45 protein-coding genes and 1 pseudogene (2 of these 46 cut by a window edge) are annotated in these 57,671 nt (G+C 63.8%); 25 read left to right on the plus strand and 21 right to left on the minus strand.

What is annotated here, in order from left to right; translation table 11 throughout:
* On the minus strand, positions 1–1,039 hold the 5' portion of the coding sequence (gene speA, locus R2APBS1_RS18760; RefSeq protein ID WP_015449141.1) for an arginine decarboxylase. It extends 851 nt beyond the left edge of the window; the window shows 1,039 of its 1,890 coding nt (coding positions 1–1,039); its start codon is at positions 1,037–1,039; its stop codon lies off the left edge, out of view.
* A 286-nt stretch (positions 1,040–1,325) separates the two neighbouring features.
* Between speA and speE the strand changes: the two genes are divergently transcribed.
* The gene (gene speE, locus R2APBS1_RS18765) at positions 1,326–2,195 is read left to right on the plus strand and encodes a polyamine aminopropyltransferase (protein WP_007514412.1); all 870 of its coding nucleotides are present in this window, start codon (positions 1,326–1,328) and stop codon (positions 2,193–2,195) included.
* A gap of 83 nt (positions 2,196–2,278) precedes the next feature.
* Here the strand turns inward: speE and R2APBS1_RS18770 are convergent, their stop codons facing one another.
* Positions 2,279–2,473: a hypothetical protein gene (locus R2APBS1_RS18770; protein ID WP_007514414.1), complete on the minus strand. Its 195-nt coding sequence runs from the start codon at positions 2,471–2,473 to the stop codon at positions 2,279–2,281.
* Positions 2,474–2,633: 160 nt separating this feature from the next.
* On the opposite strand from R2APBS1_RS18770, the gene R2APBS1_RS18775 reads away from it, so the two are divergent.
* The 4 genes from R2APBS1_RS18775 (at position 2,634) to R2APBS1_RS18790 (ending at position 6,927) form a co-directional block, all read left to right on the plus strand.
* Complete coding sequence (locus tag R2APBS1_RS18775; RefSeq protein ID WP_015449142.1) at positions 2,634–3,671, plus strand: hypothetical protein; 1,038 nt, start codon at positions 2,634–2,636, stop codon at positions 3,669–3,671.
* Between the two features lie 127 nt (positions 3,672–3,798).
* Positions 3,799–4,431, plus strand: a complete 633-nt coding sequence (locus R2APBS1_RS18780) for a ParA family protein (RefSeq protein WP_015449143.1) — start codon at positions 3,799–3,801, stop codon at positions 4,429–4,431.
* A gap of 57 nt (positions 4,432–4,488) precedes the next feature.
* A complete protein-coding gene (locus tag R2APBS1_RS18785; protein ID WP_007514420.1) occupies positions 4,489–4,962 on the plus strand; it encodes a SixA phosphatase family protein in 474 nt (157 codons plus the stop codon).
* Between the two features lie 87 nt (positions 4,963–5,049).
* A complete protein-coding gene (locus R2APBS1_RS18790) occupies positions 5,050–6,927 on the plus strand; it encodes a phospholipase D-like domain-containing protein (RefSeq protein WP_015449144.1) in 1,878 nt (625 codons plus the stop codon).
* Positions 6,928–7,137: 210 nt separating this feature from the next.
* Here R2APBS1_RS18790 and R2APBS1_RS18795 read toward each other — a convergent pair whose 3' ends face one another.
* Together R2APBS1_RS18795 and R2APBS1_RS18800 are read right to left on the minus strand one after the other, a co-directional pair.
* On the minus strand, positions 7,138–7,689 hold the full coding sequence (locus tag R2APBS1_RS18795) for an energy transducer TonB family protein (RefSeq protein WP_015449145.1): 552 nt from the start codon (positions 7,687–7,689) through the stop codon (positions 7,138–7,140).
* Positions 7,690–7,741: 52 nt separating this feature from the next.
* Complete coding sequence (locus R2APBS1_RS18800; protein ID WP_015449146.1) at positions 7,742–9,025, minus strand: acetyl-CoA C-acetyltransferase; 1,284 nt, start codon at positions 9,023–9,025, stop codon at positions 7,742–7,744.
* A gap of 116 nt (positions 9,026–9,141) precedes the next feature.
* Here R2APBS1_RS18800 and R2APBS1_RS18805 point away from each other — a divergent pair, with 116 nt between their 5' ends.
* Both R2APBS1_RS18805 and R2APBS1_RS18810 read left to right on the plus strand, forming a co-directional pair.
* Positions 9,142–10,284: a hypothetical protein gene (locus tag R2APBS1_RS18805; RefSeq protein WP_015449147.1), complete on the plus strand. Its 1,143-nt coding sequence runs from the start codon at positions 9,142–9,144 to the stop codon at positions 10,282–10,284.
* A gap of 98 nt (positions 10,285–10,382) precedes the next feature.
* Positions 10,383–12,857 (plus strand): sensor domain-containing protein, encoded by a 2,475-nt coding sequence (locus tag R2APBS1_RS18810; protein WP_015449148.1) that lies wholly within the window; start codon positions 10,383–10,385, stop codon positions 12,855–12,857.
* Here the strand turns inward: R2APBS1_RS18810 and R2APBS1_RS18815 are convergent.
* Positions 12,850–13,332, minus strand: a complete 483-nt coding sequence (locus R2APBS1_RS18815) for a GNAT family N-acetyltransferase (protein ID WP_037115351.1) — start codon at positions 13,330–13,332, stop codon at positions 12,850–12,852. The genes R2APBS1_RS18810 and R2APBS1_RS18815 overlap by 8 nt on opposite strands.
* Before the next feature lie 168 nt (positions 13,333–13,500).
* On the opposite strand from R2APBS1_RS18815, the gene R2APBS1_RS18820 reads away from it, so the two are divergent.
* Positions 13,501–22,143 (plus strand): glycoside hydrolase family 94 protein, encoded by an 8,643-nt coding sequence (locus tag R2APBS1_RS18820; RefSeq protein WP_041676827.1) that lies wholly within the window; start codon positions 13,501–13,503, stop codon positions 22,141–22,143.
* 173 nt (positions 22,144–22,316) lie between these two features.
* Here R2APBS1_RS18820 and R2APBS1_RS19920 read toward each other — a convergent pair.
* The 4 genes and pseudogenes from R2APBS1_RS19920 to R2APBS1_RS18830 all read right to left on the minus strand — a co-directional run.
* A pseudogene (locus R2APBS1_RS19920) lies at positions 22,317–22,424 on the minus strand (integron integrase); the annotation flags it as partial.
* Between the two features lie 337 nt (positions 22,425–22,761).
* Positions 22,762–23,496, minus strand: a complete 735-nt coding sequence (locus R2APBS1_RS18825) for an SseB family protein (protein WP_015449151.1) — start codon at positions 23,494–23,496, stop codon at positions 22,762–22,764.
* On the minus strand, positions 23,477–23,758 hold the full coding sequence (locus R2APBS1_RS20670) for a BPSL0761 family protein (RefSeq protein ID WP_015449152.1): 282 nt from the start codon (positions 23,756–23,758) through the stop codon (positions 23,477–23,479). The genes R2APBS1_RS18825 and R2APBS1_RS20670 overlap by 20 nt, the downstream gene beginning before the upstream one ends.
* Positions 23,755–24,111, minus strand: a complete 357-nt coding sequence (locus R2APBS1_RS18830; protein WP_007514440.1) for a hypothetical protein — start codon at positions 24,109–24,111, stop codon at positions 23,755–23,757. Before R2APBS1_RS18830 ends, R2APBS1_RS20670 begins: the two co-directional genes overlap by 4 nt.
* 82 nt (positions 24,112–24,193) lie before the next feature.
* Here R2APBS1_RS18830 and R2APBS1_RS18835 point away from each other — a divergent pair, with 82 nt between their 5' ends.
* The 5 genes from R2APBS1_RS18835 (at position 24,194) to R2APBS1_RS18855 (ending at position 30,406) form a co-directional block, all read left to right on the plus strand.
* Positions 24,194–24,418: a helix-turn-helix domain-containing protein gene (locus R2APBS1_RS18835; RefSeq protein WP_007514442.1), complete on the plus strand. Its 225-nt coding sequence runs from the start codon at positions 24,194–24,196 to the stop codon at positions 24,416–24,418.
* Positions 24,419–24,468: 50 nt separating this feature from the next.
* Positions 24,469–26,079 carry a class I SAM-dependent DNA methyltransferase gene (locus R2APBS1_RS18840; RefSeq protein ID WP_007514444.1) on the plus strand — a complete coding sequence of 537 codons (1,611 nt, stop codon included), beginning with the start codon at positions 24,469–24,471 and terminating at the stop codon, positions 26,077–26,079.
* Positions 26,069–27,367 (plus strand): restriction endonuclease subunit S, encoded by a 1,299-nt coding sequence (locus R2APBS1_RS18845; protein ID WP_015449153.1) that lies wholly within the window; start codon positions 26,069–26,071, stop codon positions 27,365–27,367. The genes R2APBS1_RS18840 and R2APBS1_RS18845 overlap by 11 nt, the downstream gene beginning before the upstream one ends.
* 116 nt (positions 27,368–27,483) lie before the next feature.
* Positions 27,484–28,857, plus strand: a complete 1,374-nt coding sequence (locus tag R2APBS1_RS18850; protein ID WP_157769773.1) for a toll/interleukin-1 receptor domain-containing protein — start codon at positions 27,484–27,486, stop codon at positions 28,855–28,857.
* Positions 28,790–30,406 (plus strand): argonaute/piwi family protein, encoded by a 1,617-nt coding sequence (locus tag R2APBS1_RS18855; RefSeq protein ID WP_196806984.1) that lies wholly within the window; start codon positions 28,790–28,792, stop codon positions 30,404–30,406. Before R2APBS1_RS18850 ends, R2APBS1_RS18855 begins: the two co-directional genes overlap by 68 nt.
* A 129-nt stretch (positions 30,407–30,535) precedes the next feature.
* Here R2APBS1_RS18855 and nucC read toward each other — a convergent pair whose 3' ends face one another.
* The 6 genes from nucC to R2APBS1_RS18885 all read right to left on the minus strand — a co-directional run bounded on the left by nucC (position 30,536) and on the right by R2APBS1_RS18885 (position 35,760).
* Positions 30,536–31,261 (minus strand): CBASS effector endonuclease NucC, encoded by a 726-nt coding sequence (gene nucC, locus R2APBS1_RS18860; protein ID WP_007514452.1) that lies wholly within the window; start codon positions 31,259–31,261, stop codon positions 30,536–30,538.
* A gap of 132 nt (positions 31,262–31,393) precedes the next feature.
* A complete protein-coding gene (locus tag R2APBS1_RS18865) occupies positions 31,394–32,329 on the minus strand; it encodes an AAA family ATPase (RefSeq protein WP_007514454.1) in 936 nt (311 codons plus the stop codon).
* Positions 32,329–32,844 (minus strand): HORMA-1 domain-containing protein, encoded by a 516-nt coding sequence (locus tag R2APBS1_RS18870; protein ID WP_007514456.1) that lies wholly within the window; start codon positions 32,842–32,844, stop codon positions 32,329–32,331. Before R2APBS1_RS18870 ends, R2APBS1_RS18865 begins: the two co-directional genes overlap by 1 nt.
* A gap of 7 nt (positions 32,845–32,851) precedes the next feature.
* Positions 32,852–33,817, minus strand: a complete 966-nt coding sequence (locus R2APBS1_RS18875) for a CBASS oligonucleotide cyclase (RefSeq protein WP_007514458.1) — start codon at positions 33,815–33,817, stop codon at positions 32,852–32,854.
* Between the two features lie 309 nt (positions 33,818–34,126).
* Positions 34,127–34,630, minus strand: coding sequence for a hypothetical protein (locus R2APBS1_RS18880; RefSeq protein ID WP_007514460.1), 504 nt, complete (start codon positions 34,628–34,630; stop codon positions 34,127–34,129).
* A gap of 14 nt (positions 34,631–34,644) precedes the next feature.
* Positions 34,645–35,760 carry a helix-turn-helix domain-containing protein gene (locus R2APBS1_RS18885; RefSeq protein ID WP_007514461.1) on the minus strand — a complete coding sequence of 372 codons (1,116 nt, stop codon included), beginning with the start codon at positions 35,758–35,760 and terminating at the stop codon, positions 34,645–34,647.
* A 221-nt stretch (positions 35,761–35,981) separates the two neighbouring features.
* On the opposite strand from R2APBS1_RS18885, the gene R2APBS1_RS18890 reads away from it, so the two are divergent.
* On the plus strand, positions 35,982–39,197 hold the full coding sequence (locus R2APBS1_RS18890) for a type I restriction endonuclease subunit R (protein ID WP_007514462.1): 3,216 nt from the start codon (positions 35,982–35,984) through the stop codon (positions 39,195–39,197).
* 163 nt (positions 39,198–39,360) lie between these two features.
* On the opposite strand, the gene R2APBS1_RS18895 is transcribed toward R2APBS1_RS18890, so the two are convergent.
* The 4 genes from R2APBS1_RS18895 to R2APBS1_RS18915 all read right to left on the minus strand — a co-directional run bounded on the left by R2APBS1_RS18895 (position 39,361) and on the right by R2APBS1_RS18915 (position 46,422).
* Positions 39,361–39,858: a hypothetical protein gene (locus R2APBS1_RS18895; protein WP_027485368.1), complete on the minus strand. Its 498-nt coding sequence runs from the start codon at positions 39,856–39,858 to the stop codon at positions 39,361–39,363.
* Positions 39,855–41,933, minus strand: coding sequence for a site-specific integrase (locus R2APBS1_RS20340; protein WP_155950956.1), 2,079 nt, complete (start codon positions 41,931–41,933; stop codon positions 39,855–39,857). The genes R2APBS1_RS18895 and R2APBS1_RS20340 overlap by 4 nt, the downstream gene beginning before the upstream one ends.
* Positions 41,934–41,942: 9 nt before the next feature.
* On the minus strand, positions 41,943–44,039 hold the full coding sequence (locus R2APBS1_RS20345; protein ID WP_155950957.1) for a hypothetical protein: 2,097 nt from the start codon (positions 44,037–44,039) through the stop codon (positions 41,943–41,945).
* A gap of 1,366 nt (positions 44,040–45,405) precedes the next feature.
* Positions 45,406–46,422: an integron integrase gene (locus tag R2APBS1_RS18915; protein WP_015449160.1), complete on the minus strand. Its 1,017-nt coding sequence runs from the start codon at positions 46,420–46,422 to the stop codon at positions 45,406–45,408.
* 225 nt (positions 46,423–46,647) lie between these two features.
* Here R2APBS1_RS18915 and R2APBS1_RS20350 point away from each other — a divergent pair, with 225 nt between their 5' ends.
* The 6 genes from R2APBS1_RS20350 to R2APBS1_RS18930 all read left to right on the plus strand — a co-directional run bounded on the left by R2APBS1_RS20350 (position 46,648) and on the right by R2APBS1_RS18930 (position 50,112).
* Complete coding sequence (locus R2APBS1_RS20350) at positions 46,648–46,845, plus strand: hypothetical protein (protein WP_157769774.1); 198 nt, start codon at positions 46,648–46,650, stop codon at positions 46,843–46,845.
* Positions 46,846–46,851: 6 nt separating this feature from the next.
* Positions 46,852–47,679, plus strand: coding sequence for a DUF4386 domain-containing protein (locus R2APBS1_RS19860; RefSeq protein WP_015449161.1), 828 nt, complete (start codon positions 46,852–46,854; stop codon positions 47,677–47,679).
* A gap of 516 nt (positions 47,680–48,195) precedes the next feature.
* Entirely contained in the window at positions 48,196–48,723 is a 528-nt protein-coding gene (locus R2APBS1_RS19865) for a 2'-5' RNA ligase family protein (protein ID WP_015449162.1), read from the plus strand.
* A gap of 149 nt (positions 48,724–48,872) precedes the next feature.
* On the plus strand, positions 48,873–49,232 hold the full coding sequence (locus R2APBS1_RS18920) for a hypothetical protein (RefSeq protein ID WP_157769775.1): 360 nt from the start codon (positions 48,873–48,875) through the stop codon (positions 49,230–49,232).
* Positions 49,233–49,251: 19 nt separating this feature from the next.
* Complete coding sequence (locus tag R2APBS1_RS18925) at positions 49,252–49,632, plus strand: hypothetical protein (RefSeq protein WP_015449164.1); 381 nt, start codon at positions 49,252–49,254, stop codon at positions 49,630–49,632.
* A 54-nt stretch (positions 49,633–49,686) separates the two neighbouring features.
* Entirely contained in the window at positions 49,687–50,112 is a 426-nt protein-coding gene (locus R2APBS1_RS18930) for a T6SS immunity protein Tdi1 domain-containing protein (protein ID WP_015449165.1), read from the plus strand.
* Between the two features lie 912 nt (positions 50,113–51,024).
* Here the strand turns inward: R2APBS1_RS18930 and R2APBS1_RS18935 are convergent.
* Positions 51,025–52,539 carry an IS1182 family transposase gene (locus R2APBS1_RS18935; protein WP_015449167.1) on the minus strand — a complete coding sequence of 505 codons (1,515 nt, stop codon included), beginning with the start codon at positions 52,537–52,539 and terminating at the stop codon, positions 51,025–51,027.
* Between the two features lie 186 nt (positions 52,540–52,725).
* Here R2APBS1_RS18935 and R2APBS1_RS20355 point away from each other — a divergent pair, with 186 nt between their 5' ends.
* On the plus strand, positions 52,726–53,007 hold the full coding sequence (locus tag R2APBS1_RS20355; protein WP_157769776.1) for a hypothetical protein: 282 nt from the start codon (positions 52,726–52,728) through the stop codon (positions 53,005–53,007).
* 234 nt (positions 53,008–53,241) lie between these two features.
* Positions 53,242–53,685, plus strand: a complete 444-nt coding sequence (locus R2APBS1_RS20360; protein WP_157769777.1) for a hypothetical protein — start codon at positions 53,242–53,244, stop codon at positions 53,683–53,685.
* Positions 53,686–54,182: 497 nt separating this feature from the next.
* Here R2APBS1_RS20360 and R2APBS1_RS18940 read toward each other — a convergent pair whose 3' ends face one another.
* Positions 54,183–55,586 carry an IS701 family transposase gene (locus R2APBS1_RS18940; protein ID WP_015449170.1) on the minus strand — a complete coding sequence of 468 codons (1,404 nt, stop codon included), beginning with the start codon at positions 55,584–55,586 and terminating at the stop codon, positions 54,183–54,185.
* Between the two features lie 614 nt (positions 55,587–56,200).
* Here R2APBS1_RS18940 and R2APBS1_RS18945 point away from each other — a divergent pair.
* The 3 genes from R2APBS1_RS18945 to zwf all read left to right on the plus strand — a co-directional run.
* On the plus strand, positions 56,201–56,587 hold the full coding sequence (locus R2APBS1_RS18945) for a cupin domain-containing protein (protein WP_015449171.1): 387 nt from the start codon (positions 56,201–56,203) through the stop codon (positions 56,585–56,587).
* A 41-nt stretch (positions 56,588–56,628) separates the two neighbouring features.
* Complete coding sequence (locus tag R2APBS1_RS18950) at positions 56,629–57,177, plus strand: GNAT family N-acetyltransferase (protein ID WP_041676831.1); 549 nt, start codon at positions 56,629–56,631, stop codon at positions 57,175–57,177.
* 191 nt (positions 57,178–57,368) lie between these two features.
* Positions 57,369–57,671: the 5' portion of a glucose-6-phosphate dehydrogenase gene (gene zwf, locus R2APBS1_RS18955; protein ID WP_015449173.1), read on the plus strand. Its footprint extends 1,104 nt past the window's final position; only the first 303 of its 1,407 coding nucleotides appear in the window; its start codon is at positions 57,369–57,371; the stop codon falls past the right edge of the window.

A 57,671-nucleotide genomic window follows, 5' to 3' on the forward strand; every position in this document is an offset into this window, starting at 1 on the left:
CCATCACCGCGTGGTGCGCGGTCATCGCGCGGCCGGCCTCGGTGAGGATGTGCGGCGCGGCCAGGCCCTCGGCCTCGACCGCCTCGGCCAGCGACTGCACGATGGTGGCGGCGTACTGTTCGATCGAGTAGTTGATCGAGTTGTGGCTGCGCGAGCGCGAGCCCTCGTAGTCCACGCCGAGGCCGCCGCCGACGTCGACGATCTCCAGCGGCACGCCCATCCGGGAGAGCTCGACGAAGTAGCGGGTGGCCTCGCGCATGCCGTTGGCGATGTCGCGCACGTTGGAGATCTGCGAGCCCATGTGGAAGTGCTGCAGCTTCAGCGTGTGCTTGAGGCCGGCCGCATCGAGCCGTTCGATCAGCGTGAGCACCTGTTGCGGCGACAGCCCGAACTTGCCCTTGTCGCCGCCGGTGTTCTGCCACTTGCCGGCGCCGATCGAGGCCAGCCGCACGCGCACGCCGAGCAGCGGCTCCACGCCCAGCGCCTTCGCCTCGGCGAACACGTGGTCCAGCTCGGACAGCTTCTCGATCACGATGTGCACGCGCAGGCCGAGTTTCCTGCCGATCAGCGCCAGGCGGACGTATTCGCGGTCCTTGTAGCCGTTGCAGATCACGATGGAACCGGGCCGCGCCATCGCCAGCACCGCCATCAGCTCGGGCTTGGAGCCCGCTTCCAGGCCGAAGCCGTGGCTGCCGGCGGCGACCAGCTCGCCGGCCACGCCGCGCTGCTGGTTGACCTTGATCGGGTAGATCGCGGTGTAGCCGCCGGCGTAGTGCCATTCGTCGATCGCCTTGGCGAACGCGCCCTGCAGCCGCGCCAGGCGGTCGGCCAGGATGTCGGGGAAACGCACCAGCAGCGGCAGCCGCAGGCCGTCGGCACGGGCACGTTCGACGATCGCCGGCAGCGACAGGCTGGGGCCGCGGGCGCCGCGCGGGCGCATCACGATGTCGCCGGCGTCGTCCACGTCGACGTAGCCGTCGCTCCAGTGGGGTACGGCGTAGGTGTGACGGGCAGCGTCGGTGTTCCAAGGGTTCGCCATGCAGAGATCTCCTCGATGGAAAAGGATGATGTCGTCGCAGCGGCGAGCCTTGACGTCTTGCCCGATGACAGCAGCACGAGCCCGAACGACCGGAAGCCTCGCACGCCGCGGGGCCGATCGGGCTGGTCGGCCGCCGGCGAAGGGTCCCGGCAGGCCAACCGTCATTGTAATGGGCCGCTGTGACGATATGCGCAAGACGTGGCCGGTCCCGCCGGGACGTTCACGGCGGTTGTCGCTACAATGGACAGTCTTGCTTTTCCCCTCCGGCACGTCAGGAACGTCCACCATGTCGCAGCAACCCACCTCGAATGAAACCAGCTGGTTCACCGAAGCCCACCAGGCCTCCGGTTCCTCCATCGGTTTCCGCACCGAGCAACTGCTGCATGCGGAGAAGACCCCGTTCCAGACCATCGAGATCCACCAGACCACCGACTGGGGCAAGCTGATGGTGATCGACGGCTGCGTGATGCTGACCAGCCGCGACAACTTCCTCTACCACGAGATGATGACCCACCCGGCGCTGTTCACCCATGCGCGCGCCAAGCGCGTGGTGATCATCGGCGGCGGCGACTGCGGCACGCTGCGCGAGGTGCTCAAGCACGAGGAAGTCGAACACGCGGTGCAGGTGGAGATCGACGAGCGCGTCACCCGCCTGGCCGAGCAGTACTTCCCGGAGCTGTGCGAGGCGAACGGCGACCCGCGCGCCGAACTGCTGTTCATCGACGGCATCAAGTACATGGCCGAGGCCGAGCCCGACTCGCTGGACCTGATCATCGTCGACTCGACCGACCCGGTCGGCCCGGCCGAGGGCCTGTTCAACGCCGCGTTCTATGCCAGCTGCTACAAGGCGCTGCGCCACGGCGGCCTGCTGGTGCAGCAGAGCGAATCGCCGCTGGCCCACCTGGAACTGATCAAGTCGATGCGCTCGGCGATGCGCACCTCGGGCTTCAGCGCGGTGAAGACGCTGCCGTTCCCGCAGCCGTGCTACCCGACCGGCTGGTGGAGCTGCACCATGGCGCGCAAGGGCGGCGACCTGAGCGGCTTCCGCGAGCGCGGCGCCAGCGCCAAGAACTTCCCGACCCGCTACTACAACGCCGAGATCCACAAGGCCGCGCTGGCGCAGCCGGAGTTCATGCGCGAGGCGCTGGGGGACTGAGGCGGGAACGGCCGACGGGATTCGGCAAAGCCAGCGGCTGCGACACCGCCGCTCTTTCGAACCCGAATCCCCCATCCCGTCGCTCAAAACATCTTCGAGCGCACCTTCGGCAGCAGCACCAGCAGCAGCGTGGCAAGCGGGCCGGCCAGCAGCGACAGCAGGAACCACAGCAGGCCGCTGCGGTTCTTGCCTTGCGCCAGCGCGGCATTGATCAGGGCCAGCGTGCCCCAGCCGACAAACCAGGGTGCGCCGCCGGCGAACGTCGACAGATGATCCACTACGCGTCTCCCGAACGATGATCGTGGGGGCGCGGCCCTGCGCCGGGGACACCCATCCTAGCAAGCCACGCCGTGACGGCACCGCTTCGCCGCCTTCCCGATCAGCCGCGCTTAATCCGCAAACGGTATGCTGCGCGCTTTGGATTGCGGAGCCCGGCCCATGATGCGTGGATGGCATTGCCTCGCCCTGGCCTGCGCGTTGTCGCTGGCGGTCGCGCCGGCGGTCGCTGGCAAGTCCCCCGCGAGCAACAGCCGCAGCACGCCGGGTCGGGCCGCGCAAGCCCGCGACAAGGCCCAGCTCGCGTTCCAGCGTGACCTGGTCAGCGTGCTGGCCCCCGGTGGTGACCCGCTGCGACTGCTCGGCGCGGCCCTGCTGGCGCGACCGCTGTTCAACCAGCCGCCGGAGAACAGCTTCCACCGCCTGATCGAGCGGGCCGCGCAGGTCGACGGTGCCGGCGCAGCGGTCGACTGGATGCGCCTGGCCGATTGCGATGCCGCCGCCGGCACCTGCCCGAACGGCGAGGCGCTGCAGCGCCTGCTGGTGCGGGCACCGGACAACGCCGCGGTGTGGCTGCTCAAGCTCGGCGCCGACGCGCGCGGCATGAAACAGGACGCCGCCCGCGACGACCTGGGCCAGGCCGCCGCGGCAAAGCGCTACGACGATTACGCCGGCGCCAGCCTGCAGGCCCTGGCCAACGCGGCCGGCGCGCTGCCGCCGCCGCCGGACACGCTGGACCCGGCCCACGCCGGCGGTGCCGTCGGCATGCAGACCGTGCTGGTGTTCGGCCTGGCCGGCACCCAGCCGCAGCCGAGCCTGCAACTGGTCGCCAAGCTGTGCGAGAACGCCGGCGAGGACGCCTCGATCAAGACCGACTGCCTGGCCCTGGGCAAGACCCTGGAATGGGGCTCCAGCCCGCTGGCCCGCTCGCTCGGCCTGCACCTGCGCGAAGTGTTGGCCGACGATCCGGCGCAGCGGCAGGAAGCGAAGGACGCCCGTCGCAACCTGGTCTGGCAGGTGCAGAGCTTCGCCCGCCTGCTGGCCCGGGCACAGGACGACGCAGCGCTGGCCCAGCGCCTGCTCACGCTGGCGCGCCACGGCGGCACCGAGATGAGCCTGCAGCTGGCCGCCCTGCGCGACAACGGCCTCCCGGTCGAGGCACCCGCCGACTGGCAGCCGGGAACAGCGAATCGGGAATAGGAAATCGCAAGAGCGGGCCCTGCCGCTCGATCCGGCGCATCCCGTTGGCCATTCCCGATTCCCGGCTATTCCCCATTGGCGCCCCGCCCGCTAGGCTTGGGCCACCTTCCGTGGCAGGGGTGATCCGATGCTTACGACGCTGGTGGCGAGCAGCAAGGGTGGTTGCGGCAAGAGCACGCTGGTGACGCAACTGGCATCGCACTGGGCCCAGGCCGGGCAGCACACCGCGATCATCGACGCCGACCGGCAGCACTCCAGCTTCCACTGGGCCGAGCTCAGACCCGACAACGTCCCCGGCGTGCTCGCCTTCGACAGCGGCCGGCGCAACCTGCAACGCGTGCCGGCGGACACCCAGCAGTTGCTGATCGACACCCCCGCCGGCTCCGGCGAGCGCGAGCTGGAACCCTACCTCGAGCTGGCCGACGTGCTGCTGGTACCGGTGCTGCCGTCCTCGTTCGACCTCGACGCCACGCTGCGCTTCCTCGGCGAGTTGCAGGCGATCCGACGCATCCGCAGCGGCAAGCTGCCGGTGGCGCTGGTGGCCAACCGGCTCAAGCCGTGGACCCACGCCAGCCAGGATGCGATCACCCAACTGGCCGGGCAATCGCCGTTCCCGATCGCCGCACAACTGCGCGACAGCCAGGCCTACGTGCTGCTCGCCGGCCTCGGCAAGGGCATCTTCGACTACCAGTCCGAACAGGTCCGCAGCCACCAGCAGGACTGGAAGGCCCTGCTGCGCTGGATCAAGCGCCAGCACTGAAGCGCGCCCTTCCCGATGTTCACCGCGCGCCTTGCGCCACCACCCCCGGAGTCTTCCATGCACGAACTGATCCTGTTGCGACACGCCGAAGCGGTGCCGATGGAAACCACCGGCGACGACCCGCAGCGTCCGCTCAGCGTGCGCGGCGAACGGGAAGCGCAGGCCGCCGGGCTGTGGCTGGCCGCGCACGGCCTGCGCCCCGACCGGGTGCTGTGCTCGCCGAGCCGACGCACCGACGAGACCACCCGCCTGGCGCTGGCCGCGATCGACAACGCGCCGGTGCCGCAGCAGGCCGACGAGATCTACGACGCCTCGCCCGGCGAACTGCTGGCCCTGCTCGACCAGCACGCCGATGCCGGCACCGTGCTGCTGGTCGGCCACAACCCCGGCATGGAGCGGCTGGTGGCGCTGCTGGTCGAGGGCCGCTCCGACGAATTCCGCGGCATGCCGCCCGGTGCGCTGGCGGTGCTGCACCTGGACGGCGCGCTGGAACCGGGCAACGCCCGGCTGGACGCGTTCTGGTCGCCCTGACCCGCGCGGCGACCGTGCGTTGCCGCGGCCCGGCGGCGGCCGCCGCTTCCTCACGACCACGGCACGCGCCAACCGTATGATTTGCCCATGTCCGTCTTGCGCCGATTCGCCCTACCGCTGCTGCTTGCGCTGCTGTCGCTGCAGGGCTGCACCGTATCGCGCGCGCAGATCCGCCGTGCCGACGCCATCGTCGCCGCCAGCGCCGACCGCAGCAGCAGCTGTGCGCAGGCCGACCATTGCGCGCTGCCGTCGCCGCTGCTGGCCGCCGCCACCGAGGCGCTCGCCGCCTCCACCCCGGAGCGGCCGGTGCACGTGGTCACCCTGCTCGACGACTCCGTGCCGGCGATGGCCGCGCGGATCAACCTGGTGCGCGCGGCGCGGCACTCGATCGACGTGCAGACCTACATCTGGGACCAGGACGATGCCGGCCAGCTGATGCTGGACGAGCTGGTGCAGGCGGCGCGGCGCGGCGTGCGCGTGCGCATCCTGGCCGACCAGCTGTTCTCCTTCGGCGACCTCGACCTGCTCGACCGGCTGACGCGGGTCAGCCCGAACCTCGAGGTGCGGCTGTACAACCCGACCTTCCACAAGGCACGCACGCAGCCGCTGGAATTCGCCGCCGGCGTGCTGTGCTGCTTCATGCAGTTCAACCAGCGCATGCACAACAAGCTGCTGCTGGTGGACGACCGCATCGGCATCACCGGCGGGCGCAACTACCAGAACCGCTACTTCAATTGGGACGACAGCTTCAACTACGTCGACCGCGACGCGATGGTCGGCGGCCCCGCCGCGCTGCAGATGGCGGCCAGCTTCGAGCGGTTCTGGAACCACCCGCGCGCGCTGCCGCTGACCCATCTGCGCGACGTCAACCGGCGCATCCTGTCCGACCACACGCCGCCAACCTGGCCGGCCCCGCACTACCGCCGTCCGGCGCGCGTGGCGCGCGTGCAGCAGGCCGCCGAGGACCCGGCCTGGCTGCAGACCTGGCTGGTCGACGCCTCGCGGCGGGTGGGTCGGGTGGAATACTTCAGCGACCTGCCGGCGAAGACCGACAAGCCGGACAAGCGCCGCGCGCTCGATTTCACCCACCACATCATGCGCATGATCGGCGAGGCGAAACGCGAGGTACTGCTGCAGACGCCGTACCTGGTGATGAGCAAGCGCGCGCAGCACATCTTCCGCACGCTGCACCGGCGCGCCGACCCGCCGCTAGTGATCGTCTCCACCAATTCGCTGGCCTCGACCGACGCGTTCGCGGTGTACGCGATGTCGTACAAACATCGCAAGCGCTACCTGAAGAAGTTCGGCTTCGAGATCCACGAGCTGAAGCCGCACGCGCCCAGCGCCGCGGTGGACAACGAACTGGCCAACCTCGACCTGGACACGACCGCGCTGCCGCCGCCGGAAGCCGCCGGCCCGGCCCGCGTTCCCGCGGCGCGCTTCCGCCTGCTCGGCAGCCGCGGCAGCAGCAACCGCCCGGCACCGCTGCACAGCACCGGCCTGCGCTTCGGCCTGCATGCGAAGTCGATCGTGGTCGACGACGTCTTCGCGATGGTCGGCTCGCACAATTTCGATCCGCGCTCGGACCACTACAACACCGAGTCGGGTGTGATCGTCTACGACCACGACTTCGCCGACCAGCTGCGCCACAGCATCCTGCGCAGCACGCAGCCGGAAAACGCGTGGGTGATCGCGCCGCGGCGGTCGAAGGTACCGGTGCTGACCGATATCAACCGGGCGATCGGCACGGTCTCCGAGCAGTTGCCGCTGTTCGACCTGTGGCCGTTCCGCTATGCCACCAGCTTCGACCTCAAGCCCGGCTGCCAGCCGCTGCGCGCCACCGACCCGAACTTCTACGCCTGCTACGAACCGGTCGGCGACTTCCCCGACGTGGCGCTCTCGCCGAAGCTGATCATCACGCGGATGGTTACCGCGTTCGGGGTGGGCGCCAAGGGCATCCTGTGAGCACCATTCACCACCGTGATCGCTGCTCCACGAGAACCACTTTCGCCACCTGTTGCCTCGTGTGAAGCTCTTGCTTCTGATGTTCTTCGCCCTGAATGCAGCAAGCACGACAGCATCGCGCTCAAAGTGAGCCCCTGCAGGTTGCAGAAAGCGCACGCCTTTTGCGCAGGCTTGATAAAACGCGAAGCACCAACGCGCCTGGACAAAACCCTACGGCAACTGCGCGACGCGATCGCCCCGCGAGGTGAAGCGCATCGGCAGCTCGCCGCTGAGCCCGTCGGGGTGGTCCGGCGGTACCGCGAAGCGCCAGCCGCGCACGCTGCGCAGGGCGTGCTGGTCGAGCACCGGGTCGCCGCTGGATTCGCTCAGGCTGGCGGTGGTGACCCGGCCGTTGCCATCGATGTCGACGTGCAGCAGCACGCGGCCGTCGAGATGGCCGCGCAACTCGTCCCACGATTGCGAGGTGTCGGCGGGGGTGGCCAGCGGCACCAGCTCCGGCGCGGGTGCGGCAATGGCGGCCTGTGCTTCGTCAGCGACCACCGCCGGCGGCAGCATGCGCCTTGCCGGCGCGACGCGCGGCGAGCGGCGCGGGCGGTGCGGCGACGGGCGGGCGCGCAGCGCGGTCGGCGTGTCGACCTGCGCGGTGTAGCGCGTCGGTGGGCCGGACCAGACGCTGGTCTGCGCGCTGAGCCAGCCGGTGCCGGCGACGCCGACGGCCAGTGCGAGCAGGCTGAGGGAGGCGGTGGTGCGCAGGCGGAACATGGCGGCCTTTATGCACCCGCCCGGACGAATCGAGGCTGAAGCGGTCGCCCGGTCACCGCTCGAGGATCGCGGTGACGCCCATGCCGCCGGCGGTGCAGATCGAGATCAGCCCGCGGCCGGTGCCCTTCTGTTCCAGCAGCTTCGCCAGCGTGGCGATGATGCGCGCGCCGGTGGCGGCGAACGGGTGGCCGACGGCAAGGCTGGAGCCGTGCACGTTGAGCTTCGCCGGATCGATCGCGCCGAGCGGCGCGTCGAGGCCGAGCCGGTTCCTGCAGTAGTCGGCCGACTCCCACGCGCGCAGCGTGCACAGCACCTGTGCCGCGAACGCCTCGTGGATCTCGTAGTAGTCGAAGTCCTGCAGGCGCAGGCCGTGGCGCGCCAGCATGCGCGGCACCGCGATGGTCGGCGCCATCAGCAGGCCTTCGCCGTGCACGAAATCCACCGCGGCGACTTCGGCATCGCGCAGCCAGGCCTGGATTTTCAGCCCGCGCTGCGCGGCCCACGCCTCGCTGCCCAGCAGCACCGCGGCGGCGCCGTCGGACAGGCCGGTGGAATTGCCGGCGGTGAGCGTGCCGTGGCCGGAGCTCTTGTCGAACGCCGGCTTCAGCGAAGCCAGCTTGTCCATGGTCGAGTCCGGGCGCAGGAAACCGTCGCGCTTCAGGCCGCGGAACGGCACCAGCAGGCCCTCGAAGAAACCGGCGTCGTAGGCGGCGGCCAGCTTGCGGTGGCTGTCCAGCGCCAGCTGGTCCTGCGCCTCGCGGCTGACCTGCCACTCCTTCGCCATCTGCTCGCAGTGGTCGCCCATCGACTTGCCGGTGCGCGGCTCGGCCACGCCGGGGAACGAGGGCTTCAGCTCGCCGAGCGAGAAGCCGCGCAGCGCCGTCTTCAGCTTGTCCAGCGGCGTCTTCGCGCGGTTCATCGCCAGCAGGCGCTTGCGCAGGCGGGTGCCGTAGACGATCGGCACGTCGGACGTGGTGTCCGAACCGCCGGCGATGCCGGCCTCGATCTGCCCGGCGGCGATCTTGTTGGCGATGATGATGGCGTTGTCCAGCGAGGTGCCGCAGGCGCGCGCGGTGGTGATGCCCGGCGTGGTCGGCGCCAGCCCGGAACTGAGCAGCGCCTCGCGCGCCAGGTTCCAGTCGGACGCGTGCTTGATCACCGCGCCCATCGCCACGTCGCCCAGTTCCACCCCGTGCAGGCCGAAGCGCTCGACCAGCGCGCCAAGCACCTTCACCGACATGCCGAAGTTGCCGACGTCGGCGTAGGCCGTGTTGTTGCGGCAGAACGGGATGCGCACACCGCCGATCACCCCGACGCGCTTCTGCGTGTTTTCCATGCTCGGAACAGTCCACCACTCAAGTCGGTCAAGGCTAACCCGCCATGCCGCGCGGCGAAAGCCCAAAACGCTGAATGGTAGAATCCCGTCTCCTCCCGTCTTCCGGACCCTCGCTCGTGGAAACGCAAACGCTGTTCGCCCTGCCGGTGGTGCTGGCCCTGGAACCGGTCGCGGGCGAGCCGCCGGCGCGGCTCACGTTCACCCGCGACGAGGCTGCCGCGCTGGCGGCGCTGATCGCCGCCGACCTGCACGCGCTGGTGCCGCAGGTCGACGCCGCGCGGCTGGCGCTGGCCGGCGCGCTGTTCGACCAGGTCGAGTTGCTGCGACCGGGCTTCCCGGTCTGGGCCGCGCTGGACGAGCTGGCGCGACGCGTGCCGCGCAGCCAGCTGGAGAACGTGGTGGCCTTCGGCAGCCATCAAGGGCAGATGCCGGCGCAACCGCTGGAACCCTCACCGACCTATGCTGAAGGCCCGATGCGGCTGCTGCCGATGAGTCTGCTGGCGCCGGCGGGGCAGGCCGAGGAGCTGTCCGAGCAGCTGGAGATCCAGCTGGTCGGGCGCGGCGAGGCCGGCGCGCTGACCGCCGACTGGCTGATGCGCACGCTCGGCATCCGGCTGGAGCACGTGCGCTACCTCAGCCGCAACGACCTGCTGGCGCTGACTTGCGTGCAGTACGAGCACGTCAACCTGGCGCCGCTGTGGGCGCTGCTGGAGACGGCGCTGCTGACCCCGTACCGCGAGGAGGCGACGATGAGCGCGCGCGGGCTGGCCGTGCGCTACGCCGACGGCAAGGTGCTGGCGCAGTCGCCGTCGCAGTGGCTGGCCGCGCAGACCGGGGATGCCGGGCAGCGCGCGCACGATTTTGCCGGCATCGTGTTCGAGCTGCGCCAGTACGCCGCACTGCTCGACGCGCACCAGCTGCCGCTGCAACTGCAGCCCGACGCGGCACAGCCGGCTGCGGCCGCCGACGGCTACCTGCTGGAAACCCTGTCCACGGTCGAACCCGGCTACGATCCGCCGACGCTGTTCGCGCACGAGGCCCCCGGCCTCGGCGTGGTGGCGATCACCGTGGCCCAGCGCGGCGACGGCGGCCATGCGCGCGCGCTGGCGCACGGCTACCCGCTGCAGCCGCAGGCGCTGGGCTTGCTGCTGGCGCGACTGACCGACCAGTACGGCATCGTCGCCGAACTGCACGCATCGGGCCGGATCGTGCTGGACGCCGCCGGCCGGCTCGGCGCCCCGGCCGCCGCCCTGCATTGATCGTCGCCGGGTGGTTCGCCCGGCCCGCTGGGCAGCGACGAAAACTCGGCGCATGATGAAGCGGCGCCGACAGGGGGCGCCATGCTGACGGAATGACCATGCGGCCGCACAAGCCTGCCGAGGTATCGCCTTCGCTTCCGGATGCATCCGACTGGCCGGCACGGGTGGCGCACGGCACGCCCGCGCTGCTCGCCTACCTCGACCTCGAGCAGCGCTTCCGCTTCGTCAACGACACCCATCGCCGCTGGCTCGGCCTCGACCCGCAGCAGCTGCTCGGCCAGCGCCTGGTCGACGTGGTCGGCCGGCGCAACCACGCGCTGGCCGAGGCGGCGCTGGCGCGCGCCTACGCCGGGCAGATGGCCAGCTACGAGGGCGAGCTGCACGACGGCCACCGGCCGCGCTACGCGCACGGCAACTTCCAGCCCGACTTCGACGCCGACGGCCGCGTCCGCGGCATCTTCACCGCGCTGGTCGACATCACCGAACGGCGCACGCTGGAGCTCAAGCTGCACGAGAGCGAGCAGCGCTTCTTCGCCGCGTTCCAGCACGCCGCGATCGGCATGGCGCTGACCCGCCCGGACGGCCGGTTCGTGCGCGTCAATGCGGCGGTCTGCCAGATGCTCGGCTACCGCGAGGAGGAGCTGCTGCAGCTGGACATCGCCGCGGTCACCCATCCGGACGACCTGGCGGCCGACGCGGAACTGATGGCGCAGCTGCTGGCCGGCCAGCGCGAGTCCTATCAGCTGGAGAAGCGCAACTTCCACAAGGACGGTCGCGTGGTGCACATCCAGCTCAGCGTGTCGCTGGTGCGCGACGAGCAGGGCGCGCCGCTGTACTTCGTCTCGCAGGTGCAGAACATCAGCCAGCGCAAGGCGTTCGAGGATGCGCTGCACCGCGAGCGCGAGCTGGCCGAGGTGACCCTGCGCTCGATCGGCGACGCGGTGATCACCACCGACCCGCAGCTGCGCATCACCTCGCTCAACCCGATTGCCGAGGCGATGACCGGCTGGACCGGCATCGAGGCGGCGGGCCGGCCGATCGAGGAGATCTTCCAGCTGTTCGACGCACGCAGCGGCGACGCCGTGGCCAACCCGCTGCGCGCGGCGATCGGCCACAACAGCATCGTCGACCTGGCCGGCCGCACCCTGCTGCGCCACCGCCACGGCTTCGACACGCCGGTGGAGGATTCCTCCGCGCCGATCCACGACCACGCCGGCAACGTGATCGGCGGCGTGCTGGTGTTCCACGACGTCAGCGAGACCCGCGCGCTGGCGCTGAAGATGATCCACCTGACCCAGCACGACACGCTGACCGGCCTACCCAACCGCAGCCAGCTGCACGAGCACATCGGCCAGGCGATCGCCACCGCGAACCGGCGCCAGCAGCGCGCCGCGCTGCTCTACGTCGACATCGACAACTTCAAGCAGGTCAACCAACTGCACGGCCACGCCGCCGGCGACCGGGTGCTGCGCGCGTTCGCCGCCCAGCTGCAGCACTGCCTGTCCGGCGACGACCTGCTGAGCCGCTACGGCGGCGACGAGTTCGTGGCGGTGCTGCCGCACCTGGAAAGCGCGGGCGAGGCGGCCAGCCTGTGCCAGCGGCTGATCAACCACGGCGAGCAGACCCGCGTCGACGGCCTGCCCGAACTCGGCCTGCGGCTCAGCATCGGCATCAGCGTGTACCCGGACGATGCGGTCGAGCCGGACGGCCTGCTGCAGCACGCGGAGACCGCGCTGGTCGCGGTGAAGGCGCAGGGCCTGCACGGCTACCGCTTCTTCACCGCGTCGATGAACGAACGCGCGCAGGCGCGGCGGCGGATCGAGGCCGCGCTGCGCCAGGCGCAGCCGCGGCACGAACTGGAGCTGCACTACCAGCCCAAGGTGGACGCACACAGCGGCCGCATCGTCGGCGCCGAGGCGTTGCTGCGCTGGCAGGCGGACGGGCACGAGGCGTACGCGCCGGACCAGTTCATCCCGGTCGCCGAGGACACCGGGCTGATCCTGCCGATCGGCGCCTGGGCGCTGCGCCGCGCCTGCCGGCAGGCGCGGCGGTGGCAGGACCTCGGCCACGCCATTCCGGTCTCGGTGAACGTGTCGCCGCTGCAGTTCCAGCATGCCGAGTTCTACAACTGGCTGGACGAGGTGCTGGAGGAGAGCGGCCTCGCGACCGGCCTGCTCGAACTGGAACTGACCGAGCGCATGGTGATGTCCGGCGGCGACGCCACCACCGGGCTGCTGCAGCGGATCAAGCGACGCGGCGTGCGGCTGTCGCTGGACGACTTCGGCACCGGCTACTGCAGCCTGTCCTACCTGAAGCATTTCCCGATCGACGCACTGAAGATCGACCGCGTGTTCGTACGCGACATCACCAGCGACCGCGACACCGCCACCATCACCAGCGCGATCATCGCGATGGCGCGCAGCCTCAACAAGGACGTAATCGCCGAAGGCGTGGAAACGTACGAGCAGGGCGCCTTCCTGCGCCACGCCGGCTGCTCGCAGCTGCAGGGTTTCCTGTACGGCGCCGCGATGCCGGCGGCGGCATTCGAGCAGCGGCTGGCCGAACCTACCTGAGCGTCCGCTCCTGCGCGGCCGGCGCCGCCGGCAGCGCCTCGTACATGAAGTAGTGGCAACGCTGCATGCCAAGCCCTTCGTAGGTCGCCTGCGCGCGCCGGTTTTCGGTTTCCACGTACAGGCGCAGGCCGACCGCGCCGGCCGCCGCGGCGCGTTGCGCCACATCGGCGTACAACGCGCGGAACGCACCGGCGCGGCGCGCGGCGGGCACCACATAGACGCTCTGGATCCACCAGAAATCGCCGCCGCGCCAGTCGCTCCATTCGTAGGTGACCAGCAGGCAGCCGACCGCCGCGCCGTCATGCTCGGCCACCAGGTAGAAGCCGCGCCGCGGCTGCTCGAACACGCCGCGCACGCCGCGCTCCAGCGTCGCCGGATCGAGCCGCTTGTGCTCGGTTTCCCAAGCCATCGCCGCATTCCAGGCGGCCAGGTCGGAAACGTCGGCGAGAGTGGCGGCGCGGATCTGCAATGGCACGGCGTGGCTCCGGTAGCGGCGGGCGCCCATCGTAGCGCGCGCCATCTTCACATGCCGCCGCGTAAGGTCGGGCCGAGCCGGCGGTCGCAGCCCTCGCACGGGTTCCCGTCGGCGCTCCGCCCGCATGGACGCCTCGTGGCCGATCCCGCGAGGCCCAAGGAAATCGTCTTGAACATTGGCAACCTGCTCGACCTGCTCAAGCTGCGCCGCCTGCAAGCGTTCCGCCGGCGGCGCGCAGCGGCGCGCACCCGGCCGGAGCAGGAGCCGGCGCTGCGCGCGGAACTGTTCAGCGCCGAACAGATGGAACGCCACGGCCGCGCACTGGCCGGGCTGCATCGGCTCAGCGCCCGCACCAGCATGGATTCGCTGCTGGCGCGGCTGGACGACAACGAGGCGGTGCTGACCCACACCTGCGAACGGCTGACCGACGCCACCCGCAAGCGGCGGCGGATCACCCCGGCCGCCGAGTGGCTGCTGGACAACTTCTACCTGGTCGAGGAGCAGGTGCGGATCGCCCGCCGGCACCTGCCGAAGGGCTACAGCCGCGAATTGCCGCGGCTGGCCAGCGGGCCGTCGGCCGGGCTGCCGCGGGTGTACGACATCGCGCTGGAGATCATCTCGCACGGCGACGGGCGGGTCGACACGCACATCCTGCAGCACTTCGTCGACGCCTACCAGGAAGTGAGCCCGCTGAAGCTGGGCGAACTGTGGGCGATCCCGATCATGCTGCGACTGGCGCTGATCGAGAACCTGCGCCGGGTCGCCGCGCGGGTGATGGCCGACTGGCGCGACCGCGGCAAGGCCGCGCGCTGGGCCGACGCGATGACCGCCATCGCCGGGCGCGAGCCGAACTCGGTGGTGCTGGTGGTGGCCGACATGGCGCGCTCGGACCCGCCGATGAACGGCCCGTTCGTGGCCGAGATGGCGCGCCGGCTGCAGGGCCAGAGCCCGGCGCTGGCGCTGCCGCTGAGCTGGATCGAACAGCGCCTGGCCGCGTCGGGGCAGAGCATCGAGCGCCTGGTGCAGCTCGAGGCGCAGCAGCAGGCCGCCAACCAGGTCTCGATCAGCAACAGCATCGGCAGCCTGCGCACGCTGTCGGCGATCGACTGGCGCGACTTCGTCGAGCGCTGCAGCCTGGTCGAGCAATGCCTGCGCGAGGACCCGGCCGGCGTCTACGCGGCGATGGATTTCGCCACCCGCGACCGCTACCGCCACGTGGTCGAGGCGATGGCGCGGCGGCACCGGCTGACCGAGCTGCAGGTGGCCGAGGCGGCGATCGCGCTGAGCCAGGCCGCGGCCCCCACCGACAGCAGCGTGCCGCTGCCGCAGCACGTCGGCTACTACCTGATCGACCGCGGTCGGCTGCAGCTGGAACGGCAACTGGGCATCCGCCCGCCGCTGCGCGAAACGCTGCGCCGCGGCTTCGACCGCGCGCCGCTGCCGATCTACCTGGGCCTGCTGGCGCTAGTCACGTTCGCCTTCGCGCAGCCGCTGGTCACCGCCGCCGCGCACGATCGCTGGCCGAGCTGGGCGCTGGTTGCGCTGGCGGTTCCCGCCGCGATCTTGGCCAGCCAGCTGGGACTGAGCCTGCTCAACTGGATCGCCACGCTGTCGATCGCGCCGCGGCAGCTGCCGCGCATGGATTACTCGCACGGCATTCCGGCCGCCGCGCGCACGCTGGTGGCGATCCCCAGCCTGATCGCCAGCGCGCAGGACGTCGACGAACTGGCCGAAGCGCTGGAGGTGCGCTTCCTCGGCAACCGCGACGAGCACCTGCATTTCGCCCTGCTTACCGACTTCACCGACGCGGACCACGAGAGCCTGCCCGGCGACGAGGCGCTGTTGCGGCGGGCACAGCGGCGCATCGAGGCGCTCAACGACCGCTACGCCAGCGCCAAGGCCGACCGCTTCTTCCTGTTCCATCGACCGCGCCGCTGGAATCCGGGCGAGCAGTGCTGGATGGGCCACGAGCGCAAGCGCGGCAAGCTGGCCGACCTCAACGCGCTGCTGCGCGGCAACGCGCACGATCGCTTCATGCGGGTGGTGGGCGATGTCGCCGCGCTCGGACCGGTGCAGTACGTGATCACCCTGGACACCGACACCGAGCTGCCGCGCGACGCGGCGCAGGCCTTCGTCGGCACCATCGACCACCCGCTCAACCGCGCCGTGTACGACCCCGAACGGCGGCGCGTGGTCAGCGGCTACGCGATCCTGCAGCCGCGCGTGGGGATCAGCCTGCCGAGCACCGCGCGCTCGCACTACGCCCAGCTGTACGGCAGCGACGCCGGCATCGACCCGTACACGCGGATGGTCTCGGACGTCTACCAGGACGTGTTCGGCGAAGGCTCGTTCGTCGGCAAGGGCATCTACGCGATCGACCCGTTCGAGCGCACGCTGGACGGGCGCTTCCCGGACAACCGCATCCTCAGCCACGACCTGGTCGAAGGCTGCCACGCGCGCTCGGGCCTGCTCAGCGACGTGCAGCTGTTCGAGACCTACCCGGCCCGCTACGGCGCCGACGTGAAGCGCCGCCACCGCTGGATCCGCGGCGACTGGCAGCTGCTGCCGTGGCTGCTGCCGTGGGCGCCGACCGCGCACGCCGGTTGGCGCCGCAACGCGCTGACCGCGCTGTCGCGCTGGAAGATCCTCGACAACCTGCGCCGCAGCCTGGTGCCGCCGGCGCTGCTGGCGCTGCTGGTGAGCGGCTGGCTGCTGATGTCGCCGGTGCTCTCGTGGACCGTGGCGGTGCTGTCGATGGTGCTGCTGCCGCCGCTGCTGGCGGCGCTGTTGGAACTGGTGCAGAAGCCGCGCGAGGTACAGCTCGACCAGCACCTGCGCGCCGCCTTCCGCGCCAGCCTGCAGCACTTCGCGCGGATGGCGCTGGGGCTGGCATGGCTGCCGCACGAGGCGCTGTACCACCTCGACGCGATCGTGTGCACGCTGTGGCGGGTGACCGTCAGCCAGCGCCACCTGCTGCAGTGGCAGCCCTCCGGCGAGGTCGAACGGCACGGCGGCCATGCGCCGGCCGTGCTGTGGCGGCTGATGTGGATCGGCCCGGTGCTGGCGCTGGCGCTGGGCGTGGCGCTGGCGCTCGAACGCCCGCTGGCGCTGTGGCTGGCGACGCCGCTGCTGCTGCTGTGGCTGGGCTCGCCTGCCCTCGCGTGGTGGATCAGCCAGCCGCGCACGCCGGTCGCGTTCGCGCCGAACGCGGCGCAGCAGCGCTTCCTGCGCACGCTGGCGCGGCAGACCTGGGCGTTCTTCGACGTCCACGTCGGCGCCACCGGGCACTGGCTGCCGCCGGACAACCTGCAGGAGCGGCCCGACCCGACAGTCGCCCACCGCACCTCGCCGACCAACATCGGCCTGGCGCTGCTGGCGAACCTGGCCGCGCACGACTTCGGCTTCCTCGGCACCGGCCGCCTGCTCGAACGCACCCGGCTGACCCTGGCCACCATGCAGGGGCTGCCGCGCCACCGCGGCCACTTCTACAACTGGTACGACACGCAGAGCCTGCAGCCGCTGGCGCCGCTGTACGTCTCGGCGGTGGACAGCGGCAACCTTGCCGGCCACCTGCTGACCCTGCGCCCCGGGCTGGAGGAACTGGCCGACCAGCCGGTGTTCCGCCCCGACCTGCTGCACGGCCTTCACGACACGCTGGCGCTGCTGCGCGACACCCTGGATCCCGACCTCGCGCACACGCTGGACCCGCTCGACCGGCATCTGCAGGAGGGCGCGGCCGCGCCGCCGGCAAGCACCGGCGCGGCCAGCGCGCTGCTGCGCCAGCTGCGCGGCCACGCGCAGGCGCTGCTGCCGCGACTGGACACCGAACCCGGCAGCGAGGCGCAGTTCTGGCTCGACGCGCTGCTCGCGCAGTGCGACGAGCTGTGCGACGAGGCCGCCGCGTTCGGCCTCGACCCGCCGGCGGACGACGAGACCAGCTTCGAGGGCATCCCCACGCTGCGCCAGCTGGCGCGGATCGAACCGCTGGCCTGGCCCGCCGCGGCCGACGCCGAAGGCGTGCGCGAACGCGCGCGCGCGCGCCTCGCCGCGATCGAGCAGCTGGCGCAGCAGGCCGGCGAGCTGGCGCTGGTGGACTACCGCTTCCTGTACGACGGCGCGCGCGACCTGCTGGCGATCGGCTACAACGTCGACCAGCGCCGGCTCGACGCCGGCTACTACGACCTGCTGGCGTCGGAGGCGCGGCTGGCCAGCTTCGTCGGCATCGCGCAGGGCCAGCTGCCGCAGGACAACTGGTTCGCACTGGGCCGCCTGCTCACCACCGTCGGCGGCGAGCCGGTACTGCTGTCGTGGACTGGCTCGATGTTCGAGTACCTGATGCCGATGCTGGTGATGCCGAGTTACGAAGGCACCTTGCTCGACCAGACCTGCCGCGCCGCGGTGGCGCGGCAGGTCGAATACGGCAACCAGCTCGGCGTGCCATGGGGCGTGTCCGAATCTGGCTACAACATGCTGGACGCGCACTTCACCTACCAGTACCGCGCATTCGGCGTGCCCGGGCTGGGCCTGAAGCGCGGGCTGGGCGACGACGTGGTGGTGGCGCCGTATGCCAGCGCACTGGCGCTGATGGTGGTGCCGGCCGCGGCCACCAAGAACCTGCAGCGGCTGGCCGAGGCCGGCGCACGCGGCCGCTACGGCCTGTACGAGGCGATCGACTACACCCCGGCGCGGCTGCCGCTGGGCCAGGACTCGGCGCTGGTGCGGCAGTTCATGGCGCACCACCAGGGCATGAGCCTGCTGGCGCTGGGCCACGCGCTGCTGGGCCGGCCGATGCAGCGGCGCTTCGAATCCGACCCGCAATTCCAGGCCACCAGCCTGCTGCTGCAGGAACGCGTGCCGAAGACCGCGGCGGAATACCTGCACGCCTCCGGCTTCCCCGAATCGGACGGCGCATCGCGACCGGCCGAGGCGCGGCTGCGCGTGTTCGCCGACCCCGACCGCCCGCGCCCGGCCGTGCAGTTGCTCTCCAACGGCCATTACCACGTGATGCTGAGCAGCGCCGGCGGCGGCTACAGCCGGCGTGGCGAACTGGCGCTGACGCGCTGGCACGAGGACATCACCTGCGACGCCTGGGGCATGTTCTGCTACCTGCGCGACGTGGCCAGCGGCGAGTACTGGTCCACCGCCTACCAGCCCACGCGGAGGAAGACCGAACAGTTCGAGGCGATCTTCTCCGACGCACGTGCCGAGTTCCGCGTGCGCGAACGCGAGTTCGACGCGCACACCGAGATCGTGGTGTCGCCGGAAGACGACATCGAGCTGCGCCGCACGCGCATCACCAACCGCAGCCGCACGCGGCGCACGATCGAGCTGACCAGCTACGCCGAGGTGGTGCTGGCGCCGCCGGCCGCCGACGCGGCGCACCCGGCCTTCAGCAAGCTGTTCGTGCAGACCGAGCTGGTGCCCTCGCTGCAGGCGATCGTGTGCACGCGGCGGCCGCGCTCGGCCGGCGAGCAGGTGCCGTGGCTGTTCCACCTGCTGGCGGTACACGACGCCGACATCGACGCGATCTCCTACGAGACCGACCGCGCCCGCTTCATCGGCCGCGGCCGCAGCACGGCCGAGCCGCAGGCGCTCGACCGCGAGCAGGCGAGGCTGTCCGACAGCGCCGGCCCGGTGCTCGACCCGATCGTGGCGATCCGCTGCCGCCTCACGCTGGAGCCGGAGCAATCGGCCACCATCGACTTCGTCACCGGCTACGCCGCGCAACGCGACGGCTGCCTGCAGCTGATCGGCAAGTACCGCGACCGCCACCTCGCCGACCGCGTGTTCGACCTGGCCTGGACGCACAGCCAGGTGCTGCTGCGCCAGCTCAACGCCAGCCTCGCCGACGCGCAGCTGTACGAACACATGGCCACCGGCATCCTGTACCCGAACGCCGGCCTGCGCGCCGAGCCGGCGGTGCTGCGCGGCAACCGGCGCGGGCAGAGCGGGCTGTGGGGGCAGTCGGTGTCCGGCGACCTGCCGATCGTGCTGCTGCAGATCGCCAGCCCGGCACGGATCGAGCTGGTGCGGCAGCTGGTGCAGGCGCACGCGTACTGGCGGCAGAAGGGACTGGCGGTGGACCTGGTGATCTGGAACGAGGACCGCATCGGCTACCGGCAGGAGCTGCACGACCTGATCATGGGCCTGATCGCCTCCGGCAGCGGGGCCAGCCTGCTCGACCGCCCCGGCGGCATCTTCGTGCGCTCCGGGCAGCAGCTGTCCGGCGAGGACCGGCTGGTGATGCTGGCCAGCGCGCGGATCATCCTGGGCGACGGCCGCGGCAGCCTGGCCGAACAGATCGGCCGGCGCCAGGTGGAGACCCACGCGCCGCGCTTCGAGCCGAGCCGGCCCCGGCGCATCGCCAGCGCCACGCTCGCCGGCGGCGCCGGCGCGGCGCCGGCGCTGCAGCTGGCCAACCCGCACGGCGGCTTCAGCCACGACGGCCGCGAGTACGTGATCACCCTGGCCGCCGGCGACAGCACGCCGGCGCCGTGGGCGAACGTGCTGGCCAACCCGCGCTTCGGCACGGTGATCTCCGAGAGCGGCAGCGCCTACAGCTGGGGCGAGAACGCACACGAATTCCGGCTCAGCCCGTGGCACGACGACCCGGTCGGCGACGGCAGCGGCGAGGCGCTGTACCTGCGCGACGAGGACACCGGACAGCTGTGGTCGCCCACGCCACTGCCGTGCCGCGGCAGCGGCAGCTACGTCACCCGCCACGGCTTCGGCTACAGCGTGTTCGAGCACCACGAGGACGGCATCCACTCCGAGCTGTGGGTCTACGTGGCGCTGGACGCGTCGGTGAAGTTCTCGGTGCTGAAGCTGCGCAACGACTCCGGCCAGCCGCGTCGGCTCAGCGTCACCGGCTACGTCGAATGGCTGCTCGGCGACCTGCGCGCGAAGACCGCGATGCACGTGGTCACCGAGTCGGACCCGGCCAGCGGCGCGCTGTTCGCGCGCAACGCCTACAACAGCGAGTTCCCGAACCGCGTAGCGTTCTTCGACGTGGACGACCCCGCGCGCGGCATCGGCGGCGACCGCAGCGAATTCCTCGGCCGCAACGGCAGCCTGCGCGCGCCAGCCGGGCTGGGCCGCGCACACCTGTCCGGCCGGCTCGGTGCCGGGATGGATCCCTGCGCGGCGCTGCAGTCGATGGTGAGCCTGGGCGACGGCGAGCAGCGCCAGCTGATCTTCCGCCTCGGCCTGGGTCGCGACGCCGCCGAGGCCAGTGCGCTGGTGCAGCGCTTCCGCGGGAGCGGCAGCGCCGCCAACGCACTGGACCAGGTGCGCGCACACTGGGCGCGCGTACTCGGCGCGGTGCAGGTGCACACGCCGGAGCCCGCGCTCGACGTGCTCGCCAACGGCTGGCTGCTGTACCAGACCATCGCCTGCCGGCTGTGGGCGCGCAGCGGCTACTACCAGAGCGGCGGCGCGTTCGGCTTCCGCGACCAGCTGCAGGACTCGATGGCGACCGTGCACGCCGCGCCGGAACTGTCGCGCGCGCAGCTGCTGTTGTGCGCCGCGCACCAGTTCGCCGAAGGCGACGTGCAGCACTGGTGGCACCCGCCGCGGGACCGCGGCGTGCGCACCACCTGTTCCGACGACTGCCTGTGGCTGCCGCTGGCCATCGCGCGCTACGTGCTGGCCAGCGCCGACCGCGGCGTGCTGGACGAATGCGTCGGCTACATAGAGGGCCGTCCGCTGCACGAGGGCGAGGAGTCGTACTACGACCTGCCGCAGCCCTCGGCCCTGCGCGAGACGCTGTACCAGCATGGCGTGCGCGCCATCGAGCGCAGCTTTGCCCTGCGCGGCGCGCACGGCCTGCCGCTGATCGGCGGCGGTGACTGGAACGACGGCATGAACCGGGTCGGCGAACACGGCCGCGGCGAAAGCGTGTGGCTGGGCTTCTTCTCCTGCGAGGTGCTGCAGCGCTTCGCCGAGGTGGCCCGGCTGCACGACGACGAGCCGTTCGCGCAACACTGCGAAGGCGAAGTGGCCAGGTTGCGCACCGCGCTGGAACAGCACGGTTGGGATGGCGCCTGGTATCGCCGCGCCTACTTCGACGACGGCACGCCGCTCGGCTCCGCCAGCAACGACGAATGCCGCATCGACTCGATCGCGCAGAGCTGGTCGGTGCTGTCCGGCATCGGCGCGCCCGGGCGCCAGCGGCAGGCGATGGACTCGCTGGACGCCCGCCTGGTGCGCCGCGACGCCGGCCTGGTGCAGCTGCTGGCGCCGCCGTTCGACCAATCCGCGCTCGACCCCGGCTACATCAAGGGCTACCTGCCCGGCGTGCGCGAGAACGGCGGCCAGTACACGCATGCCGCGATCTGGGCCACGATGGCGTTCGCCGAACTCGGCGACAGCGCGCGCGCGTGGGAACTGCTGCGCATGATCAACCCGGTCAACCACGGCCTCGACGCGGCTTCCGTGGACGTCTACAAGGTCGAACCCTACGTGGTCAGCGCCGACGTCTACGCGGTGGCCCCGCACGTTGGCCGCGGCGGCTGGAGCTGGTACACCGGCTCCGCCGGCTGGATGTACCGGCTGATCGTGGAATCGCTGCTGGGCCTGCGCCTGGAAGCCGGCACGCTGCGCTTCGCGCCGGTGCTGCCGCCGGAGTGGGAAGGCTTCTCGGTCGACTACCGCCACCGCGACACGCTCTACCGCATCCGCCTGCACCAGAGCGACGCCGGCACGCCGAGCACGCTGTGGCTGGACGGCGAGATGCAGCCCGACGGCGGCATCCCGCTCGCCGACGACGGCGCGGAGCACAGCGTGGAGCTGAACTGGCCGCGCCGCCCATGAAGCCGGCCGCGGCGGCGCATGCCTGCGCCCAGCGGTCCCATGGACTCGGCACGCCGTGGCCGCCGCGGTTCAGAACGTGGGTGCAGATCTTGCCGCACACGGATGTGCCAATGCCGCGGGTGCATGGATGCGCAAGAGCGGCCGTGGCCGCTACGTCCTTGTAACCGGGCAGCTCATCGATCCAGCGGACTCAACACCCCATGTCCACCGCGGTTCAGAACGTGCAGGTAGATCTGCGTGGTTGCGACGTCCTTGTGGCCGAGCAGTTCCTGGATCGTGCGGCTGCCATAAATAGATGGGAAACATAGCGTGACGCCATCAGATCTGGCTGTGTACGATGCGACATGCCTCTTGATGTGTTGCCACAGCACCAAATTGGCGCCTGTCACGACATTCTGGACAGGTGGTGTTGCCAACTTCACAGACACCGACTTTAGGCGTGATGAAGAAGCTGGCGGTGTTTATGACGACAACGCTGATGTCTTGCAGTGAGTTCATGCATGAGGCGATGCGGTTGGTCGCGGATCACGGTGTGTCAGCGTTACGGACTACCCCGCGGCCCGGAGCTGTACGGAGGCGCGCTAGCCAAATGGGTGCGATGCACATCCTGATATTTGCTTATGTTCCATAAAACTGGATGCCCCTGTGGCAGATATCAGGAAGCACTTCATCCGGTGCGAAGAACGCAATGCTCAGGGGAAGATCCATTCGCGGCGACTTAGTTTTGAGGGCTAGCGTCACAAGTTGGAGGAGTCGCTCTTTGGCCGCCGAACCCGCCACTACGCCAAGAAGAATGAATTCCTCCGGCTTGTTGCCTTGGGTGTTCACCTCCACCAGATAGGCGGCCCTAACAGTCCCCTCCCGATCGAACAACTCACGTAGTACCTCGTCAACTTCGCTCGTTGAGACGCTAGGCAGACGTGCAAGCAAGGCTTCGTTGTCAATGGGTTCCTGCTGCGCAAAGTAGCCAAGCTCTCTGCCCTCAAGAATCGCCGTAATTTCCGGTGGATACAGTGCCACTGCATCGATATTTGGATTGAGAATCAAGGTGGCGCCGCGTGTAAGTTCAAACAGACGCCGACCCGACATAGCCACAATCGAAACACCATCGCGCAAAGGCTGCTCTGCCTGGGTGCGGTCACTGAAGAACGGAAGCACCGTTTGACCATTGTCCGGGCGTATGAACTGGAAGAAGCGCATACGCCCTTCAGGCGGTCTTTTCGATGGGACATGCGCGTACACGGTGGCGTCGAGGAGGGCTTGAAACACCGCCTCTTGAGCCTTTGACGGATCCATCCCCGCCGGCGTCGACCTTGCCGTAGCAAGGAGATCATCAAGTTTCGTTGGGGTCATTCCGTTCTACTTGGCGTGGTGGGGGCCAACGTTCCGATGGCTTTCCGTCGACGCTGGTGTCGAAGATCGGCTCCAGAACATAGGCTGGGCTGGCCAACTCATGCCATCCCGCTTGGAACACCTCGTTGGCTGACGGGTAGTGCCGCAGAAGCCACTTGGCTTCACTGCGTACCGAGGCCGGAACTCGACGGTTGCCGAGCAGCTGCGCCAAGAACGCCCTCGTTTCGATGACTGCTCTCGAACGTTCATACGGCAGCGTCATGACTGTTGCACTTGTGCGCTCGTCGAATACTTCCACCGGTGCTCGCGGAACACCGGGGCGTAGCGACTGAGGAACTGCTTCATGGTTCCCTTGTACTTCAGCGCCTCCCCGGGGAGTGATATGGCAAGCGCTTTCGCGATACTGAGGGCATACGAAACCTGGCTCTGGGTTGGTGGCTGGAGATCGTCGTCCAGGATGCTCGCCAGACTGGTGATCAACCGCGATTCGAACGGCGCGTTGGTGCCCGTGCTCAGACAACGCTCCAGCTGGATGCCCAGGGCCTCCCGGGAGCTCCAGCTCATCGCGATGTCCAAAGACAGATCCAGATCATCATCGACCAATCGCAGCGGCATCGTCGTGTCATCCTTCGATACTTATATATAGACTACATCTAAAGGAGTAGTCCTAAAAGTATCGTCTGCTTACGGTCACCGCATGGACAAGGTGACGCTACAGACCAAATTGGGTACCGCCGTGCGTGAGCGTCGACAGGCCCTTGAATACAGCCAGGACACATTCGCCGATGCCATCGGTATGCACCGCGCTTACTACAGCGCCATCGAGCGCGGCGAGCGGAACGTAACGCTGGCCACCCTCGCCAAGGTGGCAGAGGGGCTGGACATGCCGATCGCCGCGTTGATGGCGCAAGCCAAGCTTTAAGCCCTGCCGCCGGCATACCGATTGGCCCAGGACTACCGGGAACAACATCATTGAATATCGAGTTGAGAAAGACCCTCTGGGCCGCCGCCGACAAGCTGCGCTCCAGCATGGACGCGGCCGAGTACAAGCATTTGGTGCTTGGGCTGATCTTCGTGAAGTACATCTCCGATGCGTTCGACGAGTTGCGCAGCGGACTGCGCGTGGCGCTGGCTGATCCGGAATCCGAGTTGTACCTCGAAGATCCCGTGATGCGCGCCGCCGCGGAAGAGGATCGCGACTATTACACCGCCGCCAACGTGTTCTGGGTGCCCGAGCAGGCGCGCTGGGAAAACCTTCGCGCGCACGCCAAGCAGGCGAACATCGGCCGCCGCATCGACGCCGCACTGGACGCGATCGAGGCGGACAACCCGCGCCTGAAGGGCATCCTCGACAAGCGTTTCGGCCGCGCCCAGCTGGAACCGGGCAAGCTCGGCGAGCTGGTCGACCTAGTCTCCACGATCGGTTTCGGCGCGGGCGGCAAGGCCAAGGACGTGCTTGGCGAGGTGTACGAATACTTCCTCGGCCAGTTCGCCAGCGCCGAAGGCAAGAAGGGCGGCCAGTTCTACACGCCCGCCTCGGTGGTCGAGGTGCTGGTGGAAATCCTCGGCCCGCACCAGGGCAAGGTGTATGACCCGTGCTGCGGTTCCGGCGGCATGTTCGTGCAGTCGGAGAAGTTCGTGGAGAGCCACGGCGGCCGCTTCGGCGACCTCAGCATCTACGGCCAGGAAGCGAACCCCACCACCTGGCGACTGGTGGCAATGAACCTCGCCATCCGCGGCATGGATTTCAACCTCGGCAAGGAGCCGGCCGACACCTTCCACCGCGACCAACACCCCGACCTACGCGCCGACTACGTACTGGCCAACCCGCCGTTCAACATCAGCGACTGGGGCGGCGAGCGCCTTGCCGACGATCGCCGCTGGCAGTTCGGCACGCCGCCCGCCGGCAACGCCAACTACGCCTGGCTGCAGCACATCCTGCACCACCTGTCCGCGCGCGGGCAGGCCGGCGTGGTGCTGGCCAACGGCAGCATGAGCTCCAACCAGAACAGCGAAGGCGCGATCCGCCAGGCGATGGTCGAACGCGACGTGGTCGAGGTGATGGTGGCGCTGCCGCCGCAACTGTTCTTCAACACCCAGATTCCCGCCTGCCTGTGGTTCCTGGCGAAAGACAAGACCAAGAACGGCCGCGACCGCCGCGGCGAAGTGCTGTTCATCGACGCCCGCAAACTCGGCCGCATGGAAGGCCGCGTGTTCCGCGTCTTCGACGACGAAGACATCGCCCGCATCGGCGACACCGTGCACCGCTGGCGTCAGGCTTTTCCCCCTCTCCCCCCGGCGACCGAAGGAAGTTCCCGTGGGAGAGAGGGCCGGGGTGAGGGTTTGGCCTACGCCGACGTCCCCGGCTTCTGCCGCAGCGTGCCCCTCGCCGAAATCGCCGAACACGGCTACGTGCTCACCCCTGGCCGCTACGTGGGCGCGGAGGATATCGAGGACGACGACGAGGTGTTCAGCGAGAAGATGGAGCGGCTAACCGCGCAGCTCGCCGAGCAGATGGCGAAGGGTGTGGAGCTGGATGCGCTGATCCGGGAGAAGCTGGGGGCGTTGGGTTATGGCGTCTGAATGGAAGACGCTTCCTCTTGAGGAATGCCTGGACGCGATTATCGACTACCGGGGAAAAACCCCCCGCAAAGTTGACGCTGGCATCCCGTTGATCACTGCAAAGATCGTAAAGAACGGACGCATCCAAGAGCCTACTGAATTCATTTCGCCAGCTGACTTCGATGACTGGATGACCCGGGGACTACCTCGAATCGGTGATGTTGTTTTGACGACAGAAGCTCCACTTGGTGAAGTCGCGCAAATCGGACAATTGCCTGTCGCCTTGGCGCAACGAATCGTGACGCTGCGTGGGAAGCGAGGGTTGGTGGATAACAACTTCCTGCTGTATGCCCTTCAATCGGAGCCGATGCAGACTCAGATGAAAGGACGTTCCTCCGGCACGACCGTACTGGGGATAAAACAGAGCGAATTGCGAAAAGTCGTGCTTGCGATTCCGCCGATGGAGCGGCAACAACTCGCAGCATCAGTACTGAAGGCGTTGGACACTCGAATCTCTCTGCTCGAAGAAACCAACGCCACCCTCGAAGCCATCGCCCAAACCCTGTTCAAATCGTGGTTCGTCGACTTCGATCCGGTGCATGCGAAAGCCGAAGGCCGCGTGCCGGATGGCATGGACGTCGCCACCGCCGCGCTGTTCCCCGACACCTTCGAAGATTCCCCGCTCGGCCCAATCCCGCAGGGTTGGCGCGCGGCCAGTCTTTCCGATTGCATGGAACTCAATCCACAACGTGTGTTGCGCAAAGGCAGCTTGGCGTCGTATCTGGATATGGCCAACGCACCGACCCAAGGTCATCGTCCAGCCGAAATCACGCAGCGCGAATTGGGATCAGGTAGCAAGTTCACCAATGGTGATACCTTGCTTGCGAAGATCACACCGTGCCTGGAAAACGGCAAGACCGCGTTCGTGGATTTCCTGGCCGACAACGAAGTTGGCTGGGGTTCGACGGAATTCATCGTGATGCGGCCCAAGGCTCCACTGCCTCCGTTTTGGGGTTACCTGTTGGCGCGCATGCCGAACTTTCGTGCGTTCGCGATTCAGGCAATGACTGGCACCAGCGGCAGACAACGTGTCGACTTGGGAAGCCTGAAGCAGTTTTCGGTAGTCGTGCCTGACGATGGCGTGGCAGAGGCTTTCGAGAAAATCATCGAGCCTCTGCGCGCGCGCATTGCCGCCGCGTCTAGCCATGCCGATAGCCTTTCCCAACTCCGCGACACCCTGCTCCCCCGCCTGATCTCCGGCAAGCTGCGCCTGCCCGACGCACAGGTCATCGAGAAAGCCATACCATGAAGCCCAAGCTCAGCCAGCTTCAGCGCATCAACCCCGCGAGGCATGGCGACACGAGGCGCTAGAGTTCACGCCGTAGCCTGTGAATCCTTTTGTGAATGAGGACGCATCTGAACGACATGGACAAAACTTCACCTCGAACGGCTATTTTCATCTCGCACGCAACACCGGAAGACAATGCATTCGTGCGTTGGCTTGGTGCCAAGTTGTCTGCTTTGGGCTATGAGGTTTGGGCGGATCTGTTCGCACTGCATGGCGGGTCGGACTGGTCTCGAAAACTGGAAGATGCCCTCCGAAACCGAGCACTCAAGATGCTATTGGTCTGCACGCCAGATGGCTTGGAGAAGCAAGGCGTTCGTAACGAGGTCGAAATTGCAACCGCTGTTAGTAAGTCGATTTCCGATACTGAGTTCATCATCCCGTTGCGGCTGGCTTCCTACGATGCGCCTTTCCGCATCGCCCATCTTCAATACATCGACTTCTCTCATGGGTGGGCTAACGGCTTCGTCGAGCTTTCCGAATTACTTTTGGCAAACAAAGCCATCTCGAGAACTGATGACGGCGACACCTTGAGTGAGTGGCTAACCGATCAAACGAATGGCGCTGCAAAGCTGATCCAACGCACAGAGTATCTCGTCTCGAATTGGCTCCGGATCAAGTCGTTTCCCGAGACACTGTACTACTGCGAACCACCCTTCGGCTTCGATGTCCAGCGATTCCAGATGCGCGACATCGAGACTTACCCGCTCATTCCGTTCAAGAACGGAATCCTCACCTTTGCCTCCCCAAATGCTGCCGGCGAATTACGCCCCGGAGTTCCGGCACATGTTGTCGGGGAGCTTTCGTTATCGAGGTTCCGGTCCGAAGGATGGTCAGAGCAAGGGATCGAGCGATACGTCGCGAGTCGTCACTTCTCTGACCTCGGCAATCAAGCCTTCGATCTACACATGCACCGGCTGGGCATGTCGGCTCTCGCCAATCAGAAAGGCCGACGCACGTGGTGGGCTGACATACGCGTCGTCCCGAAGACGAAAGTTTCGTTCAACTGGAAGCACATGAAGGGATCGCGCCAAATCATGGGCCAGTCGGAGAAGCGAAACGTGTTTTGGCACTACGGTCTGAACGCACAGACCCGCGACTACCCGAAGCCTCATATCCGCCTCTCCCCTCGCTTATTGTTCTCCACGAACGGTATGGACATCATCGATGACCCAAAAAAGGCTCATCGCCTGAGACGATCATTCGCCGCGAGCTGGCGGAACGCGCGTTGGCGCGACATGCTGCTTGCATATCTGTGGTGGGTGTCAGGCGGTACAAACGAAATCGCCTTTCCAGTGTCGCCAACTGAGAATCTCGTCGCCTCGCTTCCGCCCTTTTTGCCGGTTGCGAAGTTCGGCGTGCATGAAGCCGGCGATGTGGATGCCGATGAAGATGACCCCGACATCGACTACGGCGAATGGTACGAAGACGAGGGCGAAAGCGATGAGGAATAGGCGTCCTGCACTCAGCGTATTGCACATTGAGGAACCGGAGCTTGAGTTTCGCTTCGGGCAGCGTGTGACTTATCCCCGAGATGGCCTCTACCTGTTTGGTCCCGTTGATGCTGGCGCGGCTCCTCGTTCGATTCGCTATGGGTTCATCGGAACGCCGCAATCGTTCGAGTGCTTTCAAGAATGGGCATCTCAGGTATCCGGCTACATTCCTATTCCAACGCGCGGAAAGACGTCCAAAGAGAGCATGCCTCACCATGTCCCGTTTCCTGGCTTTGCTGAGACGTTTTTCTCACATTGGTCCGCAACGCCAGCTTTCGCGATCCGCGACCTGTCCGAAGATGATCTAAGGCGCAAGGCACATATCGGAAACCGGCACGAGGCTATCAAGGAATTAGTCGATACCTACGTTGATAGGCTCATTGCCGAGATCAAGCGGCTCGAAGACCCGCCCCAGTTCTGGTACGCGGTTATTCCTGAGTTCGTCTACGAGCTTGGTCGTCCTCAGTCTGCGGTCTCAAAGGCAGATCGAGTGCCTGGAAAGATCCTCGTGAGCGAGAAGCAGGCATCGAAGATGACCTATCAAGCGTCGCTTTTCGCACAGGACGAAAAGGATGCTGAGGTCTACCAGTATGAGAAGAACTTTCGTCGCCAGTTAAAAGCGCGCCTGCTCGATCACAAGATCGTGACTCAGATCGTTCGAGAAACGACGCTCGCGCCGGGGCGATTTCTCAAGGCTGGAACTGATCAGCCGAAGCGTCGCGTGGAAGATCCCGCGACAATTGCTTGGAAGCTCTCGACTGGTTCCTACTACAAGTCTGGCGGACGCCCTTGGCAACTTGCTGGCGTACGTCCGGGTGTGTGCTACGTCGGACTTGTCTATAAGCAGCAGCCGCAAAACGAGGACCATCGCTACGCATGCTGTGCCGCTCAGATGTTCCTTGCGGATGGTGAGGGGGTTGTCTTCCGTGGAGCACTTGGCCCTTGGTATAACCCCGATACAAGGCAGTATCACCTGGATGCGGACGCGGCCTACCGACTGGCGTCCACGGTCATTGCCGAGTACAAGAACAAGCACGATTGTGAGCCGACTGAGCTTTTCATACACGCGCAATCACGCTTTGACGATGCCGAGTGGGAGGGGTTTCACAGTGCCTGCAGTGGCGCGACGAATCCGGTCGGCGTCCAGATTGGAGATGCCTGGGACGACTTAAAGCTGTTCCGTCCCGGCAACTATCCTGTGATCCGGGGAACCGCTCTCATCGTCAGCGCACGCGCGGGCTACCTCTGGACCTCCGGCTATGTTCCACGTCTGGACACCTACATGGGGCCGGACACGCCGAACCCGCTGCATATCGTCATACGTCGAGGCGATGCGTCGATTCAAACAGTGATGGCCGATGTGCTCGCGCTGAGCAAGATCAATTTCAATAGTTGCCTTTTCAATGACCGCCTTCCGGTCACGCTTCGGTTCGCGAATGCTATCGGTGAGATTCTTACCGCCGCACCACTTCATTCAGAGCCGATGTTGCCTTTCAAGCATTACATCTAGGTAGTGTCGCCTACGCGTGGACGCGTTGGCTGCTCCGAGGTATCGGACCTACAATCCAAGCGTTACCGTGAAGTCGACGGTACCCGGCATCGCTCGGTGCGAACCTCCGTCAGTGGTGGCTCTTCCTTGTCACTTTGTCAACCACTGGCCATAGGCTTCGACATCGATCATGGGAACCGTTCCACTGAACTGTAGTTGGGCGATTAATTTGAAGAGGAATGCGGTCGCCGGTTTGTTTCCATCGGTGAAGTTGTATCTGTTCGCGGTTTGGTCAAAGGAAAAATGACCGTGGGCGGCGACACACCCGATGTCCAAACGACCATGTCCGAGATCGGTCGATAGCGCTCGATCAAAAGACGCTCCTAGCGCAGGACTCCATTCACTCTCAAAGGTCAGCAATCCACCAAGAATGGGGACGAGGGGCTTCGGAGGATATGTGCCTCCCGCATGAGGGATCGGAAGGCTCGTCCGATGCAACTTGCGGACACTAGCGACTTTCTCCTGCGCGTATGTCACCAAACCGGCGTTAGCCGTTTGCTTGGCCTCGAATACCGCATACACGCTCTCGGCTGGAATGATGGTTTCGTTCTCGTAGGTAAAAATGAACGGCGAATACTGCCGATCGAAGATCACTACGTCGATCTGCTGACTAAAGTTTCCGAGGCTGTCCACAACATGGGCCTTAGCTGCTTGGTAGCGCTTTGGCAGGTATGTGTCCAGCATGCTGATCCAGACATTCTCGCTCGCATCGCCTTTCGTTCCGGGGTGACCGAACGTCTTTCGAACAGTAGCAAGACGCTGCTGAATGTCTTCGTGCAAAGAAGAAAGTAGCTGGGAGAGTGACCACATGGACATTCAACACCTCAATGCTGTTGATGGCAGGCAATTGCTCGTCGCGGAAGAAGAATTTGGAGCTCAATAATGCGCACCGAAGACGTATTACCTCGCAATTGAAGTCGCTCCAGGCGTATCAGATATCGCGGAAACTCAGGCCTGATCGCGAAACGTTGGAGTCGGCGTCATCTGCTGGGCGATCTGAACTGCACGGTCGCCCTCCACGGCGCGGCTAGGATAAGCATCCAAGACGATCGACGGAATTAGGCGCTGGGTGAGATCGGAGAAGGTGAACCCCACATCATGCCCATTGCGCGCGCCAGTGGCGTTCACCAATCCGTCGAGCTGAGTCTTGGAGAGGCCCAGCGGCCCCAACCGTTGCTGAAGAACGTGACGACGTTGCGGCGAATCGGGTCGGGTGAAGGTAAGAATGTCAGCCGCACGACGACGCACCGCCGGGTCTAGTGCACTCAGGCGGTTGGTGCACATGATGACGGCCGCAGGCACTTTCGTCTGTGCCAGGCGATCGATTCCCCGGATGAAGGCATTGACCCCCGCACGGTCCTCATGGTGCATTTGAGTCGACTCGCGCGATTGGGCAAGTGCATCCGCTTCATCAACAAGGAGGATGATCCCGCCATTGCTCTTCCCATGGCCGGCTTGCAGTTTCTTGGCCTCCGCAAGCGTGTAATCGATCGCGGCCGTCAGCAGCTGGGTCATCTCGCCGACTTGACCCTTGCCGCGCGTGGCCAGGCTCAACGGGAAAAGAGTAATGTCGATCTTCTCTTGCCGCGCGACGGCATCACCGATCGTTTCGGCCAACTCGGTCTTTCCTGATCCAACATCGCCCGCGAGGATGACCAACGGTGGACGCCGCAGGACGGTATCCAGCAACGCTGTGGCACCGGGATGATGCTTGTTCGCCCAAGCTTCGAGTCCAGCTGGGTGAACTAGGAGTCCCAGAATCTTCGACAGGCGCGATTTTTGCTCGTCCAGACCAATCAGACGTTCCAGCCGTGTCCGCGAATCGATGTCGGGATAGGTTTGACGCTGGTCGAACAATTCATCGAGGGTCGGTTTGGTGCTCATTAGTAGGTCCTCACGCTAAAACGATCGAGCGCCTTACCGCCAGCAGAGTAGATGCGGTCAGGGGTCAGGTATCCATCGATGCCCGGCTCAGCAGCGGTACTGCGTTGAAAGGGCAAGCTCTTCTTGAATGCTTCCCGCTGGTCGGGTGTCAGGTTTAGCCACGCCGACGAATAGGTCAGGTAGTTGTAGAAGCTCGCCCCGGAAATGTCCGCGCCTGGACGGACCTTACCCGGGTCGTCGTCGACGCCATCTGCACCAGCCAGGTCTTTGGCGGAGTAGCGCAACGTGGGCTCAATCCATTTGTCGCCGCGTTTGTAGCCGTAAGTCACGGTGCCCAAATAGCCGGCTTTCAAAAGCTCCACTACTTCGGTTTCATAGTCAGCGATATCCAAGTCGCTCGGAGCACCGTAGAAGCGCTGCATGCGTTTGAGGTCGGCTGCGACTTTTGCCGCCATGTGGCGAGCATGAGTAACCGTGAATGTCGTGGTTGCAGAAACAGTGAAGCTGCTTGTCATGGGATCCTCATACCTGGAAGGAGGAACCGAAGACCTTCTGCCAGTAGCGTACGGTCTCCTGTTTGGTGGGGGCTTTCAGCGCGGCGTCGATTGCATCGCCCGCGTCTAGCGCCGCGTCTACGATGGCGTCGGCTTGAGCACGGGTGTACAGCTTCGACACGTTGTTCGCCACGTTGACCGGATCGATGATTTGCACCGGCTCTGAAAAGGTGCCAATGCTCGACAGCGGGTAGTAATCCTTGAAGGCGATTTGCTCGCGCAGACCGCTGCGGGCCGCGTAGGTAAAGAAGTGCTGCAGGGCTTCGGGATAGTCAGAAAATGACAAGCCGTCGTCGCACAACTTGGCAAGAATCATCTCGATCATGAAGGACTTAAATCGGAAGTTGCTGTTTTCCGCCTTCATGCGTCTAGCCCAGAACTTGACGAGGCGTACTACCTGGGCAAAGTGTATTTCTTGGGCTTGCTTCCGCTTCTTGGCGAACTCGAGATGCCGGGGGATGCTGGTGCTCAGGAAGGAGCCGTCATCTTGGCTGACCAGGTTGCCATACCAATTCGGATCTCCGTCGTAGAGGATCGGCACGACGTCGACGTCCAGCCCGGAGCCTTGGAATGAGACCGTGACCGAATAGGTCTGGGGCTTCACCTGCTCGGGTTTGAAATTCGGGTAGGCCTTGCGCAGCCGCGCGGCCAAGTAATCCAGCAATCGGCCAACGTCCTGGGGAGCATCCGCGCCATTTATGTAACAGGCGACATCGATGTCATTGATCGACCGCAGTGCTGTGCCTTTGGCCAAGCTGCCGGACAACAACATCTTCCTCAACGTAAAGTCAGGATGCTCGGCCAAATAAGTTTCTAGCCGCTCGCGCAGCCCGCGCGCCTGTGCGCGAAGCTCATTCGCCTTATCGCGTGGCAGATTAACCCGGTCGTCGGCGAAGCTCGCGATTTCCCTGTGCCCTACGTGCTGCTTTCCCATGCATTGATCCCCTTGCCGGGCCGGTCTGGCCGACCTAGCTAGTCTGTCGTTACTGCGGATACCCTCTGCTGTCAGCTTGCCCATGGTCTGTCGCAACTGTTGCGACAGACGGATCCCCGGCTGATCTTTAAATGTTGTGATGCACATCACAATATTCAAGAGACGAGTTTTGAAGCAGCGGCGCGGTGGTGTCAGCTCTTGGGCAAAGTCGCAGTCAGTGTTCTTGGCGAGCTTTGGCAGTTCCGTTGGCGAAGGCAGGCAGCTGTCTAGCACGTTGCACTCGCCGCTGGATGCGACCGGCGTCGCTGCTCAACCCAGCACCAGTTCCGTCCGCTTGCGCGACAGCCAACGCTCCGTGTAGTTGTCGCGCAAATCACGGCTCAACCGTGCCTTCAAGTGCGCACTCATCGCGCCAAGGGAAACCAACCGATCGATCCAGCTGAGGCCGTGGGCAAAACGCACGGCGGCCATGTCCGGGCTGTTGAGCAGCCAAGCCGGCGCAACTAGGGTTTCCGCGTAGATCAGCAGATCCCGTTCGCCAGCATCGAGAGTGGGATGACCATGCGTCATGTTGAACGTCACCCGCTGTATGTCGGTGATCGATTCGACATGGCTCAATTGCCCGCGCAGCACGGCCTCGTCGATCCAGTGCTCGGGATCGCGGTTCTGGTAGCCGGTCTGGGTTTCCTCGACGACCTTGGCCACCGTGTGTAAGGCAAAGTAGTTGGCCAGCGGTATCCAGCAGCCGGTCTGATGCGCTTCGAGTATGACGTTGGTGTCGACGAGCACGATCTGTTGCTGTTGGAAATCCATTCCGTGCTGACCGGTTACAAATCGAACGGCGTTTTCAGGCCGTGCTCGGTAAACAAGACGGCCAGGTCATCCACGCTGGTGCCGATCACGTCCGCGGCGCGGCGCACCGACAGATAACCCTGTTCGATGCCCCAGCCCAGTGTTGCCACAAAGCGGCGACTGAAACGGGGCGGCAAGACCGCGTCATTCGCGGCAGCATCCATGCGCAGCAGACCATCGTCGATGCGTTGTGCAACGGCGTTCTTCAACAGTCCCAGCACGACCAGGCGCCATTTCATGGCTGGGCCACTGACGCCGAGTTGGGCGGCAGCTTCACGGATACAGCGTGCTTGAGCCTCAGGATCATTCGAAGACAAGGCAGCTTTGTCCATCAGACCGACTATTACGTGCCGCGGCATCAACAGGCCGCCGGAGAAATTGTCCGCGAGCTTCTCGATGCGCTTTTGATCCCTGGAGAGTCTCCCTTCCTCCTCGATATGCGCCGGAGCCATCACGCGCCAGGTGATGAGGTGGAAAAGCTCGTGGCCCATGTCGAACGCGCGGCGTCCGGCGGGTTCATGGCGGTTGATGAGAATGGTGTTGAGTGGCCCTAGCTGGCACGCCGCACCAGACACGCCGACTACGGTATCGACATGCAGGATCAGCGTATCGAGTTTCTGTTCGAGCACTGATGCCAAGTTCGCCGCCGGCACATCGCCCAGACCGAGCGAGCGCGAAACGGCGTCGCCTTCGTCGGCAGCCTCTTCGAACGAGCTCTTCGGGTTCAGGCCGATCTGGGGAAGCAGGGAATTCACCGACTCACCCTTGAGACGGCTCAAGTAGCGATAGGTGGCGATCCAGCCGCCGGCGCGCCGTTCGAAGGATTCGAGATCATCCGCCTTGGCAGCCTGACGCCAAGAGAAGTTGGCTTCGCCGGCGAGTTCGAAGGGGTCGGTGAAATAACCGGTGTCGACACCGAAAAACTCGGCGGCGCGCACCAGATCGACAGGCGCAACCTGACGCTTGCCCAACTCGATGTCGGACAAGGTTTGGCGGTCATTGAAGCCCAGGGCTTGGGCTAGGTCGGTCTGATTGACCTCTCGGCGCTCGCGCAATGCTTGCAGGCGGCGGCGGATCGTTGCTTGGTCCATAGCGGCACCTCCAGTTACGGAATTTTATCTTGCAAAAGTGTCAAATGCAAGAATTCATGTAAGTTGAAGGCGGTGCCGACATCGAGTCGACGTTCATATTTACCCCTCACAGGCGTCCCATTTGGCTAAAGTCTGGGATCACATTTTTTGCGTGCTTCAGCTCACCTGAGCCGCGCATCATCACGGACATGCTTCGGCCCGCCCGGGCCACAGGGGAAGCGATGACACCGATCCTGCTGGAGGACCACCTGGAACAGGCTGCGCTGCAGTGGCTGGCCGGCCTGGGTTGGGAGGTGGCGCACGGCCCGGATATTTCGCCGCCGGATGCGCACACGCCAGGCAGCGAGCGGGACAGTTACCGGCAGGTGGTACTGGAGCATCGGCTGCGCGACGCGATCCGTCGACTGAATCCGCGGATTCCCGCCACGGCACAGGATGAGGCGCTGCGGATAGTGCTGAACCCCAACATCCCGGGCCCGTTGCAGGCGAACCGCCAACTGCATCGCTGGCTGACGGAAGGCGTGCCGGTGCAGTTCCAGCAGGGCAACGAGACGCGTGGCGACCTCGTGCGGCTGGTCGATTTCGACGATGTACGCGGCAACGACTGGGTGGCGGTCAACCAGTTTTCCATCCAGGGGCCGAAACGCACGCGGCGACCGGATCTGCTGCTGTTTCTAAACGGCCTGCCGATCGTACTGCTTGAGCTGAAGAACCCGGGCGACGAGAACGCGGATATCTGGTCGGCGTTCAACCAGGTGCAGGCGTACCGGGAGGACATCCCCGACCTGTTCATCTACAACACGCTGGTGGTGATCTCCGACGGTATTCGCGCGCGGATGGGCTCGCTCAGCGCCGAGCGCGAACGCTACATGGCATGGCGCACGATCGACGGCGCGCAGACCGATCCGCTGGGCGAGATGCGCGAGTTGGAAACGCTGGTGCATGGGGCATTCGACCGCGCGCTGCTGTTGGCATACCTGCGCAACTTCATCTTGTTCGAGGACGACGGTGCCCTGGTCAAGAAGGTGGCCGGATATCACCAGTTCCATGCGGTACGCGCGGTGGTGGAAAGCGTACTGGCGGCATCGAAGCCGGGCGGGTCGCGCAAGGGCGGCGTGGTGTGGCATACGCAGGGCGCGGGCAAGAGCATCGAGATGACCTGCTTGGCCGGCACCTTGATGCAGCACCCGGCGATGGGCAACCCGACCATCGTGGTGGTGACCGACCGCAACGATCTGGACAACCAGTTGTTTGGCGTCTTCGCTGGCGTTGCCGACCTGCTGCGCGAAACACCGGTGCAAGCCGATACGCGGCCACGTCTGCGCGAACTGCTGGGCAACCGTCCGTCCGGCGGCATCATCTTCACCACGATCCAGAAATTCACGCCGGGCGAGGACGAGGATGTGTTTCCGGTGCTGTCCGAGCGGCAGAACATCGTGGTCATCTGCGACGAGGCGCATCGCACGCAGTACGGCTTCGAGGCGAAGCTGACCGGCGATCTCGCCAAGGCGAAGCCCGCGAAGATGGCGGCGGATGCGGCAGGCTCGGTGGCGATGGCGGCGCTGATGTCGCACGAGGCATCCGCCAGTTACGCGAGCAGCGTGCGCTACGGCTACGCCCAGCACCTGCGTGATGCGCTGCCAAACGCCACCTTTGTCGCGTTCACCGGCACGCCGGTGTCGTTGACCGATCGCGACACGCGCGCCGTGTTCGGTGACTACGTGCATGTCTACGACATCGAGCAGGCGGTGAAGGACGGTGCCACCGTACCGATCTACTACGAGTCACGACTGGCGAAGCTCGAACTGAGCGACGGCGACATCGACGCGCTCGACGAGGAAGTCGACGAGTTGAACGAGGGCGCGATCGACGATCCCTCGCATGCAGCGCGCATTCGCCGCTGGGCTGCGCTGGAGAAGGTGGTGGGTGCCGCGCCGCGCATCCAGAAGGTGGCCAGCGACATTGTCGAGCATTTCGAGAATCGCCTGGCCGCGATGGACGGCAAGGCCATGATCGTGGCGATGAGTCGCGAGATCTGCGTGCACCTGTACGACGCCATCGTGGCGTTGCGGCCTGAATGGCACGCCGCCGATCCCGAAAAGGGCGTGATCAAGATCGTGATGACCGGCTCGGCCGCCGACAAGCCGATGCTCAAGCCGCATGTGTATCCGAAGGAAACGCGCAAGCGGCTGGAGCGACGCTACAAGGACTCCGCGGACCCGTTCAAGCTGGTGATCGTGCGCGACATGTGGCTGACCGGCTTCGATGCACCCTGCCTACACACCATGTACATCGACAAGCCGATGCGCGGGCACAACCTGATGCAGGCGATCGCACGGGTGAACCGGGTGTTCAAAGACAAGCCCGGCGGCCTGGTGGTCGACTACATCGGCATTGCCAACGAGTTGAAGCAGGCGCTGGCCGATTACACCCAGGCCAAGGGCAGAGGCAGCCCCACGATCGACGCCGAAGAGGCGCTGGAAGTGCTGGTGGAGCGGATGGAGCTGCTGCACGGCATGCTGCACGGCTACGACTATGCGGCGTTCCGCGCTCAGGCCTGGGCGCTCCTGCCCGGCGCGGCAAACCACGTGTTGGGGCTGGATGACGGCAAGCAGCGTTTTGCCGATCAGGTGTTGGCGGCCACCAAGGCGTTCGCACTGTGCTGCACGCTGGATGCGGCGCTGGCGTATCGTGATGAGCTGGCGTTCCTGCAGGCGATCAAGTCGGCGATCACCAAGCATGCGACCACCGACAAGAAGCTCAGCGACGAGCAGAAGGAACATGCACTGCGCCAGATCATCTCGCGCGCCGTGGTGTCCGATCAGGTCATCGACATCTTTGCCGCCGCCGGCCTGAAGCGACCGGATATCGGCGTGCTGTCGGAGGAGTTCCTGCAGGACATGCGCCATATGAAGGAACGCAACCTCGCAGTGGAGCTCCTGGATCGGCTGCTGAAGGGCGAGATCAAATCGCGCTTCAAGACCAACGTGGTGCAGAGTGCGAAATTCTCGGAGCTGCTGCAGGCATCGTTGACCCGCTACCGCAACCGTGCGATCGAAACGGCGCAGGTGATCGAAGAGCTGATCGCGATGGCGAAGAAGTTCCAGCAAGCCGCCGAACACGGTGACGCGCTGGGACTCAATCGCGATGAGGTCGCCTTCTACGACGCACTAGCGAACAACGAATCCGCCGTGCGTGAGCTCGGCGACGAGACATTGCGCAAGATTGCGGTAGAGCTTACCCAGAAGCTACGCAACTCCGTCACAGTGGATTGGGCGGTCCGTGACTCGGTACGCGCCAAGCTGCGGGTGATGGTGAAGACCTTGCTGCGCCGCTACAAGTATCCGCCGGACAAGCAGGATGAGGCCGTGGAGATCGTATTGCGGCAAGCTGAGACTTTGACAAATACTTGGGCGGGTGCGGAGCAGCTAGGTTGAAAGCCTTTTAGTCTCAGAGTCGAGTTGGAAGTGAGCGTATTTTCCCAACCGAGACACGCTGGCTCCGTAGAGTTAGTGGCCATTTCAGCCACGCCATAAACTTGGGCTGGCCTAGTTGACGACGCGGCGTCTCGGGCTGCAGCTCCGTAAGTAAGTCAGACCATCAGATCGTCTTCGTGGGTAATCGAACGATCTGGCCTTGGGATACTTGCTCCAACAATTTCAAATTTTCAGCCTCTAGCTCATCCACACGGGCCTGCGCCTCTCGAAATTTGTTTTGCAGCGTGACCATCTGCAAGTGGTACAGATTGGAGAAATGCTCTGCACAAAGAGCACGCTCTTTCCAGTCATTCGCACGCTGCGTTACGACTTTCCGCACCGCTTTCTTTCCGACCGCGATACGCGTTCGAATATCGGCCAGCCACTGACGCAACATCGGAAGCGTCGTCTCCCTATGCGCTGCTCCCCCAAGCACTGAGGTGAGAATACGGGCACGTCGGCAGGCTTCAGCGCGATTAAGTTTGCCAGCGTTGTATGGGTAGAGCCCGTCGTTCTTCTCGATGTCTAATTCGATCTGCGCCATGGCCGAACGTAGCTTGGCGACGACCTCTGCGGTCCGGGCCTTCGCATGGGCTCTGAGTGCTTGGGGTTGGTCGCTCATCCAGCTTGCACCACCTGCTTATCCCACCACATGTTCTTTCCCTGTACCAACTTCCTGATCAGTGGGTGTTCCCGCCACTTCTCGTAGACCTCCCGCCAGCGGAACAGGTGATTCATGAGCTTTGCGGTCAGTTCCGCGATCAATAGTTCGTTTTGCTCTTCGTTGGCACGCTCCAGTAGAGGCACAATGGCATCTATTCTGTCGTCGCACATGTTCTTGTGATACGCGAGAATCAACTGATGCGTGCAGCCCGCCTGACAGTTGAGCGGATCACGACGCAATCCTTTGCCCTCTCCGCATGGACCGTGATCGAATCGATCCATTGTGCAGATGACACCTTCCATGACGGGCACCCAATCACGCCCACCGAGCGTCAATTGGTCGGCCAACTCGTACATGTCTTTTGGCTCCAAGGCGTCCGACCCCTTGATACGGCGAAACGCATGCACTTTCTCGCGCACGACATCACCGAATGCTCCTCCCAGGTTGTCCGCATCCTTTATGGCGTCTACCGCCAGGAGAATGACAATCTCTCGCTGCATACGCATCACGTCAGCAACGATGGCCTTGTCGCTTAGCATGTAACCGATTGTCTGATCCGGATCATCATGACCAAAGGTATCCATGAGGACGATCTGTGCGCTGGTCAGCGCAAGCGCAAGAATACGTGCGAGCGTTTTGCGGAAACGGTGCGTGTGCATCACTGAACCATCAAGGTCGAGCAGGTCCTGCAATCCAAAGACACGCGGCAGTTGTTTAAACGAGTGATTGAATCCCGTGAGAGGCGCACCGACCATTCCACGAGCCTGCCCGATCTGCACCCAAAGATGCTTACCCAGTGACTCTGGATCGTCCGGCCTTGCGAGTCGCTTCATCAGCGACGCAAGGAGGATCTGTTGTGTAACTACCTTGACCAACACAGGCGGGAGTGGCCAGTCGCGCCGCTGCCCACCCCGCTCGCGCGTATTTTTCCATTGGGTACCTGCAAGTCGGTAGCCATTAGGTCCCGGGATCAAGCAGGCTGTTGTGTAATCAACGAGTGTCGAGGCTCGTGGCCCCGTCGCCAGGAATAGCAGCCATGCGTGGCACGCTTGGAGAGTCACCACCAACTTAGTAATGTCACCCCAGCTCTGCGGTGGCCACGCAAAATCAAGAAATGATTCTTTGCTTTGAACAAACCCTTTTCTTTGCTTGAAGTTGAGCCTAACTCCTTTGTCGACTGGTAGAGCAAGCGGCGAGCCGTCCTGAGCGGTCCATCGCCAAGACCTTATTAATTCCCCCCTTAACTTAGACAACCCATTGGATTCACTCTTTTTAGCGCGTTGCCCGGGCAGCTTTTGCCACGACAGCGACGCTGCCGGCGGCAGCTTCAGATCAATGCACGCCTCAAAGCACTCCAACAACGATGGCCCGACCTCTTGAGTCATCCACAATACACATCGACCCATTTTGGCAACAAACAAGTCGGGCAACGGCTGCCATTCCTGGCTAGAGTCTTCGGCCTGCTCCTGGGCCCCCTCGCCGTAACGATCACGCTCAGTAGGCGCATCGTCTTGTATTGGTTCCGGTGGCGCATCTGCGACCAGCCCACGTTCGCAAAGCCCAATCAACGCCTTGGCGAAATATCGTTCAGTGTGACTTTTTACGTGGGCCAACCGAAGGCGGCTCCACCAGCGCGCATCGGAGCCCGCTTCCTCGGCAATGACCTTGCCCATGCGGACCGCAATCTCCCCCTTTTGAAGCACTGATGTAGGCATCAGAATTGTGTTTCTTTTCTCATGCCTAGACGGCGTTAGCGTCAAAAGCAAAACGAATTGAATCGCCTCCTTCCAAATTCGATCGCCCTTTGGGGTATTCACAGTCAGGCAACGGAAACGGGTCTTTCCCGATTTTGGTGCCCAGCCTTCGGGGATAATCCAACGCCCCCATTCTCGTCCGTACCCCAATTTCTCCTGGAGTTCGAGCAGCTCATCGCGCCCCATCGATTGAATAGCATGAAGGTCCAGGCCCGTCGCCAATACAATGGCAAGCCGCTGTGCGGCTTCAGGATGCAGCGCGTACCCGGCCTTTGCCATCTGCGCCCCCTAGTTGAAGCTCGACCATGGATCAAGGTGGTATCGAGCGTTGCGAATCTCCTCTTCCCAGAACACACGGTATTCCGCAACCTCATCTGCCGACCATTGTTCCAAGTCGATCCTGAGTTGGTCGAGGTCCGCGCTCAATTGAGATTCGGACCAAATCACGACGCTCACCGAGGCGCGAATTTTTTCCAACTCAACCAGCCGCAGTACCATGCGTCTCGCATCAAACGCATACCCACGAGGGCAACCAGGGCAACGCGTGCCGGCTCGACAAGGGGTTTTTCCGTCTAGCGGGTTGTTTGGATCGATCTCTCGAGGTGGTGTATATGGCGTCGAGCAGACATACCCAGCTGGCGTGGCTTTCATGCGAAAGCGCTCCAGACGAGAAAGTTGTTCCTCATTCGGCACGATTCCCAATTCCAATCGCGCGTGGAGGATGGTGGGGTCACAGCGCCCAGCACCCAATTCCTCGAACAAGACCTCTTGAGCCTGCTGAAGCCGTTTTTCTGAGAACTGTCTCCAGAGCCGGTTCCGAAGGTAATGGCGCGTACTGGTGAGGTGCCTTTGCCCGAGCGCCCACTGAACCATTACCATGCTGTAGCGCGACTCCTGAAAAACATGTGTGGCAAATACGTCTCGCCAATCACTTGGGACAAACGTCAAGGGAATGGCGATGGCGCGCCGACGAATGGTGACCAAAGGCTTAAGCTGTCCGATCGGTAACGTGGCGTTTGTCTTTGCGAGTAGCGCGTTCTTGATAGCCGCGGCGGCGTTGTCCTTATCGATCTCTACATTTCTCTCCTCGGCTTGAGCGTTGTGGGCTACAACCTTCTGACGAAACCAGCTTGATGCTTCATTCGGCTGGGAGCGATTGATAGAAACAACACGACCTGAGAATCTGTTGTTTCCCGCGGCAAGCCAGGGAGATGTTTTGACGAAGGACGATAGACGAGCTGCATCTACGTCGACCGAAGCGTCAGTACTGAGGCGATGAGCCCCAGTTGCAAGCAAGTCTCGCAGCGGTTTCGTCCGATCGATCAGGGCCTGGACGATGTGCAGCGGACCAGTCTGTACGCGTCCGCGGCAGAGCGTGGTTTGCCAGCCTTTCGATCGCTCCTTCCAGCTCTCTATAACCCATATGTCATTGTCTGGTCTTCCGTGGATACGCGCCCAGAGTGGGTTTGAGATATCGATGGAATACACCGTCGAGGGGTTCCACCCAGTACGCGCCATGAACAGTTGCGACAAGCAGTATAAGTCTGAAGGGCTTGGATAGAGGCCATATTGAGCATCATCAAGGTTCAATCCAGTCCGATGCCACCAAGGCGGGACACCTTTTTTCTCCACAAGTCCAAACAAAGCGCAGATTTGCGTACTCCTGGGCAGGGGATCTCCGAGGCGCTGGATGATGGCGCGGTAGGTGGCATGAATATCCGATTCAGTAACGTAGAAATGGAGCATTCGCCCATCTTTACCTTGTTGTTTGCGCGGAATGTCCAGCAAATTGCGTCCCTGCTGGGCTAATTCATCCGCACGCTTCCAACGACGAAATATCTTCTTGGCTTGCTCGGCGAGCAGGTGGAAAGCCGCTCGAGCTTCTTCTTCGGCCGGGATGTCTTTGTCATTTGATATCGAGCGAGGCGCGTTGGGCCAATGAAACTGCGTCGGCCCCAGCGCCATTTTTAATATCTGGGCGACCAGTGAATAGTAGCCTGGGCGTGGCGTGCCGCCACGCACCCCAGGCGGGGGATACAGCCACAACTGCCCCAAGGCGCCTCCCAGCACATCCCGCGTGATTTCACCCTCAAAAACAGCTTCGTAACTATCCAGGAAGCGCCAGAAAGATCGTAGGGCCGCAGCCGCTTGGACCAGACTGCTCTGTCCCCAATCACGGGCTAAGGTCTGTAGCGCAGGCCAGACCAAGTCCGCCAGATCTCTTCGACCTTCAAAGCCGCCGTTCCACGATTTTCGACCCGCCCCGGTTAATTTTTCCGATGCGCCGATCCATAATTCAACAAAATCTATCGGTTTGCACAGATATCCCTTATTAGGATGGAGGATTCTGGAAAAATTAGAAGTAACGCCGTCCCCATCCATCATGGTCCCTCTCTGACGGGAATTGCGTGACTCTTTCGAGTGCTTTGATTCCCCAAAGTTCGAACTTGGCCCGTGTCTTGGGCGTCCTGGTATTTCAACGACGGCACCCCAAGCACGTCCGCTAGCCGCCATATGGCGCCGCGAATATAGAGGTTGGTAGTTTCAAGCGACAGATGGCCCAGTGTAGGGCGGAGAAACGTATCGATCTGGTTTCGCATGACTTGATCTATCCAGCCAAAGTCTACTGGCCCGCTGGTTGCAGATAATCGAAGCGAGGCGGATTCAACGAGCCATTCCACCGCGAAGTACCTTCTTCCAGCGTGCGGGCTCCAGCCAGGCGGACTTCCGGCCACGTCTGACCATACCCGCCGCAGCTGCTGGTTAGCGAATGGTTGGTTGCTGCTTTCACTTAGCCAAAGCCGCGTCGGTTTGGTACGAGCTCGGCGCGCTTGTTCAGCCTTGTCCGTAGGCTCGCGAATCCAGCGACGTATTTGAAGCTCGCGCGCCTCTTCGCGGTACACGTGAATTTTTTCCGCCACGTCAATGGGTAACGATACCGTCCTACCTCTCCGGGCTACGTCACTCGTTGGTGTGGTTTTGCCTCCTTTGACACCTCTTTTGATAAAGAAATGAACGCGCTCGGCGACAATCTTCCAACGCGTGCGTGGAGGAAGGGTATCTACCTCCATCGAGTTCACCTCGTTGATCCTCATTCCACTCGTAGTAATGACCTCAGCCATCAAGGCCTTGATCGGGCTACGATGACGCATGGCGCTTAGCCACGTCTTGACTTCACCGGGAGTAGGTAGAGCCAGCTCCCGACTCGGTACTACATCGAGACTCCCTATCCGCGAAACAACGCTATGCGACCGTTTATGCGCACCATCACCATTGCGGTGCCAAATGGTGGTTTCCCGCGTCATTATCTCAAAAGCAGACCTCATTGGCTTTCCGTCGTCTCGTTCAGGTACTAACGAAAGCCACGTTAGGAAGTAACAAGCTTCTGCCACATAAAGGTTGATCGTAACGTTAGCCAGAGGCCTGCCGCTGCTGGAAAGCACACCGCTCACAAGGCCGTCCTGCCATTTACAAACATCGCCGTACGACATAGTTGCGAGATTTAGGGGCTCCCCTCGAGGAAACCCGCGCTCAACCCAGGCAACAAATTCCCGCATGCGGCGTGCAAGCGCCATGCAACTTGCCTCAGTCTGAAATGCCCTCCTGGGTTCGGCTGGCGTACCGTTCGTTCCCATCCTGAGCGGCCACTCACAAAGCGCGCGGGCTCGAATGTAACGGTTTTCAAGCGCGGGATAGCTACCGTCCTCGCGAACAAGGAACGGAACATGAGCAACTGCCGGGTAGCCAGCTTCTATAAGTCGGTTTGAATTCGGACGGACGACGCGCAAAGGCACGGAGGGATACTCATGTAGTTCTGGCAACTGTAACTTGAGAGAACTGTCAGCGCCCCGTCGCGACACGATTTGATGGGCATGCAGAAAATGTCCTGCCCGGCCTCCAGCAGGTGGGTGGCGAAGGAGTGGCGCAGGGTATGGCAGGTGGCCGGCTTGACGATGCCGGCCTTGAGCCGCGCGTTGCGTACGGCGCGCTGGAGGCCGGCCTCGTCCACGTGATGGCGCCGCCGCTCGCCATCACGCGGATCGCGCGACAGCTGGTCCGACGGAAACACATACTGCCAGCCCGGCTCGCGCGGCGCCGACGGATACTTGCGCGCCAGCGCATGCGGCAGCCACACCGCGCCCAGGCCCGCTGCCAGATCCTGCTGGTGGACCAGGCGCACCCGCTCCAGCTGCGCCTGCAGTGCTTCATGCAGGCGCCGCGGCAACGGCACATGCCGATCCTTGCCGCCCTTGCCGTCGCGCACGCAAATCTGGTTGAGCTCGAAATCCACGTCCTTCACGCGTAACCGCACGCATTCCATCAGCCGCATGCCCGAGCCGTACAACAGCGAGGCCATCAGGCCGAAGCGGCCATCCAGCATCGCCAGCAGCCGGTTCACCTCGTCCCGCGAGAGCACCACCGGCACCCGCTGCGGCCGCTTCGCCCGCACCACCGTCTCCATCCACGGCAACTCGATCGACAACACCTCCTTGTACAGAAACAACAGCGCCGACAGCGCCTGGTTCTGCGTGCCGGCCGCCACCTTGCCCTCGACGGCCAACGTACTCAGAAAGCCCTCGACCTCCGCCACCCCCATGTCGCGCGGATGCCGCTTGCCATGGGCCAGGATGAACCGCCGAATCCAGCCCACATACGCGCGCTCCGTCCGCAAGCTGTAATGCTTCAAGCGCAACCGCGCACGCACCTGATCCAGCAACCGCGGCGTTTTTTCCCCCGTTACACCCTCACTTTCACCCGGGTAACTCATACACCCTCAAAAGTCGCTGATAACAACGGCAGCATGCCCGCCCACCACGCACAGGGCATCCGTGCAAGGCCATGATCCGATGTAGGAATCCGCCGCTTGTGCGGTCAGGAGCGGCGCCGCATACTCGGCGCAACACCCCACTTTTGGGGTCTACTTAGCGTTAGAGCTCAATCGACGGAACGCCACATGCGGATGCATCGCTACCGAGGTAAGGAGAACGGCCTGATGATCATCGGCACTGCAAGCGAGCTTCGCGCATTGGGGCAGTCGCTCATTGCCGCTGCAGAGAACCCCCCAGCGACCTTAGTTGAAGACTGGCCGCCAGAGGTTGCCGAGGTAGCCATAGAAGCTGCCTCAGAGTTCTCGTTTTCGTTTCATCTCGAAGCGCCCGGTTCGTCTACACCCAAGAGCAATTTTCCTTGAGCAGTCATGCGCATCAAGCATGGCGCTCTAACCAGTCATTCGAGGCGGACGGCTTCGCCGCCGCTCAATTCCAGCGTTATGCGGCAGTCCTATCCTTCAGGGATCCATGGAGAAAGAGTAATGGCACAATTGTTAGCAGGCAGCGCGGAACGTAATGCTGCAAAAGTTGTTGGATTGCTATACCTGCCGGCCTTCTTTTTGTTAGCCGTTGCCAATTTTGGTGTCTTGGAGCCAATTATTGGTAGTGGTGACCCCAGCCATATTGCCCAGAGTATTCTTTCCAACCAAACGAATTTTCGTCTTGCCTCCATGGGCATCCTCCTCTATGGAGGCAGCACCCTAATCATAAGTGTGGCCATTTACATCATTCTTCGCCCCGTCAATCAAATTCTTTCGCTACTGGCACTCTTGGGCAGGGTGGTGAACGGTTTGATCTGGATTCTTGTTGTCATGAATTTATTCACGGCTATAAGAATACTAGTTCAGCCAGAATATTCGGAACTTCTGCCGAATCAGCAACAAATTCTTGCGCGGCTTTTTTTGTCAGGTTTTGATCAGTATTACGTCGGCCTGTTGTTTTGGTCGGCAAGTGCAACGATAGGCGCGTTCTTGTGGCTTAAATCAGGCCTTGTCCCACGAGCAATTGCCATCTTTGGGATTATCTCAAGTGCTTGGTGTGCTGCTTGCAGCCTTACTCTACTTGTCGATCCTACCTTCTCAAAAATAGTCAATCTATGGCTATTCGACACGCCGATGGTACTCTTCGAGATAGTTCTTAGCTTCTTGCTTTTGGTTCGCGCCATGCGTTCGAAACCCATGGCAACAGCTGCATAACAATTCATTCAAGCCGACGCCGCTTCGCGGCGCGGCTTAATTCAGGCGTTAGCCTCTATGCGCACACTATTCGCTTTTCTACTGCTCGCCGCTTGCAGCCAAGCGGCGGCGACTTCATGCGATGCGGTGAGCCATGCACTCACCAACGCCCAAAGGGTTGCCTGGGCTCCCGTGTTGGCCAAAGAGCTAAGGGTTAGTTCGGCTTCGGTAAACCAATCGTTCGCTCTTGCAGACTGGCACATCATCCATGTCGAAACTCCTGACACAGATTCGCCATTCCTTTTCTTCCACGGCGACCCACTCAGCACTCACTTTGTCACTTTGTGGGCCGGTGCTGCCCGTTCGGAAGAGGAGGGCGCCATCAAAGCTTGGGTCATCAAAAATGCGCCAGGTATCCCTGAGCCACTCGCAGCTTGTTTTGCGTGGCACGTCACCAAGGTACGTAACCGGTAAACTCGGCTAACAACTCGTTCAAGGCGGACGGCTTCGCCGCCGCTTAACTCCAGCGTTAGGCCCATGTTTGAGCACCCCGCATATCTTGTCTTGGAGTTGCCGGAATTTATCGGCACCCGTGTGCTCGACATTCGCCGACGCTACGATCCGCACTTGGCCGCATTCCCTACAGAGATCACTGTTGCAGGTTCATCCGGCATCGGAACGATTGCGCCGGATCAGGATGCTCGCGTTGTATATCAAGCGTTGAGCCAAGTCGCATCTGAGCACCTGCCAATTAGCTCACGCTTCGTCGGCATTTCTCGCTTCGCCACCGGGCCGGTTGTTTGGCTCCAGCCGGCTGACCCAGGTCCGTTTATTGCTATTCAGCAGGCACTCGTCGCAACCGGCATTCATTTCAATACGCACAAATTCAGTTACACACCACATTGCAGCCTCAGCAGCTGCAACTTGGTACCCAGCGTCATCGAGGCGCTACTCCGAGAAGATTTCCCGCAAGAAGCATTTGAGTTGTCGGTGCTCGCACTCTATAAAGTCGTTAACGGCCAAGCCGGCTTGGTGGAGCGATTCCATCCGGGGGTACAGGCCTAACATTTCGTTCAAGGCGGACGGCTACGCCGCCGCTTAACTCAAGCGTTATGCCTCATATGAGCCAACACTCCCGCCCTCTCGTCGTAGGAGCTTTAGCATCCAGCTTTACTGTACCTGCACTGATGGCGCTACTCATGGCGTTCTCGTCAATGAGCATCATGACTCCGCCCATACTGATCTTCTTTGTGGGCGTTCTAATTACGGCCCCCACAACGTGTCTGGTTGCGATGCCGCTGGCGTTGTTGTTTCGTCGCTTTGGCAGACTAAATGCGATCTACATGTGCCTACTCGGCACGGCACTAGGCGCATTGGCGCTCGGCCTTTATACGCTAGATAGCACGTACTATCCTCAGATGAACGACAAGGCTTTTGCTCTCTGGGTCGCGCGGCAAGCAGCGTTGAAGTCCCTCATGCCAGGAGCAGTGTATGGTTTCGTATCGGCGGCAGCGTTTTGTGTCGGTGCCGGCATAACAGTTCGTCCAAGCGGACGCCGTACCGGCGCCGCTTAACTCAGGCGTTAGGCCTCACTTGAAAGACTTCACTCGCCAACCAACGCAAAAAGAGCGTGCGCTTGCTGTTGTCCTCAATGCAGCTCTCTGCATCTTGTTTGGCTGGCTGGTGGCATTCCTTGCGTTTCGCAACATGTGGGTTGCTGCTTCGATCTTCGGCGCTCTTCTCATCGTCACTTTGGTGCTGCTCGTCCGCGCTGCCTTGGGTGCTCGCCAAGCACTCAACCGCAAGCAGGCTCATGTATTCACCTGGGTTCTTATGGTGCTCGGTGCGGGCGGAGTTGCGATCGCATTGCTGGTAGACGGCACTTCCGCCCAACGCTTCATGGTTCTTGCTGGATCAATCACACTCTTTTCCACCGGGCTTGCCGGCGTGAGAGGCCGAGGCCATGATGCCTAACACCTCGTTCAAGGCGGACGGCTTCGCCGCCGCTTAACTCAAGCGTTAGCACTCATGTTCCGAACCTTCTCGCCAGTCCCACTAGCGGATAAAACCAAGCGCTGGGCATATCGCATCCAAGCGCACTATCCCAACGTGTTCGGCTTCTCCGCATTCGGGGACCTGTTCGTTTGCTCGCAAGACGGCCGTCAGGTCGCTGTAGTAATGACCAACCTTCCGAAACTTGAGCAGCTCAACTTCGACTCTATCGAGTCATTCACCAGTACCTTCCTTACGAGCGCAGGTGTTGTTGAGCATGTTTTGCGCCAGTCCGACTACGAGCACCTTGTTTCCAAGCTTGGGCCTCTCAGCGACGATCAGTGCTTTTTCCCTGTTCCATTCCAACGGATGGGCGGCTCAGGCACACTTGATACATACGATAAAGGGGATGTTTGGGTGCACTTGGATTTGCTCGGGCAAGTCATGGGGCTCTCAGCATGAGTGCTAACAATTCGTTCAAGGCGGACGGCTTCGCCGCCGCTTAACGCCAGCGTTAGTCGGTAGCTCGTGTTGGTTCTTTGTGCCGTGTGCTTCGCCCAGCTTCGCGCTAGATTGTCGTCCGTCGCCGCAGCAGCATTTTGCGCAGCATCGCGACAAGTCCTCAGCCTTCAGAGCTGGTAGTTTGTGGGGGTCGGTTGCTCATCGTTCTTCGCTCGTCCAGGCCAACAGCCCCGCCCAAGCGCAACTCGGCGCAACCGTCTAACATCTCATTCAAGCGGACGGCTGCGCCGCCGCTTAATTCAAGCGTTAGGCCCCGTAGGAGATGACAATGGTTCTGAGGTGGGCGTTGGCACTGTTGGGGATTCTTGTCAGCCTTGTTATTGCAGGCTTACTCGGAGGCCTTACGGCTGAGCTTGTCGGGCTCTGGCATCTTCTTGGCGTTGGTTTCGGCGCTGCGTTCGCGGTCGTAGTTGTGGCTTACCTTGCCGCGCCCAATCACAGGATTTGTGCTGCTGTTGTGGCGCTCGCTCTGGGGGCTATTGCTGCATGGCTGCTACTTGAACCTTCTTTCTACCCAGAGAGCTACGGGGCCGCTCGTGCCTACGAGCCAACTCATCTGCCAATCGCCGTTACATACGTCGGCGGTCTACTCGGGCTACTTGTTGCAACGCTCATCAGGCGCCGGTCTGGGCCTAACCACTCGTTCAAGGCGGACGGCTGCGCCGCCGCTTAACTCCAGCGTTGAGGCTGTAGAAAAAGCCCTTTCCACGGATGGATAGACGGCCAAAATGACAGCCGTTGCATCACGTCACTCAACGGCGTGGTTTCTTGGGGTTTCGCGTTACGGGTTGCCCGGCTTGATCTGACGCGATGGGTGGGCGTCCCAGGCGCCCATGGCGCGCCTTGTGCCGCTCAGGCCGCCTTGCGGTAGTTCACCCACTTCTCGATGTTGTGGACCAGCGCGAACAGCTTCCATTGGCCGTCCACCTTTGCTTGGCCGCGAAGGGTGAAGCGATTGAGCCGCTTGTTGGCGCGCACGTTGCCGAAGACCGGCTCGACGGTAGCGAAGCGTCGTCCATACTGCTCGCGTCCCCACGCGCTGTCGATGCGCTCGCGCGTGCGCTGGCTATGGGTTGGCTCGGCTTTGCGGGTGAGCACGGCAACTTGCCGTGAGCGTGTGGTTTCGGGTTTTCGCAAGCACTTCGCACGCAGTGGGCAGTCCTTGCAAGCACCGTCGGGGGCGCGGAACTTGATCGCGGCATAGCCGCCAATGGTGCAGTCCTTGCCGTTGCGATGCAGGCGTTTGCCGGCCGGACAGATCACATGCGACTGGTCTGGCGCGATGATGAAGTCCTCGCTGCCGAACAGCCGCGGCTTGCCGGGGGTGCGCGACTTGTCGTGCAACGGATCGGGCTTGGCCAGGTGCTTGTCCTGCCCGGCGAAGCGTTCGTCGCGCCGGCGCATCGCGTGGTCGGCGATCAGGGCGTCAATGCCCTGGTCGGCCAACGCGGCGAGGTTGGCTTCGCTGTGATAGCCGGCATCGGCGGTGATCAGCGTCGATGCGGTGCGCTGCTCGGCGCAGGCGTCCAGTACGGGCAACAACAATTCCTGTTCGGCGCCGGTGCCGTGAGCCGAAGCCTCGACGATAACCTGGTGCCTGGCATCGACCACGGCCACGCCGCAATAGCCCTGGATCACGCCCTTGTCGGTGGCCAGCTTGGCCGATGCGTTATCGGTGCGATTGGACTTGCGGACCTTGCCGCGCGAACCGGGCCGATCTTGCGGATGATCGGCCAGCCATTGGCGGATCTTCGTTGCCTCGCGAGTAAGGCGCTCGATGCGTTCGGCGGCCTTGGCATCCCGCACGTCTTCGGCCGCGCCGGCATCGTTGGCCTGGTGACGTTCCAACATCGTGGTGGCCGCGCGCTCCATCTTCTGTGCCTGCGCAAGGAACTCCGCGCGCGTACCGGAGCGGTGTTTGGACGCGTTGGAAGGCAGCTTCACGCCATCGATGGCGAACATCTGGCGCCCGATCAGACCCTCGCCGTCGAGCAACGTCAGCACCTGGGCAAAGACGGTCGCGATCGCCCCGCGCGAGCGGCTGACGAAGTCCGCGATGGTGGTGAAGTGTGGCTTGGCGTCGCCGGTCAGGGCGATGAACAGCACGTTGTCGCGGCAGGCGCGCTCGATCGAGCGGGAGCTCACCATGCCTTGGGAATACGCCAGCAGCACCGCCTTGAGCAACATCGTCGGCGCATGGGCCGGCGCGCCGCTGTCGTCATTGCGGTAATGCGCATCGAAGGCGGACAGATCCAGCTGATCGACCAGATGGTGCACGGCATGGGCAAATGATCCCGGCACCAGCTGCGCCTGCAGATCCACCGGCAACAGCCGCGGACTCATATCGATATGCCGGTAGCGTGCCATGCCGCCCCCTTGTTCACGTGGGGCTATTGAAGCAGGATGGGCGGAGGTATTTCTACAACCTCGTTAGCCTCTATGCGCACACTGTTCGCTTTTCTACTGCTCGCCGCTTGCAGCCAAGCGTCGGCGACTTCATGCAATGCGGTGAGCCAGGCACTCACCAACGTCCAAAGGATTGCGTGGGCTCCCGTGTTGGCCAAGCAACTAAAGGTCAGTTCGGCTTCGGTGAACCAATCGTTCGCTCTTGCAGACTGGCGCATCATCTATGTCGAAACTCCTGACACAGATTCGCCATTCCTTTTCTTCCACGGCGACCCACTCAGCACTCACTTTATTACTTTGTGGGCCGGTGCCGCCCGTTCGCAGGAGGAGGGCGCCATCAAAGCTTGGGTCATCAAAAATGCGCCAGGTATCCCTGAGCCGCTCGCAGCTTGTTTTGCGTGGCACGTCACCAAGGTACGTAACCGGTAAACTCGGCTAACAACTCGTTCAAGGCGGACGGCTACGCCGCCGCTTAACTCCAGCGTTGAGGTTGTAGAAAAACCACTTCTGGACAAGTTGACCGCCAAGCAGGGGAAAAGCGACCTCACAGAACGCTCTACAATCGACGCGCAGCCTGCCGGGAAGGGTTCAAGTACCCCCTGAAATCATGCGAATCCGCGCCAGGGTACTTTTTCTACAACCTCGTTAGATGTGGAGGTTTCCGTGCGCACCTTTGTGCTTTTCCTTGTGGCAGCCCTACTACTCAGCACTGCAGCGCAAGCTACGCAGCCTTATTCTGAGCAGTTTTCCGCCAAGTTTAAGGCGGCGGTAGACAATGCAATGAGCCAACCGACTGCTGATGGCAGGACTAGGCTTCTAATGGAGGCCATGCGCGGCGGGACCGACAGCGAAGTGTTTTTTGTCTTTCCGCTACTTTTCCCTCGCAGGGTCATAGATGCCGCTCAAAACGCGCATATATGTGTCGCTGAGATTTCGTCTTCAATCAGTAATGGCAAAGCGTACTTGGCTGCCGCTCCGGCTGAGCGGGAAGATTTTCCTCATGCGCAGGCAAAGAAAATTCGGTCTGACATGGATCGCCTGATCACGTGTCTCGATCGATACTATGCCAATGGCCAGTTACGACTTCCTTCGCAATCATCTAACTGATCGTTCAAGGCGGACGGCTTCGCCGCCGCTTAATTCCAGCGTTGAGGTTGTAGAAAAACCACTTCTGGACAAGTTGACCGCCAAGCAGGGGAAAAGCGACCTCACAGAACGCTCTACAATCGACGCGCAGCCTGCCGGGAAGGGTTCAAGTACCCCCTGAAATCATGCGAATCCGCGCCAGGGTACTTTTTCTACAACCTCATTAGGCCTCAGCATGTACACCGACCGTTATGGAAAATTCACCTGCAATATCGCCGGCTTTTTCGCAGGCTTGGCTGCGCTGGCTATTCTACTTGTAGCGTGGGGTTGGGGTGGCTTTGCAACAGGGGTTTGGGTTGACGGCTGTCCTGACGTCGTTGCGGCTTATGCCTGCCCAAAGTGGTGGGAAGACATTTTTTTGTTTGCTCTCCCGCCAGTTCTTGTTGGCATCTCAATTTTTAGCGGTCTTTGGGTTCGGCGCTCTATGTTTGTTTGTCCGGCCTAACCAGTCCGTAATTCTACTGTGTCACTAAAGACGTCTGGTGCTCGGATGCGCCATGCCGCAGCAAGGACATCGCGCCAACTGTCGCGCGATCAGGCGGGCGAGACGAAAGTGTACGGTCGCGATCGAGAGCGGTTGATGGCGCTGCATCGGCCCCGGCCCCACGCGGGCGGAAGCCTTCGGGTACGGCAGGCGCCTTGAATCGTGCACGGTTTTTTTTACTGCCACGCAAGCGCTCCAACGTCAGGAAGCCGTAGGCCGCGATACACAGGCTGGCGTGATGATGAAAGCCGCGCCAGTTGCGCCCCTCGTAGTGACCCAAGCCGAGTTCTTGCTTGAGTTCCAGGTAGTCCCGCTCGATGCGCCAACGGCCCTTGATGGTGCCGACAAGGGCCTTGAAGGTCGTCGCTTTCGGCAACGTCGACAACCAGTAGCGTAGCGGTTCGGCGTCGCCGCCAGGCCATTCGATGACCAGCCATTCGGGCGCGCGATCGCGGTCGTCGTGGGCGGCGACCACGCGTACGCGGGCGAAGCGGCCGGACAAGGGTTCGGCGGAGCCCTGCCGCCAGGTAATGGTGCGGTACGCCCGCGCCGGCAACGCCTGCGCCAACGCACGCACACTGATCGGCCGGTGCGCCGCATCGCGGCATACCCGCACGCGGGGGCGTCCACCACCCGTCGCAGGCGGTGGTGGCGTGGCTGGTTGATGCTTGCCCCACCACACCGCCGTGAGCGGCCTGACGCCCAGCGCGTAGATCAGGTCTTGCGTGCTCAGCGCATCGCGAAGCATGCTGTCATCGCCGTAGGCGGCATCGCCCAACACGACGCCTCGCGGCACGCCCGCCGCGACGGCGGCGCGGATCTGCGCCACCGCAATCTGGTTCTTGGTCAGAAAGCCGACTGATGCGGGCACCCCAACAGCGGCACATCGCTGCGGGTCGTCGGTCCATTCGGCCGGCAGGTATAGCTGATACGCCAACGGCAGGCTGTTGGAGTCCGTCGCCAGCGACAAGCTCACCGCCACCCGACAGTTGTCGGTCTTGCCGGTCTGCCCGCAGTACTGCCGGGCTACGCCCACCGAGTGCCTACCCTTCTTCGGAAAGCCGGTGTCATCAATGATCCAGAAGCACGGTGTGGTTCCGCCGTGCGTCAGCACGGGCAGCACCTGCTCGGCCACGGCGGCCAGCAAGGCATCGTCGTTCCATGCCGACGTCGACACCAGGTGATGCATCGACTGGTGGGTCGCCCGTACATCTTGCGGCCGCACCCGTGCCGCCATCGGCTCCACGCTCTTGCGGCCGCCAGGCAGCATCAAACCCTGCAGATACCAGCGCGTGGGCGCCACCCGATCCGCGTGCCCCATGGCGATGACCATCGCTTCGCCATACCGCTCAAAGCGGCCTTCCAGACCGATGCCCATGACCCACCTCCTCGCAGGTTGCTAGAAGATGCCGTGATCATGCCATATATTTATTGACACAGTAGAATTAGGAGACTTCCGATCAACCCCCGGCGCATGATGCTTTTGCCCTGAGCTTTCGGGCCGATGCTGGTCATCGTGTTGTCCTTGATGTTGCGTCGTGCGTGTCAGTACTTCGCGGTGTTGAACGTTGCCAGACTGCATTTCCTTAGACGGTCTTGTTGAGCCATTGCCGCCGGCTCGGACCAGGGTATAAACCGCGCCCAGAGACCTCGTTCGTTCATCGGTGTCGTCGGTGTTTGGGGATCAGCCGAAACATGTTTGGACGTCCAGAATGTTAGTCAGGTTCTCTCCGGGTCGGTCTGACCTGCTGCCGCCGCGCTGCGCTGACGGTGGAACGAAGGCGGGTGGCTCGGATAGTCCTGGCGCGCTGGTGCACGGGATGGGCCAGGTATGGGGCTTTTGCCCTAGGCTTGCGGGCCGCTGCCGGTCAGCGTGTTGCACCCGGGGTGGCATCGCGCAAGCCCGTGCCGCGCGGATTCATCGCGTGTCAGACTGCATCCGTGCGCGCTGCACGCGCTGCCCGCCGACCGACGAAGCGCACCGGAGGCACCATGAGCAAAGAGCCGACTGCTCCTGAAACGCGAGGCGTCGCGATCCAGTCGCTGGCGATCATGGACCTGGGCCAGGAAATCGAGGGCATGGCCGGGCGCCAGCTGCGCATGCGCAGGGTCACCATCGCGCCAGGCGGGGTGTTCGGCCCCGTCCACGACCACCGGGATCGGCCGGGCCTCGTCTACATCCTGCAAGGGACGATCACCGACCATCGCGACGGCATCGCCACCGACTACGGCCCCGGCGTGGGCTGGCCCGAGGACCGGCATACCGTCCACTGGCTAGAGAACCGGGGCACGGTGCCGGCCGTGGAGATCTCCATCGACATCGTGCGGCAGGAGCCGAACCCGGCCAGCCGTGCCGACGACGCCGGGCGGGTCCGATGAGCGCATCCGACGGGAGACAAGGCGCCGCGGGGCGAATCGCCATGACGTATCTGCAGCGGCAAGGCGGGATCGTCGTCCGCCCGCTGGCGGCAGGCGACGCGGAGCCGCTGTACCGGGCAGTGCGCAGTTCGGTGGAGTCGCTGTCGTACTGGCTGCCCTGGTGCCACCGCGACTATGCGCTGGCGGATGCGACCGCTTGGGTCGAGCACGGCATGGCGTGCTGGGCGGCCGGCTCCGAATTTCCCCTCGGCGTGTTCGATGGCACGGGCGCGGTCATCGGCGGCACCGGGGTGAACCACCTCAACCGCGCCCACGGGGTGGGCAATCTCGGCTACTGGGTATGCGACGCCGCAAGGAATCGCGGCGTGGCCACGCTCGCCGCCCGTGCCGCGGCCCGGCTGGGCTTCGACGTGCTGGGCCTGACGCGGCTGGAGATCGTGGTGCCGCCGCACAACGCGGCCAGCCAGCGGGTGGCGGAGAAGCTGGGCGCGCTGCGCGAGGTGGAGGCACGCAACCGCGTGCTGTTCCAGGGCCGGCCCGAGCGCGCGGTGGTCTATTCGCTGATTCCCAACGACCTGGCGGACGGCTGAGCGGACGGCACTTGGTATGGCCGCCACGCCGGCACGCCCCGGCTTATGCATCGACTTAACCTGCCGCCGTGCACGCTGGAAAGCGAACCCGATGTCCGGCATGTTGGCGACGTCCTGCCGTAGCGCGTGGAATGATGCGCGCCGCATGTCGGGCAAGTTCGCCCGCCGCCCCCAAGGAGAACGCCATCACCATGCCGACACCCCGCTCGGACGCCCTGGTCTTTTTCGGCGCCACCGGCGACCTGGCCTACAAGAAGATCTTTCCGGCACTGCAGGCGATGCTGCTGCACGACGGGCTGAACCTGCCGATCATCGGCGTGGCGCACTCGGGCTGGAGCGTGGAGCAGCTGCGCCAGCGCGCGCACGACAGCCTGGCGCACGCGGCGCAGGAGCAGGGCGGCGCGGTGGACGAGGCCGCCTTCGCGCAGCTGGCGGCGCGATTGCAGTATGTCGATGGCGACTACAACGACCCGGCCACGTTCGCGCAACTGAAG

The sequence above is a fragment of the Rhodanobacter denitrificans genome, from assembly GCF_000230695.2.
Taxonomy (GTDB): domain Bacteria; phylum Pseudomonadota; class Gammaproteobacteria; order Xanthomonadales; family Rhodanobacteraceae; genus Rhodanobacter; species Rhodanobacter denitrificans.

Bases quoted from the DNA above. Each gene is read 5' to 3' on its own strand.
- R2APBS1_RS18845 (WP_015449153.1), top strand. From the start codon at position 26,069: ATGGCGTCTGAATGGAAGACGCTTCCTCTTGAGGAATGCCTGGACGCG.
- R2APBS1_RS18825 (WP_015449151.1), bottom strand. From the start codon at position 23,496: ATGACCCCAACGAAACTTGATGATCTCCTTGCTACGGCAAGGTCGACG.
- R2APBS1_RS20345 (WP_155950957.1), bottom strand. From the start codon at position 44,039: ATGATGGATGGGGACGGCGTTACTTCTAATTTTTCCAGAATCCTCCAT.
- nucC (WP_007514452.1), bottom strand. From the start codon at position 31,261: ATGTCCATGTGGTCACTCTCCCAGCTACTTTCTTCTTTGCACGAAGAC.
- R2APBS1_RS18830 (WP_007514440.1), bottom strand. From the start codon at position 24,111: ATGCCGCTGCGATTGGTCGATGATGATCTGGATCTGTCTTTGGACATC.
- R2APBS1_RS18800 (WP_015449146.1), bottom strand. From the start codon at position 9,025: ATGGAAAACACGCAGAAGCGCGTCGGGGTGATCGGCGGTGTGCGCATC.
- speE (WP_007514412.1), top strand. From the start codon at position 1,326: ATGTCGCAGCAACCCACCTCGAATGAAACCAGCTGGTTCACCGAAGCC.
- R2APBS1_RS18950 (WP_041676831.1), top strand. From the start codon at position 56,629: ATGACGTATCTGCAGCGGCAAGGCGGGATCGTCGTCCGCCCGCTGGCG.
- R2APBS1_RS18865 (WP_007514454.1), bottom strand. From the start codon at position 32,329: ATGAGCACCAAACCGACCCTCGATGAATTGTTCGACCAGCGTCAAACC.
- R2APBS1_RS19860 (WP_015449161.1), top strand. From the start codon at position 46,852: ATGCGCATCAAGCATGGCGCTCTAACCAGTCATTCGAGGCGGACGGCT.
- R2APBS1_RS18885 (WP_007514461.1), bottom strand. From the start codon at position 35,760: ATGGACCAAGCAACGATCCGCCGCCGCCTGCAAGCATTGCGCGAGCGC.
- R2APBS1_RS18835 (WP_007514442.1), top strand. From the start codon at position 24,194: ATGGACAAGGTGACGCTACAGACCAAATTGGGTACCGCCGTGCGTGAG.
- R2APBS1_RS18795 (WP_015449145.1), bottom strand. From the start codon at position 7,689: ATGTTCCGCCTGCGCACCACCGCCTCCCTCAGCCTGCTCGCACTGGCC.
- R2APBS1_RS18780 (WP_015449143.1), top strand. From the start codon at position 3,799: ATGCTTACGACGCTGGTGGCGAGCAGCAAGGGTGGTTGCGGCAAGAGC.
- R2APBS1_RS18915 (WP_015449160.1), bottom strand. From the start codon at position 46,422: ATGAGTTACCCGGGTGAAAGTGAGGGTGTAACGGGGGAAAAAACGCCG.
- R2APBS1_RS20340 (WP_155950956.1), bottom strand. From the start codon at position 41,933: ATGGCAAAGGCCGGGTACGCGCTGCATCCTGAAGCCGCACAGCGGCTT.
- R2APBS1_RS18880 (WP_007514460.1), bottom strand. From the start codon at position 34,630: ATGGATTTCCAACAGCAACAGATCGTGCTCGTCGACACCAACGTCATA.
- R2APBS1_RS19865 (WP_015449162.1), top strand. From the start codon at position 48,196: ATGTTTGAGCACCCCGCATATCTTGTCTTGGAGTTGCCGGAATTTATC.
- R2APBS1_RS18855 (WP_196806984.1), top strand. From the start codon at position 28,790: ATGAAGATGACCCCGACATCGACTACGGCGAATGGTACGAAGACGAGG.
- R2APBS1_RS20670 (WP_015449152.1), bottom strand. From the start codon at position 23,758: ATGACGCTGCCGTATGAACGTTCGAGAGCAGTCATCGAAACGAGGGCG.
- R2APBS1_RS18850 (WP_157769773.1), top strand. From the start codon at position 27,484: ATGGACAAAACTTCACCTCGAACGGCTATTTTCATCTCGCACGCAACA.
- R2APBS1_RS18870 (WP_007514456.1), bottom strand. From the start codon at position 32,844: ATGACAAGCAGCTTCACTGTTTCTGCAACCACGACATTCACGGTTACT.
- R2APBS1_RS18895 (WP_027485368.1), bottom strand. From the start codon at position 39,858: ATGAGCGACCAACCCCAAGCACTCAGAGCCCATGCGAAGGCCCGGACC.
- R2APBS1_RS18940 (WP_015449170.1), bottom strand. From the start codon at position 55,586: ATGGGCATCGGTCTGGAAGGCCGCTTTGAGCGGTATGGCGAAGCGATG.
- R2APBS1_RS18935 (WP_015449167.1), bottom strand. From the start codon at position 52,539: ATGGCACGCTACCGGCATATCGATATGAGTCCGCGGCTGTTGCCGGTG.
- R2APBS1_RS18790 (WP_015449144.1), top strand. From the start codon at position 5,050: ATGTCCGTCTTGCGCCGATTCGCCCTACCGCTGCTGCTTGCGCTGCTG.
- R2APBS1_RS18930 (WP_015449165.1), top strand. From the start codon at position 49,687: ATGTTCCGAACCTTCTCGCCAGTCCCACTAGCGGATAAAACCAAGCGC.
- R2APBS1_RS18875 (WP_007514458.1), bottom strand. From the start codon at position 33,817: ATGGGAAAGCAGCACGTAGGGCACAGGGAAATCGCGAGCTTCGCCGAC.
- R2APBS1_RS18890 (WP_007514462.1), top strand. From the start codon at position 35,982: ATGACACCGATCCTGCTGGAGGACCACCTGGAACAGGCTGCGCTGCAG.
- R2APBS1_RS18945 (WP_015449171.1), top strand. From the start codon at position 56,201: ATGAGCAAAGAGCCGACTGCTCCTGAAACGCGAGGCGTCGCGATCCAG.
- R2APBS1_RS18785 (WP_007514420.1), top strand. From the start codon at position 4,489: ATGCACGAACTGATCCTGTTGCGACACGCCGAAGCGGTGCCGATGGAA.
- R2APBS1_RS18775 (WP_015449142.1), top strand. From the start codon at position 2,634: ATGATGCGTGGATGGCATTGCCTCGCCCTGGCCTGCGCGTTGTCGCTG.
- R2APBS1_RS18810 (WP_015449148.1), top strand. From the start codon at position 10,383: ATGCGGCCGCACAAGCCTGCCGAGGTATCGCCTTCGCTTCCGGATGCA.
- R2APBS1_RS20350 (WP_157769774.1), top strand. From the start codon at position 46,648: ATGATCATCGGCACTGCAAGCGAGCTTCGCGCATTGGGGCAGTCGCTC.
- R2APBS1_RS18920 (WP_157769775.1), top strand. From the start codon at position 48,873: ATGAGCATCATGACTCCGCCCATACTGATCTTCTTTGTGGGCGTTCTA.